This window comes from Duganella sp. GW822-FHT06D06, assembly GCF_058799615.1.
This window is the reverse complement of the sequence record NZ_JBXALQ010000003.1, coordinates 512,410-570,080: the sequence shown is the minus strand read 5'-3', so window position 1 is coordinate 570,080 and position 57,671 is coordinate 512,410. Positions and strand designations below refer to the sequence as shown.

General features: G+C 59.9%; 45 protein-coding genes and 1 pseudogene (1 of these 46 running past the window's edge). 24 read left to right on the top strand and 22 right to left on the bottom strand.

Going from position 1 to position 57,671, the window contains the following annotated elements; translation table 11 throughout:
• Positions 1-85: 85 nt before the first annotated feature.
• From AC1RMD_RS08645 to AC1RMD_RS08615, 7 genes are all read right to left on the bottom strand, one after another.
• Entirely contained in the window at positions 86-547 is a 462-nt protein-coding gene (locus AC1RMD_RS08645) for a hypothetical protein (protein WP_492925604.1), read from the bottom strand.
• Positions 548-663: 116 nt separating this feature from the next.
• Complete coding sequence (locus AC1RMD_RS08640) at positions 664-1,161, bottom strand: DUF4240 domain-containing protein (RefSeq protein ID WP_492925602.1); 498 nt, start codon at positions 1,159-1,161, stop codon at positions 664-666.
• Positions 1,162-1,339: 178 nt separating this feature from the next.
• Entirely contained in the window at positions 1,340-1,903 is a 564-nt protein-coding gene (locus AC1RMD_RS08635; protein ID WP_492925600.1) for a hypothetical protein, read from the bottom strand.
• Positions 1,904-1,922: 19 nt separating this feature from the next.
• Complete coding sequence (locus tag AC1RMD_RS08630; protein ID WP_492925598.1) at positions 1,923-2,318, bottom strand: VOC family protein; 396 nt, start codon at positions 2,316-2,318, stop codon at positions 1,923-1,925.
• A gap of 87 nt (positions 2,319-2,405) precedes the next feature.
• Complete coding sequence (locus tag AC1RMD_RS08625) at positions 2,406-2,855, bottom strand: SRPBCC family protein (RefSeq protein WP_492925596.1); 450 nt, start codon at positions 2,853-2,855, stop codon at positions 2,406-2,408.
• Positions 2,856-2,870: 15 nt separating this feature from the next.
• Positions 2,871-4,565 (bottom strand): single-stranded-DNA-specific exonuclease RecJ, encoded by a 1,695-nt coding sequence (recJ, locus tag AC1RMD_RS08620; protein ID WP_492925594.1) that lies wholly within the window; start codon positions 4,563-4,565, stop codon positions 2,871-2,873.
• 1 nt (position 4,566) lies between these two features.
• Positions 4,567-5,610, bottom strand: coding sequence for a hypothetical protein (locus AC1RMD_RS08615; protein ID WP_492925592.1), 1,044 nt, complete (start codon positions 5,608-5,610; stop codon positions 4,567-4,569).
• A 310-nt stretch (positions 5,611-5,920) separates the two neighbouring features.
• On the opposite strand from AC1RMD_RS08615, the gene AC1RMD_RS08610 reads away from it, so the two are divergent.
• From AC1RMD_RS08610 to dcd, 14 genes are all read left to right on the top strand, one after another.
• Positions 5,921-10,390 (top strand): SdrD B-like domain-containing protein, encoded by a 4,470-nt coding sequence (locus AC1RMD_RS08610; RefSeq protein WP_492925590.1) that lies wholly within the window; start codon positions 5,921-5,923, stop codon positions 10,388-10,390.
• Between the two features lie 36 nt (positions 10,391-10,426).
• Positions 10,427-11,095 (top strand): PEP-CTERM sorting domain-containing protein, encoded by a 669-nt coding sequence (locus AC1RMD_RS08605; RefSeq protein WP_492925588.1) that lies wholly within the window; start codon positions 10,427-10,429, stop codon positions 11,093-11,095.
• An 89-nt stretch (positions 11,096-11,184) separates the two neighbouring features.
• Entirely contained in the window at positions 11,185-12,450 is a 1,266-nt protein-coding gene (locus tag AC1RMD_RS08600) for a lipoprotein-releasing ABC transporter permease subunit (RefSeq protein WP_492925586.1), read from the top strand.
• Positions 12,443-13,138, top strand: coding sequence for a lipoprotein-releasing ABC transporter ATP-binding protein LolD (gene lolD / locus AC1RMD_RS08595; RefSeq protein ID WP_492925584.1), 696 nt, complete (start codon positions 12,443-12,445; stop codon positions 13,136-13,138). Before AC1RMD_RS08600 ends, lolD begins: the two co-directional genes overlap by 8 nt.
• A 4-nt stretch (positions 13,139-13,142) precedes the next feature.
• Positions 13,143-13,955, top strand: a complete 813-nt coding sequence (locus AC1RMD_RS08590; RefSeq protein ID WP_492925582.1) for a TatD family hydrolase — start codon at positions 13,143-13,145, stop codon at positions 13,953-13,955.
• Positions 13,956-14,035: 80 nt separating this feature from the next.
• Complete coding sequence (locus tag AC1RMD_RS08585; protein ID WP_492925580.1) at positions 14,036-14,842, top strand: CsgG/HfaB family protein; 807 nt, start codon at positions 14,036-14,038, stop codon at positions 14,840-14,842.
• Positions 14,843-15,003: 161 nt separating this feature from the next.
• On the top strand, positions 15,004-15,177 hold the full coding sequence (locus AC1RMD_RS08580) for a hypothetical protein (protein WP_332855795.1): 174 nt from the start codon (positions 15,004-15,006) through the stop codon (positions 15,175-15,177).
• A 72-nt stretch (positions 15,178-15,249) separates the two neighbouring features.
• The gene (locus AC1RMD_RS08575) at positions 15,250-16,260 is read left to right on the top strand and encodes an MvdC/MvdD family ATP grasp protein (protein WP_492925577.1); all 1,011 of its coding nucleotides are present in this window, start codon (positions 15,250-15,252) and stop codon (positions 16,258-16,260) included.
• Positions 16,245-17,123, top strand: a complete 879-nt coding sequence (locus AC1RMD_RS08570) for an SDH family Clp fold serine proteinase (protein ID WP_492925575.1) — start codon at positions 16,245-16,247, stop codon at positions 17,121-17,123. Before AC1RMD_RS08575 ends, AC1RMD_RS08570 begins: the two co-directional genes overlap by 16 nt.
• Complete coding sequence (locus tag AC1RMD_RS08565) at positions 17,120-18,076, top strand: MauE/DoxX family redox-associated membrane protein (protein ID WP_492925573.1); 957 nt, start codon at positions 17,120-17,122, stop codon at positions 18,074-18,076. The genes AC1RMD_RS08570 and AC1RMD_RS08565 overlap by 4 nt, the downstream gene beginning before the upstream one ends.
• Positions 18,073-19,818, top strand: a complete 1,746-nt coding sequence (locus AC1RMD_RS08560; protein WP_492925571.1) for an ABC transporter ATP-binding protein — start codon at positions 18,073-18,075, stop codon at positions 19,816-19,818. Before AC1RMD_RS08565 ends, AC1RMD_RS08560 begins: the two co-directional genes overlap by 4 nt.
• Positions 19,819-19,921: 103 nt before the next feature.
• On the top strand, positions 19,922-22,372 hold the full coding sequence (locus tag AC1RMD_RS08555; protein ID WP_492925569.1) for a DNA internalization-related competence protein ComEC/Rec2: 2,451 nt from the start codon (positions 19,922-19,924) through the stop codon (positions 22,370-22,372).
• Positions 22,373-22,510: 138 nt separating this feature from the next.
• Positions 22,511-23,344: an alpha/beta fold hydrolase gene (locus AC1RMD_RS08550; RefSeq protein WP_492925567.1), complete on the top strand. Its 834-nt coding sequence runs from the start codon at positions 22,511-22,513 to the stop codon at positions 23,342-23,344.
• A gap of 55 nt (positions 23,345-23,399) precedes the next feature.
• On the top strand, positions 23,400-23,966 hold the full coding sequence (dcd, locus tag AC1RMD_RS08545) for a dCTP deaminase (protein ID WP_116990878.1): 567 nt from the start codon (positions 23,400-23,402) through the stop codon (positions 23,964-23,966).
• Positions 23,967-23,974: 8 nt separating this feature from the next.
• Here the strand turns inward: dcd and AC1RMD_RS08540 are convergent, their stop codons facing one another.
• Positions 23,975-25,540 (bottom strand): sensor histidine kinase, encoded by a 1,566-nt coding sequence (locus AC1RMD_RS08540; protein ID WP_492925564.1) that lies wholly within the window; start codon positions 25,538-25,540, stop codon positions 23,975-23,977.
• A 3-nt stretch (positions 25,541-25,543) separates the two neighbouring features.
• Positions 25,544-26,236, bottom strand: coding sequence for a response regulator (locus AC1RMD_RS08535; RefSeq protein ID WP_492925562.1), 693 nt, complete (start codon positions 26,234-26,236; stop codon positions 25,544-25,546).
• A 208-nt stretch (positions 26,237-26,444) separates the two neighbouring features.
• On the opposite strand from AC1RMD_RS08535, the gene AC1RMD_RS08530 reads away from it, so the two are divergent.
• Both AC1RMD_RS08530 and AC1RMD_RS08525 read left to right on the top strand, forming a co-directional pair.
• Positions 26,445-27,020, top strand: coding sequence for a Spy/CpxP family protein refolding chaperone (locus AC1RMD_RS08530; RefSeq protein ID WP_492925560.1), 576 nt, complete (start codon positions 26,445-26,447; stop codon positions 27,018-27,020).
• 113 nt (positions 27,021-27,133) lie between these two features.
• Positions 27,134-28,006, top strand: a complete 873-nt coding sequence (locus AC1RMD_RS08525; protein WP_492925558.1) for a dioxygenase family protein — start codon at positions 27,134-27,136, stop codon at positions 28,004-28,006.
• 14 nt (positions 28,007-28,020) lie between these two features.
• Here the strand turns inward: AC1RMD_RS08525 and AC1RMD_RS08520 are convergent, their stop codons facing one another.
• From AC1RMD_RS08520 to AC1RMD_RS08500, 5 genes are all read right to left on the bottom strand, one after another.
• Entirely contained in the window at positions 28,021-29,457 is a 1,437-nt protein-coding gene (locus tag AC1RMD_RS08520) for a DUF1501 domain-containing protein (RefSeq protein ID WP_492925556.1), read from the bottom strand.
• Positions 29,458-29,469: 12 nt separating this feature from the next.
• On the bottom strand, positions 29,470-31,248 hold the full coding sequence (locus AC1RMD_RS08515; protein ID WP_492925554.1) for a DUF1800 domain-containing protein: 1,779 nt from the start codon (positions 31,246-31,248) through the stop codon (positions 29,470-29,472).
• 267 nt (positions 31,249-31,515) lie between these two features.
• Positions 31,516-33,768 (bottom strand): Orn/Lys/Arg family decarboxylase, encoded by a 2,253-nt coding sequence (locus AC1RMD_RS08510; protein WP_492925552.1) that lies wholly within the window; start codon positions 33,766-33,768, stop codon positions 31,516-31,518.
• Between the two features lie 201 nt (positions 33,769-33,969).
• The gene (locus tag AC1RMD_RS08505; protein WP_492925550.1) at positions 33,970-34,590 is read right to left on the bottom strand and encodes a DUF4337 domain-containing protein; all 621 of its coding nucleotides are present in this window, start codon (positions 34,588-34,590) and stop codon (positions 33,970-33,972) included.
• 5 nt (positions 34,591-34,595) lie between these two features.
• Positions 34,596-35,102 carry a dihydrofolate reductase gene (locus tag AC1RMD_RS08500; RefSeq protein WP_492925548.1) on the bottom strand — a complete coding sequence of 169 codons (507 nt, stop codon included), beginning with the start codon at positions 35,100-35,102 and terminating at the stop codon, positions 34,596-34,598.
• 280 nt (positions 35,103-35,382) lie between these two features.
• On the opposite strand from AC1RMD_RS08500, the gene AC1RMD_RS08495 reads away from it, so the two are divergent.
• The 8 genes and pseudogenes from AC1RMD_RS08495 (at position 35,383) to AC1RMD_RS08460 (ending at position 49,941) form a co-directional block, all read left to right on the top strand.
• A complete protein-coding gene (locus AC1RMD_RS08495) occupies positions 35,383-37,146 on the top strand; it encodes a methyl-accepting chemotaxis protein (protein WP_492925546.1) in 1,764 nt (587 codons plus the stop codon).
• Positions 37,147-37,663: 517 nt separating this feature from the next.
• Entirely contained in the window at positions 37,664-38,869 is a 1,206-nt protein-coding gene (locus AC1RMD_RS08490; RefSeq protein WP_492925544.1) for a Druantia anti-phage system protein DruA, read from the top strand.
• A 2-nt stretch (positions 38,870-38,871) separates the two neighbouring features.
• A complete protein-coding gene (locus AC1RMD_RS08485) occupies positions 38,872-40,485 on the top strand; it encodes a hypothetical protein (RefSeq protein ID WP_492925542.1) in 1,614 nt (537 codons plus the stop codon).
• A gap of 8 nt (positions 40,486-40,493) precedes the next feature.
• Positions 40,494-42,428 (top strand): coiled-coil domain-containing protein, encoded by a 1,935-nt coding sequence (locus AC1RMD_RS08480; RefSeq protein WP_492925540.1) that lies wholly within the window; start codon positions 40,494-40,496, stop codon positions 42,426-42,428.
• Between the two features lie 5 nt (positions 42,429-42,433).
• Positions 42,434-43,420, top strand: a complete 987-nt coding sequence (locus AC1RMD_RS08475) for a hypothetical protein (protein ID WP_492925538.1) — start codon at positions 42,434-42,436, stop codon at positions 43,418-43,420.
• A 2-nt stretch (positions 43,421-43,422) separates the two neighbouring features.
• Positions 43,423-48,828 (top strand): DEAD/DEAH box helicase, encoded by a 5,406-nt coding sequence (locus AC1RMD_RS08470; RefSeq protein ID WP_492925536.1) that lies wholly within the window; start codon positions 43,423-43,425, stop codon positions 48,826-48,828.
• 386 nt (positions 48,829-49,214) lie between these two features.
• Positions 49,215-49,607: pseudogene (locus tag AC1RMD_RS08465) on the top strand (DUF3732 domain-containing protein); the annotation flags it as partial.
• Between the two features lie 211 nt (positions 49,608-49,818).
• Positions 49,819-49,941 (top strand): cupredoxin domain-containing protein, encoded by a 123-nt coding sequence (locus tag AC1RMD_RS08460; RefSeq protein WP_492925534.1) that lies wholly within the window; start codon positions 49,819-49,821, stop codon positions 49,939-49,941.
• A gap of 1 nt (position 49,942) precedes the next feature.
• Here the strand turns inward: AC1RMD_RS08460 and yidD are convergent, their stop codons facing one another.
• The 8 genes from yidD to AC1RMD_RS08420 all read right to left on the bottom strand — a co-directional run.
• Complete coding sequence (yidD, locus tag AC1RMD_RS08455) at positions 49,943-50,365, bottom strand: membrane protein insertion efficiency factor YidD (protein ID WP_492925532.1); 423 nt, start codon at positions 50,363-50,365, stop codon at positions 49,943-49,945.
• Positions 50,362-51,057, bottom strand: a complete 696-nt coding sequence (locus AC1RMD_RS08450; protein WP_492925530.1) for an alpha/beta fold hydrolase — start codon at positions 51,055-51,057, stop codon at positions 50,362-50,364. The genes yidD and AC1RMD_RS08450 overlap by 4 nt, the downstream gene beginning before the upstream one ends.
• Entirely contained in the window at positions 51,054-52,028 is a 975-nt protein-coding gene (locus AC1RMD_RS08445; protein ID WP_492925528.1) for a thymidylate synthase, read from the bottom strand. The genes AC1RMD_RS08450 and AC1RMD_RS08445 overlap by 4 nt, the downstream gene beginning before the upstream one ends.
• 94 nt (positions 52,029-52,122) lie before the next feature.
• Positions 52,123-53,664, bottom strand: coding sequence for a DEAD/DEAH box helicase (locus tag AC1RMD_RS08440; RefSeq protein WP_492925526.1), 1,542 nt, complete (start codon positions 53,662-53,664; stop codon positions 52,123-52,125).
• A 75-nt stretch (positions 53,665-53,739) separates the two neighbouring features.
• A complete protein-coding gene (locus tag AC1RMD_RS08435; protein ID WP_492925524.1) occupies positions 53,740-54,825 on the bottom strand; it encodes a threonine aldolase family protein in 1,086 nt (361 codons plus the stop codon).
• Positions 54,826-54,849: 24 nt separating this feature from the next.
• Complete coding sequence (locus tag AC1RMD_RS08430; RefSeq protein WP_492925522.1) at positions 54,850-55,623, bottom strand: sterol desaturase family protein; 774 nt, start codon at positions 55,621-55,623, stop codon at positions 54,850-54,852.
• Between the two features lie 66 nt (positions 55,624-55,689).
• The gene (locus tag AC1RMD_RS08425; RefSeq protein WP_492925520.1) at positions 55,690-57,525 is read right to left on the bottom strand and encodes an ABC transporter transmembrane domain-containing protein; all 1,836 of its coding nucleotides are present in this window, start codon (positions 57,523-57,525) and stop codon (positions 55,690-55,692) included.
• Positions 57,526-57,603: 78 nt separating this feature from the next.
• Positions 57,604-57,671: the end of a lipocalin-like domain-containing protein gene (locus AC1RMD_RS08420; RefSeq protein ID WP_492925518.1), read on the bottom strand. The gene runs 1,033 nt beyond the window's last position; the window shows 68 of its 1,101 coding nt (coding positions 1,034-1,101); the start codon falls outside the window, past its right edge — the gene reads right to left on this strand; it ends in the stop codon at positions 57,604-57,606.

Sequence of the window (57,671 nt, the reverse complement as noted above, 5' to 3'; positions counted from 1 at the left end):
CATTTGGCGGGCTGCCGGAATTGCCCCCATTCTGCACGAAGCGCGCGAATTTACTGGCTAGATCTAAGCACTCTTGGAACGCCTCTCAAAAAGTATCCCAGTCTATAAACTTCCTATAAATTTCTTCGTCTGGGGTTTCGATAAAGGATTCAATTTCGGCCATTGCCAACCGGAACGCATCAGTACCTTTCGCCGACTCACCCATCTGGGGATCCACATAAAGCGCATCGAGGTGTTCGGCCAGGGAGGCGGCACAAAGACATTGGACGGCAAAGTCAACGGTGGTGCGGCCGCTGGCCGTGCTAAAACCAAAGCCATCTTCATCTGTCCAGAATTCAAAATACGCGGACGCGGGCTCTTTGACGTCTTGTCGCGTTAGGCTGGCAGGAGAGGACAGCACCTTGATAATCAATACCCCTGACTTGCACTCGGATAAGAAATTCGGTGGGAACTCAACTGCAATGCCACGTTTAGCTAAGGCCGGTACCCAAATCGCAGGCAAGTCGGTGGGACGTACACTGGTTTGAACTTCGAGTGAAAACGCCATCTGTGTTCCTAAATAAGACTGTTAATAAATGGTCAGTGGTCAGGGTCAGTTCCGGCAAAGTGCCATTTGGTGGGTTGCTGAAAGTGACCCCGACCGCACATGCTATCAGAAGCACATTAATTTCCGAGATACTTCGCGGCCAGCGCAGGAAGCAGCTGGGGTAATTCCGATTCGAGCCATTCATTTCCAGCTGTAACGGCATATTCCACTTTGAAGTCGCGGTCCAACTCCCCAGCTCCTTTTGCTCCAAACGCCTTGAGGGCGGCATATCCAAATGCCTCGAGCTCAAAATAGTCACGACGCGCAACCGATACCAGCGAATCTGGGTTCGCAACGGCTCTCTTAAAAATCTCCTCACCTTCGGAAATGAGCCAGTCACGAAAATATTTGAATCCATCGTCGGAGCAACCACCATTCATGAGGTACGCCGCGCCCCACAGATTCCAGCTATTGGCTTCGAGAAGGAGCGCTTCGTACCGTTGCTGGAAGCCCTGAATTTCCTCGGGTTTGAGCGAATACAGGTGTTTTTCTAGAACTGCCGGCCGGGACTCAATACTGGTGCCGGCTTCATTTTTTACGGCGTTAATTAGTTGCCAAAATTTCTTTTCGTTCATAAGTATCGGGGCTGCAAGAATTGGTGACATTGGACCACTCATTGCAAGAAAACTGATGGTAAGAAGGATGGAGCGACGTTGAAGGAACATGGTTGTTAGTGACGGTGAAATCTACTCGCGCATAGCGGTCGCGAGCGGCCGGGACAGTCCCGGCAGTGTGCTCATTCCCCTGCATATTCTATTGCGGAACTACCGAGATATGCATTAAAAGTTTGTTTGTGGAAAGTTGATTGGTAGCTGATTCGGGAGTGAAATTTCCGGGTTCAATCGATACAATCCACAAGGGTTTTAAACTGGAATTTTCAGTGCAACGAAGCGTACCAACGGCCCCTTTGCTGGCTGCCGTCGCATAGGCCATCAGCAACTTATTTCGATCCACTGTACGTTCCTCGCGTGAGTTGAATTCAGTGGCAATCGGTAACGGCGTTCCGTTGATAGGGTTTCTGGTCGATGGTTTAACAACGTCGAGCACACCGTTTTTGACCTGGCAGTAAAATTCCAAATCCGTTTTAGGCCGGTAGAGTTCCTTGCTGTTGATGTCGTTGAAATACGCGAGATACTCTCCAGAACCGGATACATTTCCCGGAGCCCTGACGGGGAAACTAGTTTTAATAAACTCAGCAATAGACTGATTCTTGATTTTGGCAATTTTTACTTCAGCGCTAACAGACGAGCAGGCCGCGATTCCCAACGCCAGAGAAATTAGCGGAAGCAAAATCAAGATGTGGGATATTTTTTTCACACTATTCCTTTGTGCGTTGTCAGGCCGAGCAGTTCAGCATCCACTGCACACCAAACTGGTCGGTCAGTTTGCCGTAGTAGTCGCCCCAAACCTGCGTGTCCAGAGGCGTAGTGACCACGCCGTTTTCCGCCAACTTGTCAAAAAGCTGTTTCGTCAGCTGGCGGTCGGTCATCTGCAAGATATGGGCGGAACCCCGCATCGGTTCCGCATCGTCATTGTCGGATGCGAAGAACAAGACGCCTGGCCCCTCAAATCTTGCATGCATGATTTTGCCGCGCATGGATTCATTGCGAACCGGCATGCCATCGACACCGAATCGCAGCACGTCGGTGATCCGACCCAGCCCGCACCGGGTATAAAACTCCAGTGCTTGCTCGCAAGTCGTTGTAAAGAAAAGGTAATTGGATAATTGCATCAAACCATCCTGACAGATAGGCGGGGATGCTTAGAATACCATCTTGTTAATCTGGAAAGTACGCGAATTCTCACGCGCCGACATCGATCATTTCTGTTCGATGGCGGACTTGATGTCGTTCAGGTCTTGCAGCAGGGCTTTTTTCGCCACGCCTTTGAACAGCAGCCCCATTGGGATAACCATCAGCCTGGTGCCGAGGGTCTGAGGCTGGGAATCGTGAACGCTGGTCAAGGTAATGCCGCCGGCGCCCTCGGAAATGCTGGTGGTGGAAAGGAAGATGAATCCATCGCTTTCTGCCCTGGTCTTGTAGAACTCGTTTTCAGCGGCGTCGGTGATCCATTTGTCCGCCGTTGCCGGTTTGCCGAACAACATGCGGGTCTCGCGCCACTTCAGTCCCACGAGTCCGGATGCCGGCCGGGCGAGAATCTCGATGTTCTCGATGCCGCTAATGGTCCTCGCGGCGTTTTCGACATCGGTGATCGCGGCCCAGACCGCGGCCTTCGAGCCGTTGATGCTGACCTGTACTTCAACGAGCATGGTATTCCTCCCAAATTACACCGGCTCGGCGTGCTCCACCATCAGTTGCACCTTGGTGACGCCGTTGTACTCGTTGGCGTCGAGCCGGAAGGCGACCTTGGCGCGCTCGCCCAGCGAATCGACGTGGCCGAACCAGATGGCGTCGTAGCGGGCGCCGTTCTTTTCCAGCAGCAGCTTGAGGTGGCGCTCCTTCAAGATGCGCTGGCTCACCACGCGAAACTCGTCGCAGAACACCGGTGGCGCGAAGCCCTGGCCCCACACCTGGCCGTCCATCAGCTCAATGAAAGCGGTGGTGTAGTAGGCGTCCTCCAACGGGCCGTCGGTTTCGATCACGCGCTCCAGCTGCTGCTTGCTCAACCACGCGCGGCCCACTTCCTCAAAGGCGGCGGCGAAGGCGTCGAAGGCGTCGGCGCGCAGCGTCAGGCCGGCCGCCATCGCGTGGCCGCCGAACTTGTCGATCAGCGTAGGCGCCTTCTTGTACACCAGGTCCAGCGCGTCGCGCAGGTGGAAGCCGGGGATGGAACGGCCGGAGCCCTTGATCCAGCCGTCGGCGCCGGGCGCGAAGGTGATCGTCGGGCGGAAGAACTTTTCCTTCAGGCGCGAGGCGACGATGCCGATCACTCCCTGGTGCCACGATTCGTCGAACACGCAGATGGTGCTGCTGTTGGCCGGCTCGAACGCGTCCAGGTGCAGCAAGGCCGCGTCCTGCATCTCGGCTTCGATCTCGCGTCGTTTCAGGTTGATTTCGTTGAGCTGCTGCGCCAGTTGCCATGCGCGGCCTTCGTCGTCGGTGATCAGGCATTCGATCCCAAGCGACATGTCCTCCAGTCGTCCGGCCGCGTTCAGGCGCGGGCCCAGCGCGAAACCGAGGTCGAAGGGATTGGCGGTGCGCGGCTCGCGGCCGGCCACGCGGAACAGCGCGGCCACGCCGGCGTGCATGCGGCCGGCGCGCATGCGCTTCAGGCCTTGCGCCACCAGGATGCGATTGTTCGGATCGAGCCGCACCACGTCGGCCACGGTGCCCAGTGCGACCAGGTCGAGCAGATTGTCCAGCTTGGGCTGGGTCTGGGCGTCGAACACGCCGCGCTTGCGCAGCTCCGCGCGCAAGGCCAGCAGCACGTAGAACACCACGCCGACGCCGGCGATATGCTTGCTCGGGAAGCCGCATTCCGGCTGGTTGGGATTGACGATCACGCGCGCGGCCGGCAACGTGTCGGCCGGAAGGTGGTGATCGGTGACCACGACTTCGATGCCGCGCCGGTTGGCCTCGGCCACGCCGTCGATGCTGGCGATGCCGTTGTCGACGGTGATGATGATGTCCGGCTGCTTCTCGCGCGCCGTCAATTCGACGATCTCCGGCGTCAGGCCGTAGCCGTATTCGAAGCGGTTCGGCACGATGAAGTCGATGTTGGCGCCCATCGCGCGCATGCCGCGCAGCGCGACCGCGCAGGCGGTGGCGCCGTCGCAGTCGTAGTCGGCCACGATCACCATGCGCTTGCCGGCCGCGATCGAGTCGGCCAGGAACACGGCGGCGGCGCCGATGTGCAGCAGGCCCGAAGGCGGAATCATGGAGGCCAGCTCGCTCGACAACTCCTTGGCGTCGGTCAGGCCGCGCGAGGCGTACAGCCGCGCCAGTACAGGGTGGATGCCGCCCTGGCGCAGCATTTCGGATTCACGGAAAGGGCAGGGGCGGATGGCGATACGGGTCATGTCAGGCTTGCTTCAATAAGAGGTTCAGGTTCGGCTTGCGCCAGAATTTGCGCAGCGCCAGTTTGCTGGTGCCGACGGTGCTCCAGCCGTTGCGGTGGCTGAGCAGCAGCGTCAGGCGGCTGATGCGGCCATCCTGCAAGGCCGCCAGCAATGGCGCCAGCCATTCCTGCTCGATGCGTTGCATGCGCGCGATCCAGTCGGACCAGTCGCCGGTTTGCGCCGACGGTATCAACTCGGCCAGCATCACGGCGCCCGGCTGGGCGATCAGCTGTGCGGCGGTTGGCGCGCGCAGCGTGGGCGCGGCCAATGCCTGCATCCATTCCGGGCCGCCGGCGATCGCCAGCGGCTGCGGCGCGGCCTTCAGCGGACCGGCGCCGCCCCATAGCCAGAACGAATTCACCGCTTGCAGGCCGCGCGCCTGGCGCGCTTCGTTGACCGGGTGTTCGTGCCACTGCATCTGGATTTCATTTTGCAGCTTGCGGTAGGCGCGCGCGTGTTCGCCCTCGGGCATCCAGTCGCTCAGGTTTTGCGTGGTCGCGGCGTCGGGCGAGGCGGTGGCCATGCCGGACCACTCGTCGGCCCGCGCAAACCACAGGCCGGGCGCGGCGTGCAGCAGGGTCTTGCCTTGTTCCTCGAAGCAGGGGCGGGCCAGCTCGTAGAGCGCGCGCGATTCCGCCTCGTTCAAATGCAGCGCGCGTGGATCGGACAGCAGCAGGTGGGTGCGCGACAGCTGGATATGCGCCGGCTGCACGATAAACCAGTGGCCATGCCCGGCCGCAGCTTGCAAACCGCAGCCGTGCATGACGGCGGTGGCTACCGGCGCGCCGGTGTCGGGACGGTCGGGCGCGGACGCCAGGCCCAGCGTGTGGGCCAGCCATGCTTCATGCGGCAGTACCCGGCTGTCGTTGTCATAGATGTTGTGTTGATAGTGTTTATTGCGAGACAACAACGTCGCCAAAGCTGGGGTTTTCAAGGCGCGCAACAGATCGGGCGCCATCTCCGGCGGAGGCAATGCGTAGGGCAGGGCAAGGGTGATTTCAGTCATGCCGAGATTGTAGGGCATAGCGGCTGGCGATGGGGTATTGCTATACGGAACTTAAAAATGACAAAAAGAATCGGAAAAGTAGAAAATAACAATTATCAAAAGGAAATATTTGCTATAATTGCGACAACTTACATGTACTGCCAGCATCATTTTAGTCCGGTGATGTCAGTTATCCCGCTTTTCCCAGCCGCCTTGGACCTAGTTTTCGTCATGAGCCGCGCCGGTCAGTAATCCACTCTAAAACCACTTTTTGCAGGCTTATAAGAATGATTAAGTTCAAATACAACGGCGCGACGGTAGAGGTGTCGAAATGAGTACTATTTCGGTCAATAGCACGGTTCACGTCTGCGAGGACACCAATGCGACCTTTGATATGCGCGCCGTGCTGGCTGCCGCCGGCGTCACCACGACCGCCGGCCTGAACATCAGCACGATGGTGGTGAGGCTGCCGGACGGCACCACCTCGACCGCCAACACGCCGCTGTTCGGCCGCGTCGATGCCGACACCGTCTATGTCCACCCGGGCGACTGGAAGCCGAACTACAACGGCCAGTTCGCGACCATCGAGTTCATCGTCCAGGACGGCGAAGCCGGCCCACGCATTACGCTGAGCCTGCAAGTTGTGGTCGATCCCGTCAACGACGCGCCGACCGGCGCCGACAAGGTATTCGCGCTGAGCAACGGCGCGCCGATCACGCTGGCCCAGGCCGACTTCGGCTACGTCGACCAGGTCGAACACGACGCCTTCCAGTCCGTCATCATCACCTCGCTGCCGACCGCAGGCAAACTGATGCTCAACGGCGCGGCCGTGGCCATCAACACCGAAATCCCGGCCGCAGACATCGCCGCCGGCAAGCTGTCGTTCGAGCCCAGCCAGACCGCCGCCGGCAGCTTCGACATCGGCTTCAAGGTGCGCGACGCGGGCGGCATGGTCGGCTGCGGCGCCGCCGACACCAGCGTCACGCCCAACTACCTGACCTTCAAGGTGCCGCTGGCGCACCTGGGCGACCGCGTGTGGGAAGACGGCAACGGCAACGGCGTGCAGGATGCGGGCGAACAGGGCGTGGACGGCGCGGTCGTCACGCTCAAGGACAGCAGCGGCCACGTGGTCAACTCGGTCTCCACCCATGACGGCGGCCAGTACAGCTTCACCGTCGATCCGGGCACTTACACCGTGTCGGTGGCGCCGCCTGCGGGCTACGCATTCACCGCCGCCGGCAAGGGCGGCAATGGCGCGCTGGACAGCGATGTCGGCAGCGATGGCAATGCCAGCGTCACGCTCGGCGCGGGCGAGGTCAGGCTGGACGTCGACGCCGGCATCTACCGCCCGGCCTCGCTGAGCGAAATCGTGTGGATCGACGCCAACCGCGACGGCCGCCTGAACAACGGCGAAGTTGGCGCGGCCGGCGTCAAAGTCATCTTGCTGGACGCCGGCGGCAACCCGGTGACGGGCGCCTCCGCCGTCACCGACGCCAACGGCCACTACCAGTTCAACGACCTGGCGCCAGGCGTCTACAGCGTGCAGTTCGATAAAACGACGCTGCCTGCCGGCTACAACTTCACCTCCGCCGCACAGGGTGGCCCCGGCGGCGCGGGCTCCGACGCCGACACCGGCACCGGCAAGACCGCACAAGTCACGCTGGCCTCGGGCGACAACCTGACCCTGCGCGCCGGCCTGACCGTGCAGCAAGCCACGCTGGGCGACCGCGTGTGGGAAGACAGCAATGCCAACGGCGTGCAGGACAGCGGCGAAAACGGCATCGACGGCGTCACGGTGGATCTGAAAGACAGCCTGGGCAACGTGGTCAACAGCACCGTCACCCACGACGGCGGCCAGTACAGCTTCACCGTCGATCCTGGCACCTACTCGATCGCCGTCACCGCGCCTGCCGGCTACGTCAGCAGCGCGAGCAAGCAGGGCGGCAACACCGCCACCGACAGCGACATCAACGCCGCAGGCCAGAGCGGCAACGTGACGCTGACGGCCGGCCAGAGCAACACCACGGTGGATGCCGGCCTGTACAAGCTCGCCGAACTGGGCGACACCGTCTGGAACGACGCCAACCGCAACGGCGTGCAGGACGCCAATGAAACCGGCCGTTCCGGCGTCAAGGTCACACTGCTGGACGCCACCGGCGCCGCGGTAGCCACCGCCACCACCGACGTCGACGGTCACTACCTGTTCAACAACCTGAAGCCGGGCACTTACAGCGTACAGTTCGACAAAGCCACGCTGGGCACCGGCTATGTGTTCAGCAGCGCGCACAGCGGCAGCGACGGCGCCGTCGATTCCGACGCCAGCGTCACCACCGGCCAGACCCAGCAAGTCACGCTGACCTCGGGCGCGGTCAATCATGACCTGGATGCGGGCGTCTCCGCCTTGCAGGCCACCATCGGCGACCGCGTGTGGGAAGACAAGAACGGCAACGGCGTGCAGGATGCGGGCGAGACCGGCATCTTCGGCGTCAAGGTCGATCTGAAGGACGAACAGGGCAACATCGTCCAGACCACCAGCACCGGCGCCGACGGCAAGTACAGCTTCACCGTGGACGCCGGCAAGTACGCGATCTCGGTCACCGCGCCAACCGGCATGACCGCCACCGGCCAGCACGCCGGCAGCAACGGGGCGGTTGACAGCGATGTCGACGCCGCCGGCCAGGGCGACCTGATCACCGTGGCGCCGGGCCAGACCAACAACGACGTCGACGCCGGCTTCTACCAGGGCGCGACGCTGGGCGACCGCGTCTGGTACGACGTCAACAAGAACGGCGCGCAGGACACCAGCGAAACCGGCGTGGCCGGCGTCAAGGTCATCCTGCTGGACCAGGCCGGCAATCCGACCGGCACCACCGCGACCACCGACGCCGACGGCAACTACAGCTTCACCAACCTGAAGCCGGGCACCTACAGCGTGCAGTTCGACAAGGCTACGCTGCCGGCCAACTACAGCTTCACGGCGGCCGACCAGGGCGCCAACGACGTCAAGGATTCCGACGCCAACGTCAGCACCGGCAAGACCGCGCAAGTGGTGCTGGCCTCGGGCGCCGTCAACAACGACCTGGACGCCGGCCTGCTGGCGGCCCCGGCCAAATTGGGCGACACCGTCTGGGAAGACAAGAACGCCAACGGCGTGCAGGACAGCGGCGAAGCCGGCCTGTGCGGCGTCAGCGTGCAGCTGAAGGACAGCGCCGGCAAAGTGGTGGCCACCACCTCCACCGACAGCGCAGGCCACTACAGCTTCAGCGCCGCCCCCGGCAGCTACACGGTGTCGGTCACGGCGCCGTCGGGTTACCTTTTCACCGGCAAGGACGTGGGCAGCAACGACGCCAAGGACAGCGATTTCGCCAGCGATGGCGTCAGCAATGTCGTCAAGCTGGCCGCGGGCGAAACCAACAACACCATCGACGCCGGCCTGTACAAGGCCGCCAGCATCGGCGACACCGTCTGGGAAGACGTCAACTATAACGGCGTCAAGAACAGCGGCGAGAAGGGCGTCGACGGCGTCACCGTCAGGCTGTACGACACGGCCGGCACGCTCAAGGGCACCACCGTCACCCACGACGGCGGCCAGTACCTGTTCAACGGCCTCGCCGCCGGTTCGTACAAGGTCGAAGTCACCAAAGGCAGCGGCTGGTACTTCACCAAGTCCGGCATGGGCACCGACGCCAACGATTCCGACATCACCAGCGTCAGCGGCAACACCGGCAGCACCGGCGCCATCACGGTGGCGGCCGGCCAGAACATCACCACCGAAGATGCCGGCATCTATCGCAAGGCCAGCATCGGCGACAAAGTGTGGCGCGACGCCAACCACAACGGCATCCAGGGTGTCGGCGAAGAAGGCATCGGCGGCATCAGCGTGGCGCTGTACGACGCCGCCACCAACAAACAGGTGGGCACGACGATCAAGACAGATGCCAGCGGCAACTACAAGTTCAGCGACCTGAATCCGGGCAACTACTACCTGGTGTTCGACAAGACCAACGTCAGCGCGCACTTCTCGTCGGACAACCGCACCTACAACATGAGCAACTGGAAGTGGGGCGTGAAGAACACCGGCACCAACGACGCCATCGATTCGGACGTGAACGGCGACGGCAAGGCGTACACCAACGTCACCCGTACCGACACGATCACGCTGACCTCGGGCAAGAACGACATGAGCTGGGATGCCACCATCACGCCGATCGCGATCGACCTGAACGGCGACGGCATCCACACCATCGCCCGCGGCGCGATGCAGGGCAGTTTCGATTTGCTGGGCACCGGCAAGACGATCCAGTCCGGCTGGCTGTCGGGCAGCGACGGCTTCCTGGCCATCGACGGCAACGGCAACGGCAAGATCGACAGCATCAACGAGCTGTTCGGCGGCGTCAGCAAGGGTTCGGGCTTCGCCAAGCTGGAAACCTATGACAGCAACCACGACGGCCTGGTCGACGCCAACGACGCCCAGTTCGCCAGCCTGCTGGTGTGGCAGGACAAGAACAGCGACGGCAAGACCGATGCCGGCGAGTTGTTGTCGCTGAAGGACGCCGGCGTGGCCAGCCTGAAGGTGGCCTACACCGAACTGCCGTTCGTCGACGCCAACAACAACCTGCACCTGGAGCGCAGCAGTGTTGTCATGAGCGACGGCAAGACGGCCGACATGACCGACGTGTATTTCGACGTCGCCAGGGAAGACGCGGCGGCAGCCGGCGTGGTCGCACCGACCATCGCCGACCTGATCGGCGCCGAACCGGCGGCGACGCTGGTGGGCCAGTGCCCGGTAGCACACGCATAAACTTTCGATAGCCACTTTTAAAAAAGAGAATTCATAATGACCATCAAATTCAACACCGTAGTCAAAGCCGCCGCCGTTGCAGCCGCGCTGGCGTTTTCCAGCGTCAGTCAGGCCGCGACCACCGTGTCGCCAAAGTCCTCGTTCGAGTTCGTGAACTTCGGCGCTTCCTTCTACGACAAAGGCTTTTCCATCACCGTCAGCCCTTGGACCCTGAGCGGCGACGTCAACACCCTGGCTTTCTGCATCGACCCGGCCACGCCAGCCAATTTCCACGTCAGCTACGGCGGCGCCAACGTCGTGCCGCAGAGCGCCATCATCGGCCTGTATGAAACCTCGTACAGCAAGGTGCTGAACAACGGCGTCTACGACGCCGGCAATGCCGCAGCCTTCCAGATGGCACTGTGGGAAGTGTTGGACGACAAAAACTTCGGCTCCGGCTCGCTGATACTGCCGACCACCGGCGGTGTACTGCCAGGCAACAACCAGGTCGCCGCCATCGCGCACAGCATGCTGAGCGATGCGCTGGGCTACGCCGGCCATGGCGGCAGCTACGCCTACACCGAATACACCGCCGCCGGCTCGCAAACGCTGCTGGGCGTTTCGGCCGTGCCGGAAGCCGACAGCTGGGCCATGATGGCGGCCGGCCTGGGGCTGCTGGGTCTGGTCGCCCGCCGCAAATCGGGCAAGAGCACCGCCAAGGCCTGATTTGCAGGGCAGGGTACGGTGTTTCGCCCATGAAATCCTATTTATATGGCACACTGCGGGCTCACCAATGTTGATACCCTTTGGAGCTCATGAGCATTATCCAGAACCTGCCCTTTGAATGGCTGGTCGGCCTGCGTTACACGCGGGCCGGCAAGCGCAGCGGACGCAATAGTTTTATCTCCTTTATCTCGCTCATTTCCATGGCCGGCATCGGCCTGGGCGTGGCCGCGCTGATCGTCGTGCTGTCCGTGATGAACGGCTTCCAGAAAGAAGTGACCGACCGCATGCTGTCGGTGCTGGCCCACGTCGAAATCTTCGACGCCCGCGGCTCGATGCCGGACTGGCACGCCGCCGCCGCCGAAGCGCGCAAGAATCCCGAAGTGATCGGCGCCGCGCCGTTCGCCGAAACCCAGGGCATGCTGGTGCGCGACGACGTGCTGCGTCCGGCCATCATCCGCGGCGTATTGCCGGAACAGGAACCCAACGTCTCCGACGTCGCCAAACAGACCAAACGCGGCAACTTCAACGCGCTGCAACCGGGCAGCTACAACATCGTGCTGGGCATCGAGCTGGCGCGCGCGCTGCGCGTCAACCTCGGCGAGAAGGTCACGCTGGCGCTGGCCCAAGGCCAGCCGACACCGGCCGGCGTGCTGCCGCGTCTGCGTTCGTTCACCGTGGTCGGCATCTTTGAAGCGGGCCACAACGAGTTCGACTCGGCGCTGGCCTTCGTCCATCTGACCGACGCCGAAAAACTGCTGCGCATGGACGCGCCGGCCGGCCTGCGCCTGCGCCTGTCGGACATGCACCGTGCGCCGCAAGTGGCGCAAGACCTGAAGGCCAGCATGTCGGGCGACCTGATCATGCGCGACTGGTCCAAGCTGAACGCCAATTGGTTCGCCGCCGTACAGACCGAGAAGCGCATGATGTTCATCATCCTGACCCTGATCATCGCCGTGGCCGCCTTCAACCTGGTGTCGACGCTGGTGATGACCGTCACCGAGAAACAGGCCGACATCGCCATCCTGCGCACGCTGGGCGCTTCGCCGCGTTCGATCATGAAGATCTTCATGATCCAGGGCGCGCTGGTCGGCATCCTCGGCACCGCGATCGGCGTGGCGGGGGGCGTGCTGGTGGCGCTCAACATCGACGTCATCGTGCCGTTTATCGAACATTTATTGGGAGTACAGTTTTTGTCGAAGGATATCTACTACATCAGCAGCGTGCCGTCCGACCTGCGTTGGCCGGACGTGTGCAAGATCGGCGGCGTGGCCGTGGTGCTGGCCTTCGTGGCGACCTTGTACCCAAGCTGGTGGGCCGCCCGCGTAAAACCTGCGGAGGCACTGCGCTATGAGTAATCTCGAACCCGTGGTCCTTTCCTGCCGCAACCTGGGCAAAACCTTCACGCAGGGCGACTACTCGGTGCAGGTGCTGAACGGCATCGACATCGACGTGCGGCGCGGCGAACGCGTGGCCATCGTCGGCGCCTCCGGCTCCGGCAAATCGACCTTGCTGCACCTGCTGGGCGGCCTCGATACACCGACCAAAGGCAGCGTCACCCTGCTGGGCAAGGACTTCGCCAGCCTGAACGAAACCGAGCGCGGCGACCTGCGCAACGCTTCGCTGGGCTTTGTCTACCAGTTCCACCACCTGCTGCCGGAATTCAGCGCGCTCGATAACGTGGCGATGCCGCTGATGATACGCCGCGTCAAGCGCAGCGAGGCCAGCAGCGCGGCGCAGCAAATCCTCACCCGCGTCAACCTGGCCAAGCGCGTCACGCACGTGCCGGGCGAGCTGTCCGGCGGCGAACGTCAGCGCGTGGCGCTGGCGCGGGCGCTGGTCACGCAGCCGGCCTGCGTGCTGGCCGACGAACCGACCGGCAACCTCGATCACGCCACCGCGCAGCAGATCTTTGATTTGATGCTGGAGCTGTCGCGCACTCTGGGCACGGCCTTCATCATCGTCACCCACGATATCGAGCTGGCGCGCCGCTGCGACCGCGTGCTGCGCCTGACCGACGAAGGCCTGCACCCCTACCAGGACTGACGCCATGTGGATCGACACCCACTGCCACCTCGACGCCCACGAATTCGGCGGCGAGTCGGCCGCGCAGGCGGCGCTGGCGCGGCGGCAGGGCGTGTCGATGATCGTGATCCCGGCGGTGGAGACGGCCAACTTCCCGCTGGTGGCGCAACTGGCCGCCAGCGTGGACAACGCCTGCTACGCGCTGGGCATCCACCCGATCTACGTTCCGCACGCCGACGAGGACGACCTGCGCGTGCTGCGCGAGCAGGTCGCCGCCGCCATGGCCGACGCTCGCTTCGTCGCGCTCGGCGAGATCGGCCTGGATTTCTTCATCCCCATGTTGACCGAGCCGGCGATGCGCGAGAAGCAGATCTTCTTCTTCCGCGAACAGCTCAAGATCGCCCGCGATTTCGAGCTGCCGGTGCTGATGCACGTGCGCCGCTCGCAGGACGTGGTGCTCAAGCATGTGCGCCAGATCCGTCCCGCCGGCGGCATCGCGCATGCCTTCAACGGCAGCTTCCAGCAGGCGCAGGGCTACATCGAGCTGGGCTTCAAGCTGGGCTTCGGCGGCGCCATGACCTTTACGCGCGCGCTGCAGATCCGCCGCATGGCGGCCGAGCTGCCGCTGGAATCCATCGTGCTGGAGACCGACGCGCCGGATATTTCCCCCAGCTGGATCCACCCCGGCCGCAACAGTCCCGATCAAATCCCCCGCATTGGCGCGGTGCTGGCCGAGTTGCGCAACATCCCCCTGCAAGCGGTGGCCGACGCCACCAGCGCCAATGCGCGCGCCGTGCTGCCGCGCATGCCGGCCGGAGTGCCAGGCGCACACGGTTAGATTTGGATAGATTTGACGCCCAGTCAATAGTGCATAATCTAAAACCTTAATATTTGCACAATCTATCTGAAAGTATAGTAATGAAAAACATCGTCCGTAGTACTTGCCTTGCAGCGCTGGTGATCGTTCCTGTTGCCGGTTTCGCCGAGACCAGCCAGGTGTCCGAGCGCCAGATCGACGTACCGAAGTGCGCGCAGCCGGCCGCCAAGGTCGTGTTCACCGAATTCAAGTGCAAGTCGGCCGATTGTTCGTCGGGTGCGGGCCAGCAGGATCCGCGCCAATACCGCTGGTGGGAACGCCGCGGCGATGTCGCCCAGCCGAGCTACACCGGCGTCGGCACCGGCATGACCGAAATGCTGGCCACCGCGCTGACCCAGACCGGCTGCTTCGACGTGCAGGAACGCGCGGAGATGGAAGAGATCAACAAGGAACTGGCGCTGATCGGCAAGAAGGTCGAAGCCGAAGCGGCCGACTTCATGATCACCGGTTCGATCACCTCGCTGGGCTTCGAGCAAAGCTCCACCGGCCTGGGCGGCCTGGGCTTCCTCAAAGGTCCGCTGGGCTTGCTGGCCGGCTCGGTCGACTTCAAGAAATCCAAGGTGCACATGAATATGGACATCCGCGTGGTGGACGTCAAGCGCGCCAAGATCATCGCCTCCAAGACTTTCCAGGCGAATAACGAAAAGAACGGTTTCGGCGTGTCGGCGCTGGGTTGGGGCGGCGGTGTCGGACTGGGCGGCAGCCACGCCAGCATCAGCGGCTCGCCGCTGGAAGAAGTGGCGCGCGACCTGCTGGTCAAGTCGACTTCCTTCCTGGCCGAGACCATCGCCGCCAAGAACATCACCGAGCACATCGCGGTCAAAGCGACCGACGTGTCGGTGAAGTAAGCGCGCGCGATAGTAGCGCAAGCGGACCGCTTGCGCGATTGAAAAGATAGCTGTGTTGTAATAATGCTTTATTTGACATGAAATATCGGCAATGATATCTTCTTTGCACCACTACCCGTGGTCATCGTTTGAACTTTAACTATCTGAAAAGGTTCTTAAAAATGAAAAAGCAAAATGAGACAAAGCTGTTCGCATTCAAGCTGGCTGAGAAGAAAGTCGTAGCCAAAGCCGACCCGCAATGGAAAGCCCGCGAAGGCGTGGCGCTGGCCGGTTGCTCGGGTCCTGACGCCCGTGCCGGGAAAAACGGTGGGCGAGACAACGGCATCTGGTGCTAAGCACCTGATCGCGGCGATGGCTGCATCCGGCATCCGCCGGGGCGGCCATCCGTCCCGCCGACAACCTACGCCATGACCAAAAAAGTCCTGATCGTCACCCACAGTGGCGACCTGCACGTCGACCTGCTGACTCCCATGCTGGCCGCGCGAGGCGGAATCTATTTCAGGATCGACCTCGACGCCTTTCCCCGCGATTACGAACTGATTCAATCCTTTCAACCGCATGGCTGTTACGGCGAAATCCGCCATCTGCCGTCGGGCGCCAGCATTGCAGTGGCCGAGGTCGGCGCGGTCTGGGCGCGCAAGTCGGCCGACTTCGCCTATCGCAGCGCGGACCTGGGCGCGCAGGAACTGGCCTATGCCAAGCTGGAAAGCGAACAGGCCTTGTTCGGCCTGCTGTACGGCCTGGACTGTTACTGGATCGGCCATCCGCTGACGATGCGCGGCGCCATGTGGAAAGGCGAGCAGTTGCAGCGCGCGCAACGCATGGGCTTTCTCATACCGGATACGCTGGTCACCAACTCCGCCGAACAGGTGCGCCGATTCCAACGGCAGCTGCAGGGCCAGATGATCTTCAAGGCCATGTCGACACCGTCGCTGGCGGCGGAGGAAGTGGACGCCGCCGATTGCGTCGCCGAAGGGCTGAGCACCACCGTGGTCGACGAGGACATGATGGACGCCATCGACGCGGTGGCCGAGCTGCCGTGCCAGTTCCAGGGCTACGTCGCCAAGCAGTACGAGCTGCGCGTGACCGTCATCGGCCGCCGCGTGTTCGCCGCCAAGATCCACAGCCAGGATGACAGCCGCACGGCGGTCGATTGCCGCGACATGTCGGCGACCATCCGCTACGAGCCGACCGTGCTGCCGCCGCATATCGAACGGCGCTGCCTGGCGCTGGTGGCCAGCTACGGCTTGAATTTCAGCGCGCTGGACCTGATCGTCACGCCGGATGACGAATACGTCTTCCTCGAAAATAATCCCGCCGGACAGTTCCTCTTCATCGAGCAACTGATCCCCGAATTCAATCTGCTGGAAACGCTGGCCTGCCAGCTGTTGCAGGAGGCAGCATGCCGCACGCACTGAACCAGCATCTGCCGGAAAAAATCAAACAGCTGGAGGCGCTGCGCGGCGGCCGCGTGCTGGTGATGGCGGCCGCTCAGCTGGATATGGAAATGCTGCCCGCGCTATCCCAGCAACTGCGCGCCATCGGCCGCGGCGAACGGCTGGACGTGGTGCTGCAATGCCGCGGCGGCATGGTCAACGCCGCCCGCCGCATCGCACTGCTGCTGCGCGAATACACGCAGCGTCTGAGTTTCATCGTGCCGTACTACTGCCAGTCGTCGGCCACGCTGTTGACGCTGGCCGCCGATGAAATCATCGCCGGTGAGCTGGCGATTTTCTCGCCCATCGATCCGCATTTGCAGGGCGACGCCGAAGGCGGCGAGGCGGGCGCCGTGTCGTCGCAGGACATCCGGCAGTTTGGCGAAATGTGCGCCGCCTGGTTCGGCGCGGATGCCGGGCAGGCGCGCACGGAAGCGTTGTCGCTGCTGAGCGCCAGCGTGTTCCCGCCCACGCTGACGGCGTTCTACCGCGCCACGCTGGAGCTGCGCCAGATCGGCGAAGAGCTGCTGCGGTATCAGCTGCCGCAGCGCGATGCCGACGCGCGCGGCAAGATCGTCGAGCACCTGATGTCCGCCTACCACTCGCACCATTACGCCATCACCGGCGAGGAATTGGCGTCGCTTGGCCTGCAAGTGCGGCGCGAACCCAAGGTCGAGGACCTGGCCTGGGAGATGTCGCTGCTGCTGCAAGCCCATATCGGCGGCGGCGCGCGGACTTCGGTCGAGGCGCCGGTGCAGGAAGCCTTGCTGGCCACGCGCGATGGCGTGACGGTACGCTACCGGCAAGCTGACGGGCTACTGCCGCGCTGGTCCGGCGTCGCATGAATGCGATAGCCACCGTGGCGGTGCTGGTGCGGCTGCTGGTCGGCGGCGTGTTCTTGCTGGCGGTGGTCGGCAAGCTGCGCGCGGCGGCGCGCTTCCGCGCCAACCTGACCGAGTCGATGGGAATGAGCGCCGGCGCCGGCGCGGTGCTGACGCCGGTCGTGATAGCGGCCGAGGCGGCGCTGGCGTTCATGCTGCTTGGCGATATGCAGGCGAGGGCCATCGCCATGCCCGCCGCGCTGGCCCTGCTGGTGGCTTTTACCGCGTGGGTCGGCTACAAATACGTCACCGCCGACAGCGTGCGTTGCAGCTGTTTCGGCGAGGCCGACCGGCCATTGTCGGCCTACGATTTGCTGCGCAACGCGCTGCTGATCGGTGCCATCGCCGGTTGGCTGTACTGGCCGGCCGCCGCGTTGCGGTGGACGTCGCCGCAATGGACGCTGGCGGCCGGCGTTGCGCTGTTGCTGGCGGCGGCCCTGGTCCGGCTGCATGAGGTGATCGTCTGGTTGCGCAATGCGCGTGCCGCGCAGCCGCTGCCAGTCGGCGAGACGGTGGCGGCGGTGATGGGCAAGAGGCTCCATGACGGCGCGCCGGTGATGCTGCCCGGCGTCGAGCAGCCGGTGGCGCTATTGTTCCTGTCCAGCCGCTGCCCGAGCTGTCGCGGCAAGCTGCCGGAGATCGCGCGGCTGCTGGCGCCGGCGACGGCGGCCGGTCTGAAAATCCATCTGGTCAGCGCCGAACCGGTGTGGCGGCTGCGGCGCTTCCTGGCCGACGAGGCGCTGCGCCGCATCACCGTGGTAGTCAGCGCGCGCCGCTATGCGCGCCTGAATCCACTGATGTTTGCTCCGTACTACCTGTTCATCGATGCCTCCGGCGATTTGCAGGCGGCAGGCCTGATCGGCGACGACGACTGGCTAAGCCTGAACGCGCAGATGGACGAAGTGGCTGTCGCATGAGCAATCCACACCTGCAACGACTGGCGCTGCTGCGCGTGTTTGCGCCGCGCCTGGCCATGGGCCTGCTGTTCATGACCGTGACGGTGCTGGTGGAATTGAGCTATCCAAGGGCGCTGTCGTACTTCATCGACCATATCGGATTGAAGAACGACAGCAGCTGGTTCGGCCCCTTCGCCGCCACGGTGACGGCCGTGCTGGCGCTGCAAGCGGTGGCGACGACGATGCGTTACTACCTGTTCGAATCGACCGGGCATATGATTGTCACGCGCATCCGCCGCCTGCTGTATGGCGCGTTGATACGGCAGCCGGTCGGCTTCTACGACAGGCATAACGTCGGCGAGCTGACCAGCCGGCTGTCGGCCGACGTCGAAATCCTGCACGACACGCTGACCATGGGGCTGGCCATTTCGCTGCGCTCGCTGTGCGTGCTGGCCGGCTGTGTGGTGATGCTGCTGTCGATCTCGCCGTTACTGAGCCTGATCCTGCTGTTCTACGTGCCGTTGACGCTGTATATGGGCGACTGGCTGGGCAAGCATGTGCGCCGGCGCTCGCGCGAGATCCAGCAGCGCCAGGCCGATTGCGGCAGCGTGGCGCACGAGTACTTCACCAATATCCGGCTGGTGCATGCGTTCAACCAGCAGCGCGCCGCCGGCGCCAAATATGCCGACGCCACCGCGCATGCGCTGACGGCGGCGATCGGCAATACGCGTTTGCTGGCGTCGTTTCGCGGCGTGTCGTCGTTCGCCATGTACCTGGCGTTGCTGGCGACCTTGTGGCTGGGCGCGACGCTGATCGGGCAGGGCAGGCTGTCGGTGGGGGAGCTGACCAGCTTTGTGATCTATGCCGGCATGGTGACCGGCTCGTCCGGAGCGGTCAGCGACTTCTGGAGCGACTGGATGCGCACCATCGGCGCCACCGAGCGGGTGTTCGAGATCATCGAGAGCGAAGGATCGGCCGACGCCCAGCCCACCGGCGTGCCGGCGCTGCGCGGCGGTCTGTCGTTCCGCGACGTGAGCTTTGTCTATCCGGAGCGGCCGGAGAAACGCGCGCTCGATGGCGTCAGTTTCAGCATTGCGGCGGGCGAGAATGTGGCGCTGGTGGGGGCGTCGGGGGCCGGCAAGTCCACCATCGCCAGCTTGATGTTGGGTTTCTACCGGCCGTCCAGCGGGACCATCGCCTTCGACGGCCTGCCGTACGAGCAGCTCGATGTCGCCGGTGTGCGCGCGCACATCGCCATCGTGGAGCAGGAGCCGTCGCTGTTCTCGGGTAGCATTTTGGAGAACATCGCCTTCGCGGTGCCGGACCGCGAGGTGACGCGGGCGGAAGTGGCCGATGCCGCCCGGCTGGCCAATGCGCATGAGTTTATCGAAGGCTTCCCGCATGGTTACGACACCTTGGTCGGCGAGCGCGGCGTGCAACTGTCCGGTGGGCAGAAGCAGCGCATCGCGATCGCCCGCGCCTTGCTGCGCAATCCGAAGATCCTGATCCTCGACGAAGCCACCAGCGCGCTCGATTCCGCCAGCGAGCTGCAAGTGCAGCAGGCGTTGGACAAGCTGATGGAAGGGCGCACCACCATCGTCATCGCCCATCGCTATTCGACCATCGTCAAGGCCGACCGCGCGCTGGTGCTGGAGCAGGGCGCCATCGTGCAACAGGGCGCGCACGCGGAGCTGATCCAGCAGCGCGGCGGCTTGTACTTCCACCTGATGCAGAATCAGTTGTCGGCCTATCGCACCGGATGATCTGTATCAATATGCGATCAGGTCGGCCGTGTCTGGGCGGCGGTACTGCGTAGTATCGGACTGTTGCGATACTTGAGGGGCGGCCGCCAGGCCGGACAAGGCGATGAGGGTGGTGACGATCGGCTTCGCCGCAGGGGCGGCGTGGCTGCAAACGCAGGCGGCGTTGCCTTCCGCGTCGGCCGGATTGGCGGCGGGCCTTGTGCTGGCGGCGTGGTTGCTGTCGTGGCGCGCCTGCTTGCGGTGGCTGGACCGTTTCGGCGCCCGCGCAAACGTGGCGCTGCGTTGCGCGATGTCGTTGCTGGCCGGCGGCGCGATCGGATTTTTATGGGCCGCGTGGATGGCCCACCGCGTTCTGGCGCCGCAGCTGGCCGCCGACGACGAAGGCCGCGACCTTACCTTGATCGGCACCATCGATAATCTGCCGTATCGCTTCGATCACGGCGTTCGTTTCAATTTCGCGGTGGAGCGCGTGCTGGGTCGCGCACAAGATGCCGTTCCGCCGCATATTTCGCTGGCCTGGTATACCGGATTTCGCGATCGGACTAATGAAATCGGCGACGTCCAACCGGGCGAGCGCTGGCAACTGACAGTGCGCCTGCAACGGCCTCACGGCAACGCCAATCCGTATGGCTTCGACTACGAAGCGTGGCTGCTGGAACAAGGCCTGCGCGCGACCGGCTATGTGCGGCCTGCGCCGAACAACCGGCGGCTGGACGGCTTTGTCTTCAGCGCCGGCAATGTGATCGAGCACACCCGGGCGCACCTGCGATCACGCATATTGGCCGCGCTACCTGGCAAGCAGTATGCCGGCGTGATCGTCGCGCTGGTGGTGGGCGACCAGCGCGGCATCGATCAGTCGGACTGGAACGTCTTCAACCGGACCGGCATCGGCCACCTCATTTCCATCTCCGGTTTGCACATCACCATGGTGGCGGGGTTGTTCGCGCTGGCCGCCTTCAATCTGTGGCGCTATTCGTTCTTCACGCGTGCGCAATTGCCCTTGCTGCTGCCGGCGCAGAAAGTGGCGGCGCTGGTTGGTGCGTCGGTGGCGCTGCTCTATGTGCTGCTGGCCGGCTTCGGCGTGCCGGCGCAGCGCACTTTGTACATGCTGATGGTGGTCGCCGCCGCGCTGTGGTTGAACCGCATCGCCAGCGTGTCGCATGTGCTTTGCTGCGCACTTGGCGTGGTGGTGCTGATCGATCCCTGGGCGGTGTTGTGGCCGGGCTTCTGGCTGTCGTTCGGTGCGGTCGCCATCATCCTGTATGCCACCGTCGGCCGCACCACGCGGCGGCCCGCGCCGCGCGACGATGACGCATCCAGCCCAGCGTTCCGCGAGCGGCTATGGCAGGCGTTGCGCATCGGCGCCCACACGCAATACGCGGTCACGTTTGGCCTGGTGCCGCTGACGATGCTGCTGTTCGCCCAGGTTTCGGTGGTCAGCCCGCTGGCGAACGCGGTGGCGATTCCTTTGATCAGCCTTGTGGTCACGCCGCTCGCGCTGGTCGGCAGCATGCTGCCCGCGTCGCTGGCGGCGCTGGTGCTGGGGCTTGCGCATCTGCTGGTGGAATGGCTGGCGGCCTGTCTGCAATGGTTCAGCGGTTTGCACTATGCCGTATGGAGCGCGCCGACGCCGCCGTTCTGGCTGTTCTGCTGGGCCATGGCCGGCACCATCTGGCTGCTTGCGCCGCGCGGCTGGCCGGTGCGCTGGCTGGGCTTGGCGAGCTGGATACCTCTGCTGGCCGCCGAACCAACGCATCCATCGCCAGGCCGCATGACCGTCACCGCCTTCGATGTGGGGCAGGGCATGGCGCTGCTGATCGAGACCAGCGGGCATCGTCTGCTGTACGACACCGGCCCCGCCTACTCCCCCACCTCCAATGCCGGCAACCGCGTGATCCTGCCGTACCTGAAGGCGCGCGGCATCGTGGCGTTGGACGGCATGGTCGTCACCCACAGCGATGCCGACCACTCCGGCGGCGCCCTGTCGGTACTGGACGGCGTGCGGGTGGATTGGGTGCTGTCCTCGCTGCCGCCTTTGCATGCTATCGCCAGGGCCGCGCGCCAGCACCAGCAGTGCGCGGCGGGCCAGCGCTGGGAGTGGGACGGCGTGCGCTTCGAGCTGCTGCATCCGCCGGCCACCAGCTACGCCGACGCCACGCTCAAGCCCAATGCGCGCGGCTGCACGCTGAAGATCACGGCCGGCGGCAAGTCGATACTGCTGACCGCCGACATCGAAGCCGCGCAGGAGGCCGCGCTGGTGCAACGCGACCCTGCCAGCTTGCGGGCCGACGTGCTGCTGGCGCCGCACCACGGCAGCGGCACCTCGTCCACGCCGGCATTCCTGCTGGCGGTACGTCCGCAGACCGTGCTGTTCCAGGTCGGTTATCGTAATCGCTATCGCCATCCCAAGCAGGAAGTCTACGAGCGCTACGGCCAACTGCACATCGAACGCCTGAGGACCGACCAGGCCGGCGCGCTGACGCTGGACTTTGGCGAAACCATCGCGATCAGCGCCTGGCGCCAGACCCACGCGCGCTACTGGTACGGACGTTAAATCTCGTTAATAAATTTTCAACTTACTATTTTTTGAAATGTTTCCAAGCGCGGGTGGGGTAAATTAGAGCCTTTCCCCCAAGCCTGAGCCGGTGCGTGCCATTACAATGGCTCGAAAACAATCACACGGAGACCGCTTGTGAACAAGCCCAAGCTGCATTTTGCCCACGCCAACAGTTACCCGGCGGGCGTGTACCGCCAGTACTTCGAGCTGCTGGCCGACGATTACGATATCCAGGCGCTCGACATGCACGGCCACAGCGCGCGCTACCCGGTCAGCGACGGCTGGCCTGAGCTGGTCGACGAATACATCAACGAACTCACCAAACGCTACGATGAACCGGTGATCCTGGTCGGCCACTCGCTGGGCGGCATGCTCAGCCTGATGGTGGCCCACGCCCGGCCGGACCTGGTGCGCTGCGTCGTCATGCTCGATGCGCCGGTGGTGGCCGGATGGCGCGCCTGGTTCTGGCGCCTGATCAAGATGAGCGGCAACGCCAACCGCGTGCCGCCGGCGAAATTCTCCATCCGCCGCCGCAATGTGTGGCCGGACGCGCAAGCCGCCTACCAGCATTTCGCCGGCAAGGACTTGTTCGCCGCTTGGGCGCCGGGCGTGCTGGCCGACTACATGGAAAGCGGGCTCAAGCCGCATCAGGAAGGCGTGCAGCTGCGCTTTACACGCGAAGTGGAAACCATGATCTACGCCAGCCTGCCGCACCATCTGCCCAAACTGGTGCGGGGCCGCTTCCCGGCGCCGATCGGCTTCATCGGCGGCACCGATTCCTGGGAAACCAGCCAGTCCGGCCTCGGCCACACCCAGGCGCTGGTGGGCAAGCATTTCCGCATTGTGCCCGGGGGACATTTGTTCCCGATGGAGGCGCCGGCGCTGGCGGCGCAGGCAACCCGCGAGATGATCGCCGGGCTGCTGAGCGAATCCGGTAAAAAAGTTCTTAAAAAGCAGGCTTTCGCGTAAAATCTTGGGCATTCGGCGCTGTTGCGCCGCCCCTGAACTTTAGGAATGCCTTGCGATGACGATTAAAAGCGATAAATGGATACGCCGTATGGCGGAGCAACATGGGATGATCGAGCCGTTCTTCCCGGACCAGGTGCGCCAGGAAGAAGGCCGCAAGGTCATCTCCTACGGCACGTCCTCCTACGGCTACGACATCCGTTGCGCCGATGAATTCAAGGTCTTCACCAACATCAACAGCACCATCGTCGATCCGAAGAACTTCGACTCGAACTCCTTCGTCGATATCAAGAGCGATGTCTGCATCATCCCGCCGAACTCGTTCGCACTGGCGCGCACCATGGAATACTTCCGCATTCCACGCAGCGTGCTGACGGTGTGCCTGGGCAAGTCGACCTATGCGCGTTGCGGCATCATCGTCAACGTGACGCCGTTCGAACCGGAATGGGAAGGCTATGTGACGCTGGAGTTCTCCAACACCACGCCGCTGCCGGCCAAGATCTACGCGCACGAAGGCTGCGCGCAGGTGCTGTTCTTCGAGAGCGACGAAGTGTGCGACGTGTCGTACAAGGACCGCAACGGCAAGTACCAGGGCCAGCACGGCGTGACCTTGCCTAAAGCCTAAGAACTAGTTCAAGTTTTCACCGGCAATATCATTTCCACGCACAGGCCGCCACCCGTCCGGTTGCTGGCCTTGATGCTGCCGCCGTAGGCTTCGATCACGTGCTGGGCGATCGCCAGCCCGAGGCCGTGGCCTTCGGTGCCGGCGCTGCTGGAGCGGAAGAAGGGTTGGAAGATGGTATCGAGGTCGGCCGGCGCCACGCCCGGTCCGCGGTCGAGCACGCGGATGCTCAGGCTGCGGGCGCCGGGCAGGGTGTGGGTTTGCAGCTGCACCACGCCGCCCTCGGGACTGTGCTTGATGGCGTTGCGCACCACGTTCTCGATGGCGCGGCCCAGCAGGTCGGCCTGGCCGGCGACCAGCACGTCGGCGTCGCCTTCCTGCACCACGCTGCGCTGCTGGCTGGTCGCTTCGTAGTTGGCGTCGTCGGCGATCTGGTCCAGCAGTTCGGCCATGCTGATTTCCTCCTGGCTGGCCTTGATGGCGCCCGCCTCCAGGCGCGCCAGCGTCAGTAATTCTCCCACCAGCTTATCCATGCGCACGCTCTCGCGTTCGATGCGCTCCAGCGAGGCCGCCAGTTTTTCCGGCTGCTGGTGCGCCAGGCCGATCGCCGCCTGCAAGCGCGCCAGCGGCGAACGCAGTTCGTGCGAGACGTCGTGCAGCAGGCGGGTCTGGCCGTCGATCAGGCTGCGCAGGCGCGCCGTCATGCGGTCGAAGTCGCGGCCGAGGTCGTTCAGTTCGGAGTTGCGCCTGCCTTTGCCGGTCGCGCCGAAACGCGGCGCCAGGTCGCCGCCGGCGGCGGCGTCGAAGGCCTGCCGCAGCGCGCGGATCGGGCGCGAAAAGTACCAGGCCAACAGCATTGAGAACAGCAGGCTGGCCAGCGTGGCGGCGGCGATCGGCACCCACAGGGTCAGCGGCTGGAAGCGCGGGCCGCGCATGTCGCCCGGCCCGCCTGGACCGCCGTAGCCACGGTCGTTGCCCGGAGGGGCGTCCGGCGGAGCGCCGACCCGGCTTGGGTCGAAGCCGGGCCTTGGACCCGGACCTGGGCCGGCGTCCGCTCCGGGGCCGGGGGCTGGGGCGGGGCCGTCGGGCTGACCCCTGCGTGGCGCCGCCGGTCCGCCTTGCAGCGCCATCTGGGTGCTGCCCAGCCCTGCCATCAGCGGACGGTCGAGGCTCATTCCGCGTGACGGTATAAATAATATGTATCGTTTCCCGTCCAGGTCGACGCCCTGGTGCACCACGCGGCGCTTGCCTTGCTGCTTGAGCAAGGCGCGCGATTCGCGCAGCATGGATGCGCTGATCGTGCGGCCCAGCAGTTCATGCCCCTGTTCATCGACTGCGAACACCTTGTGCCGTTCCATCCCCTCCAGCAAACGCCGCAGCGCCTTGACGCCGCCGAATTCCAGCGTGGCGGCGGCCGAGCTGATCGCCATTTCGGCGGGCGGGCTGGTGTCCAGGTCATTGGCCTGGTTGGCTTGCTGGTCGCGGTTCTTGAGCCAGACGGCGCCGCCGATGCCGACCGTGGCGGTCAGCTGGGCCAGCAGGATGCAGACGAAAAACTTCCAGAACAAACGGCCCACAGGCTACTCCTTGATCAGCTGATAGCCCAGGCGGTACACGGTTTGCAGGCAGGAGCGGCCGTCGGCGATGGTGCCGAGCTTGTGGCGCAGGCTGCTCAGATGGACGTCGATATTGCGGTCGAAGCGCGCCAGCGGCCGGCCCAATCCCTGTTCGGACAAGGCGTTCTTGCTGACCGGGCGGCCGGCGTTGCGGGCCAGCACTTCGAGCAGGTTGAATTCGGTGCTGGTCAGCTCCAGCTTGTTGCCGGCCCAGGCCGCGCGACGCTGTTCCGGCCACATGGTCAGCTGGCCCACGGTCAGCGCGGCCGGAGTGCCGTTGTCGAGCGGCGCACTGTGCGCCCGGCGCAGGATGGCGCGGATGCGGGCGGTCAGCTCGCGCGGGGTGCAAGGCTTGGCCACGTAGTCGTCGGCGCCCAGCTCCAGGCCGACGATGCGGTCGGTATCGTCGCCGCGCCCGGTCAGCATCAGGATCGGCAGCTGGCTGTTGGTGCGGATGCGGCGCAGCGTCTCCAGGCCGTTCATGCGCGGCATCATCACATCCAGGATGGCGATCGAATACAGGCCGGTGAAGGCTTCGGCGGTACCGGCTTCGCCGTCGTGCACCATTTTGACGTCGAAACCTTCCTGTTCCAGGTACTCCTTGAACATGCCCACCAGTTCGACGTCGTCGTCTATCAGCAGTACTTTGCTCTTCATGCCGCGCGTTTCTTTCTATGTCGATGAGCCGATCATAACAGCCCCGCAGCCGCATTCGGCGGTCTTTTACCCCGTTTTACAACGCATTGCTCGAAGCCAATCGGGTGTCAAAACGGCCATCTTTACATCGATTTACCGGGGGCTTACGGCGCTTTACACGGGGCGGCCAGAAAATGGCTACTCCCCCTACCAACCAAGGATTGTTCGCATGAAAACCCCAAGAACCAGCTTACACAATATCTTGCTGGCTGCCGCCGTTGCGTTGCCGCTGCTCGCCGGCGGCGGCGCCGCCCGTGCCGACGACCTGGGCGACGATGCCGGCCGTGCACCGATGATGAAGCAGGGCGCCGAGCACGACGCCGAACACGACAGCCCGGAGCATGGCGCCGGCAACCGCGGTCCCGGCCCTGGATTCCACGGCGGACTGCCACCGTTTGGCGGTCCCCATATGGGCATGGGCGGCCGTCCGCCGTTCGTCCACGGCATCGAGCTGAGCGAGGCGCAGGAGGACAAGGTGTTCGCCATCCTGCATGCGCAGGAGCCGTATTTGCGCGATCAGGGCAAGGCCGCCGCCAGGGCCCACGAAGTGCTGCGCGCGCTGGGTAGCGCCGAGCAGTATGACGATGCCAAGGCTGCGGCGCTGGCCAAGGATGCCGCGACGGCGATGGCCAACCTCACCTTGCAGCATGTGCGCACCGAACAGAAGCTGCTGGCCGTGCTGACTCCCGAGCAGCGCAAGAAGCAGGCGGAGGGCCAAGCCCGCCGCATGCAGCGTCTCAGATAGCACCGACGCCAACACCCAGCTGGCGGCCTTCCTGCAAGCGTTATCGACCAAGGCAGGCGACAGCGGCACCAGCGGCAACCTGGTCAACACCTCAGTTTAAACAAGGAGCAAATATGCAATCCCACGATGACACCCACGAACATAGCCTGGCGGCCGACCTGAGCGCGATGCTGAACCTGGCCAGCGACCGTCGCCAGACCTTGCGCTGGCTGCTGGCCGGCGCATCGGCGCTGCCGGTGCTGGGCTGCGGCGGAGGCGGCTCATCGGCTGACAGCAGCAGCGCGAGCTCGGCGACGACCACCACTACGACCACCACCACGACCACCACCCCGAGCGGCACCTGCGCGGTGATCCCCGAGGAAACCGGCGGCCCGTATCCGGGCGACGGCACCAACAGCAACAGCAGCGGCGTGGTCAATGTGTTGACGCAGTCGGGCGTGGTGCGCAGCGACATCCGCAGCAGCTTCAACGGTCCGACCGGCGTGGCGGCCGGCGTGCCGCTGACCGTCAAGCTACAGATCGTCAACGCCAGCGGCAGTTGCGCGGTGCTGTCCGGCTATGCGGTCTACCTGTGGCACTGCGACCGCGACGGCAACTACTCGCTGTACTCGAACGGGGTCACGGACCAGAACTACCTGCGCGGGGTGCAGGCCAGCGACAGCAGCGGCAACCTGACGTTCCAGACCATCTTTCCGGGCTGCTACGCGGGCCGCATGCCGCATGTGCACTTCGAGGTTTATCCGACGCTGGCCAAGAGCGCCAGCGCGGCCAACCGCATCAAGACCTCGCAGTTCACTTTCCCGATGGCGACGCTCAACGAGGTCTACGCCACCAGCGGCTACAGCACCAGCGTGCGCAACCTGGCGCAGATCAGCTATGCCACCGACAACATCTTCAGCGACGGCTATTCCCTGCAGATGGCGACCGTCACCGGCAACGTCACCGACGGCTACGTGATGACGCTGACGGTGGGCGTGGCGGGTTGATCGCAGCGCCCGCATCACCCCATGAAGCCAAGGTTGCGGGTGCTGAAGTTGCCGATATTCGGGAACACGTCGGCGATCTGCGTGGCCGACAAGCCGAACCAGGTGGCCAGCGTGGCGCCGTACTGATCGACCGAGGTGGTCGGCAACAACGCACCGGAGCCGACGTCGAGGTTGTGGCCCAGGCCGGTGACCGGCATGCTGCCGTAGATATTCTTGCCCTTGACCGCGCCGCCCATGATGAAGTGGTGCGATCCCCAGCCGTGGTCGGTGCCGTCGCCGTTGCTGGTGAAGGTGCGGCCGAAGTCGGAGGCGGTGAACAGCGTCACCTGTTTGCGCATGTCGATGCCTTGCAGGCTGGCCATGGCGCCATCGAAATAGGCCATCGCGTGGGCCACCTTGGCCAGCAGGTCGGCCTGGTTGCGCGCCTGCGCATCATGGTTGTCAAAGCCGCTGAGGCTGACATAGAACACCTGGCGCTTGAGGCCCAGTGCGCTGCGGCCGGCGATGACGCGGGCGATCGTCTGCAACTGGACCGCCAGCGGATTGACGCCGCTCGCACCGGTGTTTGGATTGATGTAGGGGAGCGGGTCGGGTACGCCGCCGGCGCCGGCGGCGAGCATGGCGCTGCTCAATGCGGCCTGGGAATCGATGGCGCGCGCGGTGACCGCCGCGTGCTCTTTCATGAACGGATTGCTCTGGACGCCGGCCACGATCTGGCGCAAGGGATTGGCGCCGGTCGGCACGCCGAACAGACTGTCCGAGATATGGTAGATCGGCATCGCCGAAGTGCCGCTGAGCTGGTATTGGCGGGTGGCGCGGCCGCTCAGGAACAGGGCGTTGCCGGCGTTGGAGATGCAGGTGAAGTTGGCGTTGCTGTTGGCGCTCATCATCATGTCGCCCAGGCGGCCGCCCCAGCCGGTGCCGCCCGCCTGTTCGGTCTGCGACGACTGCCACATGGCCTGCTGATCGTTGTGCGAGAACAGACTGTCGGGCACGGCGGCACTGCCGGCGCGGTACTCCGTGAGGGTCAGCGGGGCGACCAGCGTGCCGACGTTGGCCAGCACGGCAACCCGGCCGGCGTCGAACAAATCCTTCAGCGGTCGCAGCGCCGGGTGCAGCGCGAACATGCGGCCCGCCTGCGGTGGGGTCGGCACGATCGGCAGCACGCCGCCGACGGCACCCATCGCCGGCAGCGCGATAGAGCTGCTTTGCGCCGTAACGCGCACGCGGCGGTACTCGTTCCACGAGGTGCTGTCGGTCGCCAGCACGGTGTTGAAATGGTCGTTGCCGCCGTTGAGGAAGAGACAGACGATGGCCTTGTAGTCGGTCGCGCCCTCGGCGGCGGCGTTGCTCATGGCCGCCAGGTTCAGCGTGAACGGCACGGCGCTGCCGCCGGCCATGGCCAGCATGCTGCCGACGAAGCGGCGACGGGATGGGGATTCGGAATGCATAACTGGGTCCTTTTATCGTTGCGCGAGGTATTCGGGTGAAGCCATGGCCAGGTAAATGGTCAGGTAGACGCGGTTTCTGCGTGCGGCATCGACTTTGAGGGCGTTGGTGCTGTTGACCGGGGGCACGTTGATCGTGTTGAGCGCGCCGATGATTTGATTGCGCAGGGTGCTGGACATGGTGCCGCTGAACAGCAGCAAATTGATGCGGTCCACCAGGCTGGCCGGTTGTGAGGTCAACGCCATTTCGGCGCTGTAGTCGGCCTTGACGTCGCGGCCCACGCCGACGCCGTTGGGAATCGCCAGTTGCATGTAGTTTATGTAGCCGGTCACCGATGGCTCCCCGGTGATCTGCATTTCCGGCGCCGTCATGCCGAGCGCCGACAGCGAGGTGTTGGGCGGCGTGTAGGACGGACGGAAGAAATTGAATACGGACGGCGGGCGCAACGGCGTCTGGCCGATCGAGCTGATCGGATCCTCCGTGCTGTTCAGCTGGAAGCGTCCGTTGGCCGGCCTGGCATTGAATGCCCGCATCCAGTGCGCCAGGCGCAGCACCGGCTCGCGCAGTTTTTTAGGGCTGCCGCTATCGGCCGCCTCGGGGTCGAGCAGAATCGCGCCGATCACCGCGCGCATGTCGCCGCGCACGCCTTTGCCGTTGTTGGCGAAGGCCGCCGCCACACGAGCCACATAGGCCGGGCTTGGGTTGCTGCTGACCAGGCGCTGGATCAATTGCCTGCCAATGAACGGGCCGACGTTCGGATGCTGGAACAAGGTGTCTAGCGCTAACTTGAGTTCGCTTTCGCTGTTGCCGCCGCTGACGTTGGTGCCGAGGAAGCTCTTGGGCGAGGTTGAATGATAGGCCGCGTAGTTTTGCATGGGGGTCCAGTCGCGCGCGGGATCCGCAGTGTAACCGTAGAAGCGGTTCAGGGACTGGTCCGGGCCGGCCCAGCTCCAACCGGTGAATACCTTGGCCAGGCCGGCAACGTCGTCATGGGTATAGGTGGCGATGGGCTTGCCGTTCCTGGTTTTCGGGCTGCCGTCCACATTGAGCTGGTGCAGGCCGATAGTCATCAGTTGCATCAGTTCGCGGGCGAAGTTTTCGTCCGGCAGGCGGTCGCCGGTCTCTCTCTGGTTGGCCATGTGGGACAGGTATAGGCCCATCATCGGATGCAGTGTCACCCCTTGCAGCAGGTCGCGGAAATTGCCGAACGCGTTCTGACCCAGCATGTCGTAGTAGCTGGCGACCCCGGCGGGGCGGGAGCCCAGGCCGGTGTCGACCAGGGACACCACAAAAATCTGCGACAGCGCAAAAGTCAGGCGTTGACGTAGCTGGTCGTCGGCGGTGACGGCCTGCTTCCAGAACGATTCAAAGACTTGATTTTGGGTCAGCGAGGTGCCGGCGGGCAGTTGTGCCGCCATGCCCTGCACATAGCTGCGGTGCAGCGTCTGCGGCTTGCGGAACTGTTCGGCAAGCCAGTTCGCCTTGGTGCTGGCGGTCAGCGCGTCGATACTGCCCGCGGTGGGGCCGAATGTCGCCTGGGCGAGGAACTGCGCCGCCGCGGCCGGCGTCAACGCCGGCCCGGTCGGAACGGATGGCTCGACCGGCATCGCCTCGGTGGGTTGGGTGCTCAGGTCGCTGCCGGGCGAACCGCCGCCTGGCAGTCCGCCCAAACTGATGCGGGCGCGGGTCTGGCTCGGGTTGGCGGGAGTGTCACCGCCAGCGGAGCCGCCGCATGCGGCGACTCCCAAGGCCAAGAACAGCCCGCTTGCTAGTTTCAGAAAGATGAACTTCATTCTTCTCTTGCCTCTTGGAATGACCAAAGCGGCGATTGTAAAAGACCTTCACTTTCAAGTAGAGATTCATTTCAATTCCGCGCAGCAATGGTTGGAAATATGAGCGAAGAAGAGAGGAAAAGCAGCAATTTTGGGAGAACTTACCGCGATGTAAATAAAAATTCTTTCCCGAATGTGTTACATCACTGCAACGCAGAGGTATGAATAATGAAAAAAAAGACAGCGGAGCTGTCTTTTTTTTCGTCCTTTTGTTGTCTTTAAGTTGGGTTATTGCCTGACGCAATCGACAAAATAACCGCGCTTGCCATCAACTTCGCGCTTGACCAGGCCGTGCACATCGGTCTCGAAGCCCGGGAAGCGCTCGTTGAAGTCGCGCGCGAAGCGCAGGTAGTCGACGATGGTCTTGTTGAAGCGCTCGCCAGGGATCAGCAGCGGGATGCCCGGTGGATAAGGCGTCAGCAGGATGGACGTGATGCGGCCTTCCAGCTCGTCGATGGCGACCCGTTCGATTTCGCGGTGCGCCATCTTGGCGAAGGCGTCCGACGGCTTCATGGCCGGGATCATGTCCGACAGGTACATCTCGGTGGTCAGGCGCGCCACGTCGTAGGCCTTGTAGAAGTCGTGGATCTGCTGGCACAGGTCGCGCAGGCCCATGCCTTCGTAGGTCGGGTTGGCGGCCGCGAATTCCGGCAGGATGCGCCACATCGGCTGGTTCTTGTCGTAATCGTCCTTGAACTGCTGCAAAGCGGTCAGCAGCGTGTTCCAGCGTCCCTTGGTGATGCCGATGGTGAACATGATGAAGAATGAGTACAGGCCGCACTTCTCGATGATCACGCCGTGCTCGGCCAGGTACTTGGTGACGATGGACGCCGGGATGCCGGTCTCGGCGAACTTGCCGTCCAGCGACAGGCCGGGGTTGACGATGGTGGCCTTGATCGGGTCCAGCATGTTGAAGCCCGGCGCCAGCTTGCCGAAGCCGTGCCAGTCGTCCTCGGCCTTGATGATCCAGTCTTCCTGGGTGCCGATGCCTTCTTCGGCGAACTCCTGCGGGCCCCACACCTGGAACCACCAGTCCTTGCCCCATTCCTGGTCGATCTTCTTCATCGCGCGGCGGAAGTCCAGCGCTTCGAGGATCGATTCCTCCACCAGCGCGGTGCCGCCCGGCGCTTCCATCATGGCCGCGGCGACGTCGCACGAGGCGATGATCGAGTACTGCGGCGAGGTCGAGGTGTGCATCAGGTAAGCCTCGTTGAAGGCGTCGCGGTCCAGCTTGACCGATTCCGATTCGCGCACCAGCACCTGCGAGGCCTGCGACAGGCCGGCCAGCAGCTTGTGGGTGGACTGGGTCGAGAAGATCATCGACTCCTTGGCGCGCGGACGGTCCTTGCCGATCGCGTGCATGTTCTTGTAGAAGTCGTGGAAGGTGGCGTGCGGCAGCCACGCTTCGTCGAAGTGCAGCGTGTCGATCCGGCCGTCGAGCATTTCGCGCAGGGTTTCCACGTTGTACACCACGCCGTCGTAGGTCGACTGGGTGATGGTCAGGATGCGCGGCTTCTTGTTCTTGGCTTCGCGCGCGAACGGGTTGGCGTCGATCTTGCGCTGGATGCTCTCCATCGTGAACTCTTCCAGCGGGATCGGACCGATGATGCCCAGGTGGTTGCGGGTCGGCATCAGGAACACCGGAATCGCGCCGCACATGATGATGGAGTGCAGGATGGACTTGTGGCAGTTGCGGTCGACCACGACGATGTCGCCCGGCGCCACCGTCGAGTGCCAGACCATCTTGTTCGAGGTCGAGGTGCCGTTGGTGACGAAGTAGCAGTGGTCGGCGTTGAAGATGCGGGCGGCGTTGCGCTCGGAGGCGGCCACCGGGCCGGTGTGGTCGAGCAGTTGGCCCAGCTCTTCGACGGCGTTGCAGACGTCGGCGCGCAGCATGTTTTCGCCGAAGAACTGGTGGAACATCTGGCCGATCGGCGACTTCAGGAAGGCCACGCCGCCCGAGTGGCCGGGGCAGTGCCACGAGTAGGAGCCGTCGTTGGCGTAGTGCACCAGCGCACGGAAGAACGGCGGCGACAGGCCGTCCAGGTAGGACTTGGCTTCGCGGATGATGTGGCGCGCGACGAACTCCGGGGTGTCCTCGAACATGTGGATGAAGCCGTGCAGTTCGCGCAGGATATCGTTGGGGATGTGGCGCGAGGTGCGGGTTTCGCCGTACAGGTAGATCGGGATGTCGGCGTTCTTGTAGCGGATTTCCTCGACGAAGGCGCGCAGCGACTTCAGCGCGGTGTCGGTTTCTTCGACCGAGCCGGCGCCGAATTCCTCATCGTCGATCGACAGCACGAAGGCCGACGCGCGCGACTGCTGCTGGGCAAACTGGGACAGGTCGCCGTAGCTGGTCACGCCCACCACTTCCATGCCTTCTTTTTCCATTGCATCGGCCAGGGCGCGAATACCCAGGCCGGACGTGTTCTCAGAACGGAAATCCTCGTCGATGATGACGATGGGGAAACGAAATTTCATGCATGTCTCCAAAAAAGCAAGCCGCCCCTGACTTGTGTGGAGGGGCGGACTAGGGCGCGACCGCCTACCGGGCAGCCGCAGAAAAAAAATAAGAACGGGATTCTCGCAGAAATGGGGCCGCTGCGGGAAAAAAATATTGCATAAATCCGGACAAGATTGCCGCAATACTATGACGACGGTATTACACCGGGAGTGTAACCGTTAGTGCCCGACCGCGCCGCCGCCCAGTTTGGCCAGTATCTGGCCGACCGGATCGACATGGAACCAGGCAAACGTGCCCAGCGCAATGCCGACGCCGGCCACGCCGTAGGCCAGGCCCATCATCCATTTCTTGCGGGTCAGCAGGGTGATGGCGGCCAGCGAGATGGCGATCTGCTCGGCGGTGGTGGCCAGCGCCCACTGGTGGTGGGCGTGCATCGCCTGGTCCGATTTGTGGTTCCACTCTTTAGAGGATTCCTCCCACTTTTCGGCTTCCTTCTTGATGTCCTCCTTCTCCGACTTGTAGCGCGCCATGTCGGCCTCGTACTTCTTCGGATCGATGCCCGGCAGCGACATCGCCAGCTCGGCCAGGTTTTGCTTGCTGGACTTGGCCTGGTAGTAGTTCCAGCTGTTGGCGGCCTGGGTCTTGTCGATCGCTGCGTTGTTCTTGAACAGCGCCGCGTCGTTCTGCGTGGCGCCGCCCAGGTAGCCGAAGGTGGCGCCGACCGTGGCCAGGATGGCCGTCATGACGGCGATGTTGTTGGAAAAACCGTCGCTGCCGTGGGCGGCGTGTTCGACCGCGTGATCGTGCGGTCCGTGTACGTGAAAACCATCTCCAGACATCTTGTTTAATTCCTCTCGGTAGGGGTGGACGGGGTGGCGCGCCGCCAGTCGACGATGGCGTAGCGCAGGCCACTGGCCGCTTCATATTCCTGGCGCTCGCCTTGCACCCATTGTGCGCGGTCCAGCTCGGGGAAGAAAGTGTCGCACTCGAAACTGGATGCGATCTCCGTGATGACCAGGCGGCTGGCCAGCGGCAAAGCCTGTTCGAAGATCTGGGCGCCGCCAATGATAAACAACGGCTGCTCGCCCGCCAGCGCCAGCGCGGCCGGCAGCGAGTCCACCGCTTCCACGCCCGCATGGCGCCAGTCGGCGTTGCGGGTGACGACGATGTTGCGCCGGTTGGGCAGCGGCCGGCCGATGGAATCGAAGGTCTTGCGGCCCATCACGATAGGGTGGCCGCTGGTCAGGCGCTTGAAGTGCGCCAGGTCCTCCGGCAGGTGCCAGGGCAGGGTGTTGTCGAGGCCGATGCCGCGCTGGGCGTCGATGGCGACAATGATGGTGATTTCGTTCATAACAATTGGCAAACAACCCACTGGAAATTAACTGGTGTAGCGGCGCGGGATCGCGGCAGCCGTCATTATCGTTCAAATTTTGATACAGAGGAAATTGCATGGCTGGCATGGTTGCGATGAAAGATAGGCAGCCCTGCCACGTAGCGTTGTTAATTTACTGCTCGGCAAGAAAAAGCGATGGCGAATCCGCCAATGTGAGTTTTCGAGAGAATTGTCGGGTCCGATTCCACGTATTGTAATCCCAGCCAAATCGGACCTATAAAAAAAGCCAGGAGGGTTTATGTTCGCCAATTTAAGCATCAAAACGCTGGTGATCGGAGCGCTCGGCGTGCTTCTCGCGCTCATGCTCGCCAACGGCGCCATGGGCATCTACAGCGCCGACCAGTCGGTCGGCTTGCTGCGCAATGTCACCGTCAACGACCAGAAAAACACCGCCGAGCAGAACGCCATCCGGCTCGACATGGAACTGGGCCGCAGCCAGATCCTGCAAGCCTTGCAGCACAATCCGGAGCTGGCCTGGTCCAAGCTGCACGATCACGCGCTGACGGTGCACTTCGACCAGATCGACCAGATTTCGACCCGCATCGGCAAACGCTGGGAAGGCTATCTGGCCAAGCTCAGCTCGCCCGAGCAGAAGAAGCTGGCCGAAAAATGGTATGCCGACAGCGCCGGCCTGGGCGTGGAAAACGTGCGCGCCGCCAGCGCCGCGATCCGCAACAGCCAGTGGGACGAGGCCGAGACCATCCTGATCAAGAAGATCAATCCGGGTTACCGGGTGGGCGACGTGGCGCTGAAGGCGCTGGTCGAGTTCGACACCGGCCGGGCGCTGGCCAACGAGGCCGAAGTCAATTCCCGCCTGAGCACGTCCAGCTACACCAGTTTCGCGATCCTGATCGTCGGCCTGGGCCTGGGCATCGCGGTGGGCATGGGCCTGCTGCGCGCCATCGTCGTGCCGCTGGCGCAGGCCACGGACATCGCCACCCGGGTGGCGGCCGGCGATCTGACGGGCCGCAACGAAGTGCGCGGCGACAACGAGATCGGCATCCTGCTCAGCGCGCTGGACAAGATGAAGGACAATCTGGCCGGCATCGTCCATGAAGTACGCGGCAGCACCGACACCATCTCCAGCGCCTCGCGCGAGATCGCGGCCGGCAATATGGATCTGTCCAAGCGCACCACCGACCAGGCCGGATCGCTGGAGCAGACCGCGAGCTCGATGGACGAACTGACCAGCACCGTCAAGCAGAACGCCGACAATGCCCGCCAGGCCAACCAGCTGGCGCAATCGGCGTCGGAGGTGGCGGTGCGCGGCGGCAGCGTGGTGGCCCAGGTGGTCGACACCATGGGCTCGATCAACGATTCGTCCAAGAAGATCGTCGACATCATCGGCGTGATCGACGGCATTGCCTTCCAGACCAATATCCTGGCATTGAACGCCGCCGTGGAAGCGGCGCGCGCCGGCGAGCAGGGACGCGGCTTCGCGGTCGTCGCCTCCGAGGTGCGCAACCTGGCCCAGCGTTCGGCCGGGGCGGCCAAGGAGATCAAGGAACTGATCGGCGATTCGGTCGACAAGGTGGAGAGCGGCGCCAAGCTGGTCGACCAGGCCGGCGCCACCATGCAGGAAATCGTCACCAGCATCCAGCGCGTGGCCGACATCATGGGCGAGATCACCCAGGCCAGCCAGGAACAGACTTCCGGGTTGGATCAGATCAATGGCGCGATCGGGCAGATGGACGCCATCACCCAGCAAAACGTCGCGCTGGTGGAGGAAGCCGCCGCCGCGGCCAGCTCGCTGCAGGACCAGGCCGGGGCGTTGACGCAGGTGGTGAGCATCTTCAAGCTCGATGGCGGCGCGCACCACACCGCACCGGCCGTACCGGCGGCGCGCCCCAGGGCGCATGCCCGCGCCGCCGCGCCGGCGCGCCAGCTGCAGTCGAGCGTCAAGGCCAAGCCGGCCAAGCCGGCCACCGCCCCCGCAGCGGCCAAGTCCGCCGCCAGGCAGCCAGCGATGGCCGGCAGCGAAGGGGAGTGGGAAGAGTTCTAAGCCAGGGTTGGACGTTACAGCGTTGCTCCGGGTTAGGGCGCGGTGGCCGCGAGCGGAGCAGCTATCCCGGCCGGTGTCGACGCCGAACGCGCAGCTGAAACCCTACAACCGCGACAGGTGGCGTCGGTAAAACGCGATCTTTCCCGGCCATTTTTTTGTATAGTACGTGGCGTTTGCTGGCGCATCGTGATGTTTCTGGCTGAACAAATAGCCTAAATTGGTCAATACGAGTGAGACTGAAGCTTACTGTATGTAAAGAAGCACGTCCACGGTCTTTCGACTCCTGCTACCGCTTGCCGAACCGTTTCGGCTCACGTCTAGCTATTTGCAATTTCCTTCAGTCTCACCTGCGTTGGATACTTAGACCTTTCCCTAGGTGGTAAATATAGCTACGCGTTTTAAAAAAAACATTTCAAGCATCTGGTAGTTGTGAAGATTGAACTATTTGTTACGAACCTGCATAATGTGAAATGCTTTCTTAATTTTAAGCTTGTATGCTGGAATTCACTATGCGGATATGAAAAAAACAAATATTGGTAAAGTCGTACGGGTGGACACGAGGGAGGCAAAGCTGAAACGCCAACTCAGACGGCACCTAGCCGGGTTGGGGTTTACTCGCACTCAAGAAGGGAACTTGATTGCACCGGGTAGAAGCAAACAGGCCGTTCGCGAACTTCACGCAGCCCAACGTAAAGAAATACTCGTGAATCAGAAGGCGTTCATTGAAAAGAATCTGCCCAAACTTTCGCACTACTTTGCCTCCGGAGTAGATGTGGTCCCTGAGAAGATACAGCCCGTTTTGGAGCTAGTAGAGGGAGTTGGTTGGCAAGCGAAGCTTTTCCGACTTGCAACGATGACCTGGTCGGTGCCGGTCTCGGCGGGATTTGGAAGGCGACTTCGTTTTCTGGTTTGGGATAAGAGCAATAATAAGCTAATTGGCATAATGGCAATAGGAGACCCAGTATTCAATCTTGGAGTAAGAGACCAGTTGATTGGGTGGACCGGCGAAGACCGTAGTGACAGATTAGTGAATATTATGGATGCATACGTCCTAGGGGCATTACCTCCCTACAATCGTCTGTTATGCGGAAAACTCATTACATGTTTATTGCGCAGCCGTGAAGTTTACAAAATATTTCAGCGGAAATATGGAAAAGAGCAAGGAATAATATCTGGAAAATCAAAGCGTGCAAGGCTGCTAGCGATTACCACGACCTCTTCCATGGGACGCTCGTCTGTATATAATCGATTACGGTTAGACGGAACCCCCTATTTTTCGAGCATTGGGTACAGCGGTGGATGGGGACATTTCCACGTTCCAGATAAGCTCTTTGCGGAGATGCGTGCTTTCCTTCGTGAAAAGGGAAGTAAGTACGCAGACTTACATTCATATGGCGATGGTCCCAATTGGCGGATTCGAACAATTCGCGATGCATTGAGTAGATTGGGATTTAAGGGTGACCTTCTGAAACATGGAGTTAAGCGAGAAGTATTTATTTCTTTCTTAGCCGAAAATGCATCCGAGATACTGTGCGGGAAGCGTGTCGCTGCGAATTTCGAAAATTTGCGAACCGTTAAGGAAATATCTGCGGCGGCCTTGATAAGGTGGGTTATCCCCAGGGCGAACAATCAAAAAGAATACTTGGATTGGAATTCTTGTCAAATAAAAGACCTTATATTTGGAAAGCCCGTAGCTCAACCATCGATGATTGCTAAGGCATAAATATGGACCGGGCCGTCGATACTCAGTCTCGAAGCATTGTTTACGCGGTTCAGGCACGCCAAGGTAAGAACTACAATTGTGAACACTGCGGTAAGCCAGTCCAGTTGACCAAACCATCTGACTACATGGTACAACATTTTCGCCATGAGAAAGGGGTAGCAACTCAAGCTAGTTGTGACTTGTATATCGCGAGTAGAGGGTCTTATTATGAGCAACTTCTTGCTGACCGACTTGAGATTGGCTGCGTTTCACCATTTTCTATATCTCTAGGACTCTTGGTTTACCCGAGCCGCAACGTGTGGTCTTTACAAATATCAGTCCGCTCCGAAGAATATTTTGTCGTGCGTGTTATGGTTGAGCTTGGCGGCAGGCAGAACCATATTGATATTTCTGGGAAAGGTAAGACCGAAGTCTTACTGGCGGACCCCAGTCAACATCCTTATCGAATTTTGTCTGCAAACGGTGAAATTGTTGAAGAAAGTACTGACAATTCAACACCAGGAATTTCGAAAAATTTAGCCACTGTGTTCGGGCCATTTGGCAGGATGGAAGGTCGAGCTGCCCATCGTGCTAATAAACTTATTGGCGGAAAATCGTACGCATTAATTTGGCCTGCGAATTTAACTGTAGCAATTCCGCTAGAAGTTTTAAGTTTTGAGCTGGACGAAACGCACGAGTACTTGGCGGCGGTAATTTCTATTCCGGAGCATGTCAGCGACGAACTCGAAAGTTGGCTAGTGCGAACAACCGGACTTCAATACGAACCCGGACATCAATCTATTTCTCTACTGTGGCCACCCCCGTTAGACTCCCTAACCACATCTCACATGGTTTTATGCGATTGGACACCAGTTTTATTGCAGATAAACGGCGGATGCCAGGGAGAGTTGCTGAGCGCCACTTACGAGCCCGATAGTGGCGAAGTTCACTGCATAGCCACCGAAGATGAGGGAATCTATTTCGCAGACATTAGCGATGCGCGTGGTGCAAATTTCACCTCGCCAGACGATAAGGCTAGCATATTTCTAGAACTGAGAACTCTACAAGTCGAAACTGGGTCGCAAGTTGTCATGGAATTTGAAATAAATAAAACCACAATTTTCTCATTGTCGATATTTGACTCTCAAACCGAACATTGGATTAGTGAAGTTCGGCATGGGCGCACAAAAATTAGGAGTATCCTATTGCCGCCAGGCGGGACTGCCATCATTTCAATGCGTCTGAACGGACTTTGGTCTGAAATATTTAGATTTTCTGGAGATAATGCTAGCATATCAGCTACTCCCTGCCCAGTGGCTGACGATGATATTAATAAATTATCGGAAATTTTGAAAAATTCAAATGCCGAACTTCTCGTTGATTTTGGAATATTCGGACGCCTCTCTTGTACTGAAATTTCTACTCTTAAAAGAATAAATGGAGAGGCGGAGCTTTCTCTTGAGCTGAGAAGTAGAATTCGATTTTACCTATCTCAGCATCCTGCGAATAAGTTTAGGGCCCTAAGTCTTAAGTATCAATCGGACCTTAACTTGATTAAAGAATTTCATCGCTGCACCGCCACCTCCGAAACTCAAGCAATTCGGAATTTGATTGCTAATGCCCTTGCTCTAAATTAGGTTTTTAAATGACTAAATTCTATCCTGTAGAGGCGAAAATTCGCATCTCTCGTCTCGGCGCAGATGCAGTTACAAAATTTTTCGACAAGGTCCCTAAGGAGTCTCGGGCTGATTTCTTCGCGGGTTTACCTATACGGAACGGATTTCGTCCCAAGAATCCCGATGAATTAGTACGTCGTGTCAATGCGTTGATTAAGGTTGTTTCTGACGAAGACTCAGCTACTGCTAAGAATCATCGTGTGGAATGGAATTATGTGCAATCGACCTGGCGCATTCATAGTCGAGGGGTGCAGGGGGGGAAGTTTTCGAAAGTGATTGATGAGGCATTAAACTCAAATCTCAGCGCCGAAGATTTTTACAACAAGATTGTTTCTACGGCTGGAGATGACGGAATTTGTAGGAAAGACATGGAGGAGTTACTTCAGTTCGGTCCATTTCCAGAAGTAAAAAATGAAATTGAAAGGGCTGCAATTCTTCCGACTTCCAAACAATTGGAGGAAAAAAGAAAGTTAGGTGCGCTTCCAAGTGCCGTAGAGGACCTTAAAAGCAGCGTTGTAAAGATTCAAGCAAAGCTCCAGGAAATTGCATTTTGGTCGGATAGTGCAAAGACCGCTATTGAGCGCTTTGGCGAACTCCCCGAGCGTTTTGATGAGATTGTGGTCACTGTACAAGATAGTAAAGAGAAACAGGATAATTTATCTGAGCGGGCTGAAATTTTCCTAAAGAATTACGCAGAGATGAAAGTTGTTCTGGATGATATCGTACAACAGTCATCCGATTTAGATTTTCGAAATAAATCGCTTCAATATGAAATTGAAAGCCTATCCGCCAAATTTGCCGAAAACGAAAGACGGGCCAGTATTGCAGAGGCTGATTTTAAAAAGCGCATGACTGAATTTTCTCAAGGAGAAAATTTGGATGAGTTGCGTAGTGAGGTTATGCGACTCAAGGAATCATTTTTACAGATGGAAGTATCAAATAAGGAAATGCAAACGCTTCGCACTTTAAACTCAACCCTGATTCTGGAGCGCCCTAATTCAGTGAACGGAACTGTAGAGGTTTGGAAAATTATTGATTTAAAGCTGAATCAAATCTCAAAACCCATTGCTAAGTTTTCGGATTTTGTTGAATTATTAGAAAAAAATTACCGCGCAGTTGGGGTGGAAAATACGCATGCCAAAAAGATTTCAATAATAGTTACCACCGCATTGGTATGTGGGCAGGCCGTACAGTTTTCAGGCTCGCTCGCTGACCCAATTCTTGATGCAACTTGCGTATCTATTGGAGCTCGATATTTAAATTGGGATGTTCCTCTCGGATTATATGATAGTAGTCAGAGTGAGAAAATCATTAAGGAAATGGTCGAAAACTCTGAAATTTCTTGCGTAGCAATTCGTGGTGCGAACAGGAGTGCATTTGAGATTTACGCAGATAAGGTCCGAAGAGCTGTGATTGGGCGCAGTCTTATGCCTGCGTACCAAGAAAAGTACTTCCCCATCCTTTGCTCCATCTCGGATGGACCTGGGACTATGCCACCAGACTTAACGCTTTCTCAACTTGGCCCCGTGATAAATACTGACGAGTATCGGTGGACGGCTAGACGAGGGGAGCTTAAACCGGGAAAGAAAAATTTCAGTGATTGGTCGAGTCTTGCAGAAAAGAAGAGGACTTCTGAGGTTCAGGATGTTCTAAGTGTCGCTGGACAGCTTCCTATTTACGTGAATCCTTTATCCAGAGTATTGCTTGAGCAAGCTTTGGAGGTCTTGCTAATAAACTCGGGGTTAGAGTGGGACACCGCATTGGAATATTTAATTTTGGCATGGGTGGCACCCCATTTGCGTTGCGGATTGCTGAGCAACCAAGAGGTGGAAAATGCCCTATCCGAGTCAATGGTCGAGGTCCACGGGAAGCAATCTATAAAAGCACTATTTTCACTTGCATAACTACTATGACGCTTGAAAGCATCAGCCGTGAAAAGTCGTATATCCTACTGACAGAGGAGCTCGGCTTCTCCGGAGGGGCGGAAACTATCCGGAATGCGATATTTGCTGAGCACATCCGGAGTGCTGTATATGGCCATTCCGGGATATATAAAACTGGAATTTCTTCGTTAAAGCTTTCTTCGCTGTTAAGAAAAAATTTGGGATTTTTATCCGAAGAACGATTTTCATTCGAAGATGAAATAGAAATACTTAAAGATTTTGGGGAAATTTACAAATATGGCGGCTCTCATTGGCTACCGGTAGCCTCGTATGGCGTACGCATTAATGACGCGGCTGCTTTTATTATTTCTGGCACACCAAGTAAAATTCTATCGAGTATTATTGATTTTCCAGTTAAAAGTATCGGCCACGTTCGCATCATTACGGGTGATTTTTCAAGGTTGAACAAACTAATAATTCGAGAGTTTGTTAATTGGATAGGCATACCGTACAAAGATTTGAATGAATGGGCTATTCAATTTTGTAAAAATGCTGAGAACCTAATGGAGTCTGATATTCCACCTGGGGACTTTATTTGGTATAACGGAAGACGATGGAGTTCCTTAGATGAAGCTGATAGTTCTCGTTCGGAAATTTTATTGGCTCGGAGGTCGCATTTTTGGGTTAACGAGTATTGTTTAATAAAATGTCGGATGCGTAACGGTGCAATCTATCCTGACCAGTTTGTTAAGATTAATTACGATGATGCAAAGCGGCTGCAAATAACTCGTAGTCAATGGAAGAAGATAGATGTTTATGTTGAGAATGAATTTTTTTGTTTTTCAATAAAAATAAAACTTCCATTTCCCGAACGTAAAATATTGTCACTTGGCCAGAAAAATATTTCTTTGGCAGAGAATGGAGTTTTGTACCGATTTTATAAAGAACTTTGGCCTTTGGTTGAGATTTCTCTTAAAAATCTTGGATTTCAATTAAATTACAAAAAAAGGTAAGTATGACTAAGTCAAATTCTACACAACAGTTTGGCGTTCATCAGACTGTAGAACGACTCCATTCAGAACTTAAAGACTATATTGAAGCTCAGTATCACATTAGGGACGAAAGCTTAATCAATGAGAGAAAAAGACTTCTCGAAAAAAAAGGAGTAATCGCCCAAACGGCCTATTTGGAATGCACGCCGGTGTACAAACTGGATAATGAGTTCAAAAACATTCCGCTGCCCGTGACTGCTCAGGAGGTTTTGCATAAAATTGCGGAGTTGAAAGCCGGAGTTTATAACCCACCTTATGTTCATCAAGCGACCGCGCTTAAGGAATTTTTTAGTGACCTGCCCAAGGATTTGTTGGTCGCTACCGGTACTGGCTCCGGGAAAACAGAAAGTTTCCTCATGCCTTTGGTCGCAAAATTGACAATTGAGAGCGCCAGCAGTAGCGCCTCAAAGAATTTGCCGGGTATTCGAGCAATTCTGTTGTACCCAATGAATGCGCTTGTAAATGACCAACTTGGGCGAATTCGAAAGCTCCTCGGAAATGAGGAAGTAAACAGCCTAGTTTCGAAAGGGAGGAGCCGTCGTGTTCGTTTCGGAAGCTATATAGGTCGTACACCTTACGCTGGACTTCGAACGGACAAAAAAGATCAAAATTTGATTGCACCACTTTTCGAAAATTTCTACTTTAGGATTTCGAAAAAACGTAATGTTCTTGATGAGTTAATTAGCATGGGACGGTGGCCCAGCAAGGACATGGAAGGTTTCTTCGGTAAGGCCGTTGACGAAAAAAGGTCGAAAAATTGGAAAGACCGCCTGAAGACGCAGATTTCTGACCGTGAGCTCCTTACGAGGCACGAGATGCAAAAGGAATGCCCAGACATTCTGATTACCAACTACTCTATGCTTGAGTACATGCTGATGCGGCCTATCGAGAATCAGATGTTTCAGGATACGGCTGCTTGGCTGGCGGCTAATGATGAAAATGAGTTAGTTATGGTAATTGACGAGGCTCACATGTATCGGGGGGCAGGCGGAGCAGAAGTCGCGCTGCTGATTCGCCGCCTGCTGGCTCGGCTGGGAATTCCTAGAGAGAGAGCTCGATTTATCCTGACCAGTGCGAGTTTGGGTGATGATGAAAAATCAAGGGAAACGATTCAAATTTTCGCAAGGGATTTGACGGGCCTTGGTGTGGATAGCGCTCGGAAGTTTGCAGTTGTAACCGGCACGTTAGAGGCAAGGCAAGGGGCGCGTCCGGCGACTCTTAATGAATATCACGCTTTAGCGGCGGTGGATATCCCAAAGCTGACGAATCACCTGGTCGACGGCGACAGCGCCATGGTTGAGCTAATCAAACTCGGAAATTCATTGGACAGGAAACTCGATAGGGCCCTCCTTCCCCAAGAAGCCCTTTACGAGTTTATTGAAGGCTTCGGTCCAGCCGAACAGCTAATTAAGGAAATTGGCGAGAAGGCCAAATCACTAGCAGACATACAGCAAGCAGTGTTTGCTGATACAAAGATGGATGCAGCAGGCGGAGCGTTGGACGCGTTGGTTGCTCTTTGTTCCATAGCCAAGAAGGGGGAACGACCTTTGTCACCGTTGCGGCTGCATCTCTTTCATAGGGGGCTACCAGGTCTGCACGCTTGCGTTGACCCCAACTGTACTGGTCGCTTGGCAACTAGAAGCGAGCCTACGCTGCTTGGGAAATTGCATTTAAAGCCGCGCCTCCAGTGCGATTGTGCTAGCCATGCCCGGGTCTATGAATTGCTTACGCATCGAGACTGTGGCGTTGCATTTCTGAGAGGCTGGATTGATAGCGAACTAAAATTTGTGTGGAATCTTCAGGATTATCAAGAGGCCGGTGCAAAGAAACCTACACTCTCGGCCGTCGACATTTATCTTGAAGGGGAACCAAAAAACTCAGTCCCAGCGCAACCACGGTGGCTGCACATTACATCGGGGAGTCTGAGCCCGGTAGAGCGGTCAGAGTCAGAAGGTTTTCGAAAGGTCTGGATACCCGAACAGGTCGTGGGTGCAAAAAATGGAGTGCTATTTTCACGCTGTCCGCTCTGTGCTAAGAAAACAACAACTTCAAGTGGCCATTCGAAAATTATGGACCATGTAACCAAGGGGGAAGCGCCTTTCTCGACGCTCGTGCGTGCCCAGATTGAGACGCAACCGCGTGTAAAAGTTCATGATAGATTCCCAAATGGTGGGCGAAAGGTACTGATATTTTCTGATGGTCGGCAAAAGGCAGCTCGGCTGGCCCGCGATATACCAAACGAAGTGGAAGCAGACTTGTTCCGTCAAGTTGTTGCGGTTGCCGATAAGCTCATTAAGAATGCCCTGCCGCTGGAGGAGACTATTCCTACGACGCGAATTCTATACACGGCGTTCATTTCTGCGTTAGCTGATAAAAATTTGGTGATGCTGTCACCGTATAGCGGTGTGGAAACGCATATCGAGAGCTTCAAAGACATTTACGAAGAAGACCTTGGGCAATTCAGGAATTCTCAACTGGAGCCTCATTCTGACTATAAAAAGGCTTTACTAAAATTTTTGTGCGACCCACACTATTCTCTGTCTGGAACGACTATTGGATACGTGGAGCCGACGGCATTCGCTTTGCGACGAATAAATAAAATGTTGGGCGAAATCGGCTTGACCCCTGATGAATTACGTAGCCTAGCTATAGCCTGGATTGATGAGATGCTTAATGAATTTGCATTTGATGAATCAATTAGTGACAATATTCGGCTAAATGCTTATGGTTACCCTTCGGTCAGTTGGGGGAGTGATGGAAAGTTCTCACTTGAGTTTAGAAAAAAATTAATCACATCAAACAAGCTTTCAGAGGCTGTAGTTGAGTCTTTAGAGAAAACATTCCAAAAAATTCTTGCATCCGGCGAAGGTCGATATTTTGTTCTGCCAGAGAACGTAAAAGTGGCCATAGACCTTTCACACTACTGGTGCCAATGTGGTAATTGCACCGCGCTCCAGCCGGTGAATTTTCGCGGCATGTGTGTTAACTGCGGTAGTGAGAGAGTCGAAAAACTAAATCCGGAAACTAATCTTTATTTGAGGACGCGTAAATCCTATTGGCGTTCACCGGTTGAACGTGCAATAAGAGAGAATTCCTCTCTGACAAATCTCTCCGTGGAGGAGCATACCGCCCAACTTTCGAATCGTGATAGAAGAAAGGTTCAATCTACGACAGAGGAGCATGAGCTGCGCTTCCAGGATGTTCTAATTGACGATAAGTCGCGGCCGGTGGATGTATTGAGCTCCACTACCACGATGGAAGTTGGGATAGACATTGGTTCTTTGGTAGCGGTTGCCCTCAGAAATGTTCCGCCACAGCGCGAGAACTACCAGCAACGAGCCGGGCGTGCTGGTCGTCGTGGCGCGGCAGTCTCAGTGGTGATGGCTTTTTCCCAAAATGGGCCTCACGATAGTTACTATTTTAACGCTCCAGAGCGAATGGTGGCCGGTGCTCCCCGTCGTCCAGAGCTTAAAATTGACAACGAAAAAATTGTCCGCCGCCATGTTCACTCGTTCTTGTTCCAGACATACTTTAGAGCTTTTGGGAACATCGCTACGAACGAAGCAATGCTTGGTAAGGCTCTTGGGCCTACTCGCCAGTTCTTTCATTCCGAAGCGCAAGATGTGCCGACCTTCGGTGGCTTTGGTAAATGGTTGACGTCGGAGGTTTCTGACCCTACGAAAGGCCAAGCCCAAGTTATATTGTCCTGGTTGCCGGAAGCTATGAATATCGAAGAAAAGAATCCTGCGGAATGGCTAAACAAAGTACTAATAAATTTACGGAAGACATTGGCTGACCTTCTAGAAGATGTGCCGAAGGAGGAAGGTGAGGCTGACGAGAATGGTGATGCTTCGACCGATGATGACACCTTTGAGCAGGAAGACTTATTGGAGTTTTTATTTTTCCATAATCTTCTTCCGACATACGCGTTTCCCAATAGCTTAAGTAGTTTTCTTGTTGAACGCCGTGACTACTCACGGGGGGAAGAAATTGCAATTGAGCAGATGCCCCAGTTGAGTCGAAACCAAGCACTTAGCGAATATGCGCCCGGCCGGTTAATTGTTATAAACAAAAGAACTTATCGTTCAGCTGGAGTTTTTGCTAGCTCTGTTCCTGGTAGTACTAACCGAGCTGAGAAATTATTTGTTCCTAAAAAGAAGAAGAGTTTAGTTAGCTGTCCAGTATGCTCATATCTATCCGACCCCTTTTGTGCCGATAGATTGCCGCTTGTCTGTCCAGTTTGTGAGTCAGGCCTGGATTCAAAAATCATGATTCAACCGGAAATGTTTGGTCCGGAAAAAGGCCGGGCCTTACGCGACGATGACCGTACTCAGGAGTGGACTTACGCAACTATAGCTCAATATCCTCAACCGACAGAGCAGGAGAATTTTTCTTTTAAGAAATTTAGCCAGAATATGAAATATGTGTTCGCTTCTGATAAGTTACTTGTGACCATGAATGAGGGTATAAAAAATAGCGATGGAAAGTTCGGCGGATTTTATGTTTGTTCAACATGCGGCTGTTCTGAAGTGAATGATAATAAGTCTTTTAAGCCGGGAAGACATACTCGGCCTTACATGTCGAAAGAGAGAAGTGAATGCTCTGGTTCCTTCGAGAACGTTTACCTAGGAAACGTGTTCCGAACCGACCTTCTACTTGTACGATTCGAAATAAAGCAGCCTATATGTAACAATTTAGCGGATGCAGATGTTGTGAGTGTGTTGAATAGTGGTGCATTAAGTGTGGCGGAGGCCTTACGATTGGCAGCAAGCCGACATCCACAACTTGACCTTGACCCGACTGAATTCGGCGCCGGATACCGAATTTTGCCGAGAAATAGGGATGGGTCTGTCTATTTGGACATTTATTTATATGACACATTATCCGGTGGTGCGGGGTACGCCGAACTCGCTAGGAACTACTTTCCTGAAATTATTGAAGGTACGCAATTAATTCTAGATGGTTGTGATTGTGATACTTCATGTACCAACTGCTTGGACCACTTTCATAACCAACACTTGAAGCGGCAACTTGACCGAAAAATTGGCTCGGACCTACTAAAATTTGGCATTAAAGAAAGTATCCCGAGTGCGGCATCTGAAGAACTCCAACGAATTCAGTTGCAACCGCTCCTGGAAAGTCTCGGGCTAGATGGTGTCGGCAATACTTCGATGCGCGGGGGACATGCCAAGTATATAAAAGTTCAACAAGGGGCCAAAATTGCCATAGTCGGCACGACTCCTGCGCTGTTGTATCCTACTGGGGTTATCGAGGAAAAAGGAGGAGTACCGTATATAGGCGTCAGTGAACGTGAACTGTTAATTAATTTGCCTGGATTGCATAAAAAAATCGTTGGGGTACTGAAATAGCGGAAAAATCCACCTGATGTATATTGCCAGAACCATTCCGCCAGAAAATGCTCGGGGAGCTCGGGGGAGATGCCGTGAGTGGTAAAGGGGATGATGCCCCCCCCCCGAAAGCTGGCGGCAAATTCACTAGGGGGACGTGGCTTGTGTGCACCTATGGCGTGTCCGGCCAGGTGGCCCTCGCTGGCCGACGTCCGGATGACCGGATGTGTAGGTTCACGTATCGCTAAGGCGAGCTAGCGGCCCAGAACGAAATCAAAGTCGACTGTAAATAGCGAGCGTATTTCTCTTCTCAAACTAGCCGGGTAGCATGTGCTGCGCAGGCTTAACGTCACGATGCTAAATACCGATTTCCAGTTGAAACACACTACGGCGCTCGCCGCCCTGCGCTTATTGAAAACGTAGGGAGTAGCTCAAATCATATGTTTATGCATCTTTTTCACTTTCTTGCTCTTCATGAAGTAGCAATCGGTCGCCATTCGAAATTTGTACCTTCTTTTTTAGTTCTCGACCAGCCAAGTCGTCCATACTATGGCGAAGAAGATAAAACAAGCAAGATTGAATCATTACCTAAAACTGATACAGGGAAAATTACAGCGGCATTTGAACTACTCAATGATTATATATCTAACATTAACAATAACTATGACTCAACCTTTCAAATGATAGTCTTTGAACACGTTCCGGTATCTATTTTTAAAAAAATGAAAAATGTGCATTTAGTGGAGAAGTTTAGGGATGGCGTCGCATTAATTCCGGAATCCTGGAGGAAACTTAGTTAATTGGGCGCTCTCAAGAACCAAGTGCAACACCTACAATGCGTGGCCACGGCGATCCGCGCCGTGAAGTAGGAACACTCGTTTGGCCAGATCAATCCCGAGAATGTCGATATCCATGGCAGACCTCCACACGTTAATTGGACGAAACGTCAGTTTGATCCGATTCGGTGGTGTCGGGTCCATCTCAGTAAATCAATACCGCGCCGATCAGCTGATGGGCAAACCCGTGCGGGTGCAGCTCAAGCTGGAGGAGGCCGGACAGTTCGGTTTTTTATGCGATAACTTCTGCTGCAGCGGCCATGAGGAGATGTCCGGCACGCTGATCGTCAAGGTCTGAGTTATTCCAGCCCCGATGTGGGATGGACGCGTACATACGGGTCCTTGTTCTTGCGGCTGCGCCACCGGTTGCTGCAAGCTCCGCTATCGCAATTGGCGATCTCGCCCGCGCACGAGGCGGCATCGCAAACGTCGCCGGCGCAGGACAGGTCGGGCAGGTCGCAGGAGCCGGCCTGGGCGCGGTGGCGCGCGCTCTTGGCGCGCATCGCCGGCGGATGGTGCTGGCGATGCTTCTCGCCGCATGCGTTCATACGGCGGTTCAACAGCACCAGGCCGAGGATCAGGCCATGCCTGGCGATGACGCGGTGGCCGTAGGCGGAACAGCTATTCCGGCCGGTGTAGACGCGGAACGCGCAGGAAAAGCCCTTCAACCGCGACAGGTGGCGTTGGTAGAACGCGATGGCGGCGAGGGCGAGTCGTTTCATGTGACGTGATGGAACGCCAATATGTCGGCGGCCAGCTTTTGCGGGGACTCCAACGGGATCATGTGGCCGGTACCGTCGTGCAGGTTCAGGCGGGTGTCGGGCAGGTGGCGCTGCATTTCGCGCAGATCCTCCGGATTGACCAGCTGGTCGCCGGTGGCGCCGACGATCAGCACGGGGCAATTGATCTCCGCCAGCCGTTCCATCAGGTCCGGGCGCTCCATCGAGGCGGTGAACTGCGCCAGCAAAACGTCCTTGCCCAGGTCCAGTGCCATCTGCTGGATGATGTCGATGATGGCCTGGTCGCCGAGGTGGGCCTCATGCAGCAGTTCGCGCAGGCGCATGCGCGTCATGCCGGTGTAGGCGTTGTTCTTCAACATGGGGATGATGCGGCGGCGGGTTTGTATTTCGGTTTCGCTCAGGCCGCGCGCGGAATTCGCGATCAGCACCAGCGATTGCACGCGCTCGGGGTACAGCAGCGCGTATTCGATCGCCAGGTAGGCGCCCAGCGAGAACGCCACCAGGTGCGCCGCCGGCGCGCTGTGCGCCGCGATCAGCTCCTGCATCTGCAAGCGCGTGCGCGCCTTGTGCAGCGGGACGTAATTGAACTCGAAACCGCTGCCCAGCAGCGGCGTCAAACGGGACCACATCCTCTCGTCGCATAGCGTGCCGGGGATGAAGTCCAGCCGCGTCATACAGCCATTGGCGCCGTGATCGGCGCGTGGTGCTGGTAGCCTTCCAGCGAGAAGTCCGACGGCTCGACCTTTTCCAGCCATTCCGGCTCGTACTTGCCGGTCTTGGCGAAGTCCGGCACGCGGTCGGAGATGCGGAACCGCGGCGCCGGGAACGGCGTGCGGGTCAGCTGTTCCTTGACCATATCCATGTGGTTCTCGTAGATGTGGGCATCGCCGATGAAGTAGGTGAACCAGCGCGGCGTGTAGCCGGTCAGGCGGCCGACCAGGTGCATCAGCGCGGCGCCCTCGGCGAGGTTGAACGGCGTACCCAGCCCCAGATCGTTGGAGCGGACATAGAGGCACATCGACAGCTCGCGCGTGGCCGGATTCGGAATGAACTGGTACAGCAGGTGGCAGGCCGGCAGCGCGACCGAATCCAGTACCGCCGGATTCCAGCCGTGGAACAGGATGCGGCGGCTGCCCGGATTGTTGACGATGGTGTCCAGGCATTCGCGCAACTGGTCGATCGCCTTGTGCAGCAGGACCTTGGTCACGCCTTCGTCCTCGATCTGCGAAATCAGGCGGAAGCCGTTCTTTTGCGCGTCGGCGATCTGCGCCGGCTGGTCGACGGCGATCAGCTTGAAGCCCGGCCATTGGCGCCATTGCACGCCGTACACCGGACCCAGGTCGTCTTCGCCGAGGCGGTACGGATTGTCCAGCCACTGCTTGTTTTCATTGGCGTTCTGGTCCCAGACCTTGCAGCCCAGCGCACGGAAGTCGGCGGCGCTGCTGGAGGCGCGCAGGAAGGCGCACAGTTCGCCGACCACGGATTTGAATGCCAGTTTTTTGGTCGTCACGGCGGGGAAGCCGTCGTTCAGCAGGTCGAAACGCATCATCGCGCCCGGCACGCTCAGCGTGCGGATGCCGGTGCGGTTGTCTTGCCAGCTGCCTGTATCGAGGACGGTCTGGATCAGTTCCTGGTATTGCTGCATTCAATTCTCCAACGTGGTGCGCGGGCCGCAACGGCCCGGAAAGACGGCTATTTTAGCAGGCGGCGCACATGCAAGCACGTGGCCGCCCAGGCGCTCAGCGTGGGCCGGTCTTGCGGCCGCCCGGCTTGGCGGTGACCTTGCCTGCGGCCCGCGCCAGCGACTTGGCGCCACGTCCGCCGGTGACCACGACGGCACCCTTGGGCGCCCCGGCCGCCGGCTTGGCGCCGCCGTAGATGCGGCCGGCGGCCGGTTTGCCGCCTGCGGAACGCGCGCCGCCGGGCGGTTTGCCGCCAGGTACCGGTGGTATCCAGGTGCCCAGCGAGGCATCGCCGCCGGCCGGACGGGCAGTCACCACAGGCTTGGCGCCTGGCGCAACGCTGACCGGCGTCGCCTTGCCGCCGGCGGGGCCGGTGAATGGGCGCTTCTTCTTGGCCGGCGCTTCCGCCGCGGCTTTCTTGGCCAATGCCGCAGCCACGCCTTTCGGGCCGGTTTCCGGCACGCGGTGGTCGGCCTCGAAGCCCGGTTCCTCAATGCGGTGGATGACCTGGCGGGTCAGGGTTTCGATGGCCTTCAGCATATCGACTTCGTCGGCGCAGACCAGCGACACGGCTTCGCCCTCCATGCCGGCGCGGCCGGTGCGGCCGATGCGGTGGATGTAGTCCTCGGCCACGGTCGGCAGGTCGAAGTTGACCACCTGCGGCAGTGCCTCGATATCCAGGCCGCGCGCGGCGACGTCGGTGGCCACCAGCAGCTGCACTTCGGCGTTCTTGAAGCGGGCCAGCGCGCGCAGGCGGGCCGGCTGGGTCTTGTCGCCGTGGATGGAATCGGCGGAAATGCCGTGTTCCTGCAAGGTCGTCACCAGCGTCTCGACGCCTTTGCGGGTTTTGACGAACACCAGCACCTGGCCCCAGTTCAGCTTCTTCAGCAGGTGCAGCAGCAGTTCCGGCTTGCGCCGCTTGTCGGTCGGGATCAGCCATTGCTTGACGGTCTTGGTGGCGGTGTTGCTGGCGCTGACCTGGATCGAGACCGGGTCTTTCAGCATGCCGGCGGCCATCTTGCGGATCTCGTCCGAGAACGTGGCCGAGAACAGCAAGGTCTGGCGCTGCTTGGGCAGGGCCGCCAGCAGGATGTCCAGGTCGCGCTCGAAGCCCAGGTCCAGCATGCGGTCGGCCTCGTCCAGCACCAGCGTTTGCAGCATGGCGAAGCTGATCGCGCCCTGGTCGTGCAGGTCAATCAGGCGGCCGGGCGTGGCCACCAGCACGTCCAGGCCCTTGCGCAGCTTGGCGATCTGCGGCTCGATCGGCACGCCGCCGTAGGCCACGGCCGATTTCAGCGGCAGGTTGCCGCCGTAGCTGCGGAAGCTCTCGTAGACCTGCTCGGCCAGTTCGCGCGTCGGCACCAGCACCAGGCAGCGGATCGCTTTCGGCCCGGTTACGCCGTCCATGGTCAGGCGCTGCAGGATGGGCAGGGCGAAGCCCGCCGTCTTGCCGGTGCCGGTCTGCGCCGCCGCCATCAGGTCGCGGCCCGCCAGCACGGCGGGGATGGCTTGCTTCTGGACGGGCGTGGGCTGCTTGTAGCCCAGCGTCTCCAGTGTGCGCTGTATGGGGTCGATCAGGCCGAGGGCTTGGAAGGTCATGGTGTATGCAGTCAATTTGAAAGATGCGCGAAAAAGAGGGCGCAGTGTAGCCGGTTGCACCGGCTTGTGCAGAAATTAGTTGGACATCGCGTCCGACCACAGGGTCAGGATTTCGCGTACGCGCTGGTCCGGCAGGTTGAGCAGGTTGTCGCCGATATACAGTTCCACCGAGCTGCGGCCGGGCAGTGCGGCGTGGCTGGCGGCGTTGAACAGCCACACGCCATGCTGCTCGGCGATGCGGTTGCGGATCTCGTTGGCGCGTTCGCGGCTGACCGGCAGGTGCAGGTGCAGCATGCTCGCTTGCGGACGGGCGGGGTTGGGTATCAGCAGCGGATAGTCGCGCAGCACCTCGTACAGCCATTCGGTGCGGCGGAAGTATTTCGGCATCGCCGCCATCCGGGCGTCGAACTGCATCGCGGCGGCCACCACGTACGGCGTGCGCTGGTAGACATTGCCGCCCTGGCGGCGGAACCACTCCTGGGCCTTGGCGATGAACGGCTCGCTCCCCAGCAGCATGGCGCCGCCCATGCCGCCTATGCCTTTGTACAGCGAGAGGTAGACCGAATCAAAGCCGGCCGCTATCTCGGCGGCCGGGCGGCCGTATGCGGCGGCGGTTTCGAACAGGCGCGCGCCGTCCAGGTGCAGGTGGATCGCCAGCTCGCGGCAGTAGGTCTTGATCGCGGCCAGGTCGTCCCAGGCCGGGCATTGGCCGCCGATTTCGCGCATCGGCAGCTCCAGCGTGGCGGCGCCCAGCTGGTCGGGGATGCCTTTCAGTTCGTCCAGTGTCCATGGACGGTGCGGATCGCCGATCTGCAAGGCCTGGAAATGGTTGAACAGCTGATGGTTGCCGCGTTCGTGGCGCAGGATGTGCGATGTCGGATGCAGCGCCACCAGCCGGCTGCCGCGCTCCGAGCAGGCGATGCGCAGCGCGGTGGCCTGCGCCATCGTGCCGGAGATGCAGAACAGCGCCGACTCGAACCCCAGCAGCGTGGCGACCTTCTGCTCGAAATCCTGGATCAGCGTGCCGTTGCCATAGGTGTCGTGCGCCACGCCGTTGGCCTCGCACCATGCGGACATCGCCCCGAACTGCTGCGCGGGCGAGGGCTGGCGATGGCCGGGAAGGTGGGTTGTGCAGCTGAGCCGCAGTTCGGCGTCGGTCAAGGCGTTCTCCTGAAAGAGAGAATGTTACCGGCTTTTTGCCTCGGGGGCTGAAAAACCGGCTTTGCGATAGTGTTCGTCGTAGTCCGGCGACAGGGTGCCCATCATCCGGTCCCAGAACAGGAAGTACCAGCTGTAGTTGTAGCGTCCCCGCGCATGGTGGGTATTGTGAGCTGTCGAGGTGTTGACCCAGCGGCCCAGCCAGTGTTTGGACATCGCGCGCGGGAACAGCTCGTAGCCCAGGTGCGTGTACACCGCGAAGGCCGTGTTAATCCAGGTGAAGATGATCAGCGACCAGAAGGTGACCGGCAAAACCAGCAGTATGACGATGCTGGCGCCGCTGTCGATCACCGCCTCCAATGGGCTGATCGAATAGGTGGACCAGGGGCCGGTGTTGGTTGAAAGGTGATGGGTGCGGTGCGCCCAGCGGAACAGGCGGCGGTGGTGCATCAGCCTGTGCGTCCAGTAGAACCAGGTGTCCTGGATCACCATCATCAGCACGACCATCAAGGCGATAAAGCCCCATCCGCGTCCATAGGCGTGCACGCTTTGATAGAAGTGGGTGTGTCGCCCCAGGCCCAATGCAAAAGCGACCGGCATAACACTGCCTATCGCAACGATGCTGAAGATGGAGGTCAGGATTTCACGCCGGACCTGCGGCACGCCGATCGGTTTCGCCTGCAAGCGCTGCCGGCTGCCGGGGCGGTAGCGCCACCACAGCCACAGTGCACCGAACACGGCGACCACGATCAGGTAGTCCCGCGCGACCCGTTCGATGTTGAACAACAGTTTGTACAGCATGGCGCGCCCTTGAAAATAAGATAACGCATGCTAAGGCCGGCGGCGCCGGTCGTGCTTATAAATTGATTAATGTTCCACGTGGACGTTGTGGAATTGCAGCGCCGCCAGGTTGGCGTAGATGCCGCCCAGCGCGACCAGCGACGAATGGGTGCCGGTTTCGACGATGCGGCCGTCTTCCATCACGATGATGCGGTCGGCGCGCTGCACGGTCGCCAGACGGTGCGCGATGATGACCGTGGTGCGGCCGACCATCGCCGCTTCCAGCGCCTTCTGCACCAGCCGCTCGGATTCCGCGTCCAGCGCGCTGGTAGCTTCGTCGAGCAGCAGCAGCGGCGGGTTTTTCAGCAGCGCGCGCGCGATGGCGATGCGCTGGCGCTGGCCGCCGGACAGGCGCACGCCGCGCTCGCCCAGGAAGGATTGGTAGCCCTGCGGCAGGCGCTCGATGAATTCGTGGGCGGCGGCCAGCTTGGCGGCCTGGATCACTTCGGCGTCGGTGGCGCCGGCGCGGCCGTAGCGGATGTTTTCCATCGCATCGGCCGAGAAGATCACGGTATCCTGCGGCACGATGCCGATGGCGCCGCGCAGCGTGTGCAGATCGAGCTTGGTGATGTCGACGCCATCGAGCTTGATGCTGCCGCTCTGCGGATCGTAGAAGCGCAGGAACAGCTGGAACAGCGTGGTCTTGCCGGCGCCGGAAGGGCCGACCACGGCCACCGTCTCACCCGGCTTGATCTCCAGCGACAGATGGCCCAGCGCCGCCGTGTCGGGGCGCGACGGGTAGCTGAACGATACGTCCTGCAGGCTCAAAGCCGCGCCGTTGGCGGCGCGCGGCGGCAGCGCCAGCGGCAGCGCCGGCGATTGAATATTCGACTTGACCGACATCAGTTCCAGCAGGCGCTCGGTGGCGCCGGCGGCGCGCTGCGCTTCGCCCATCACTTCGGACAGGGCGCCGATGGCGCCGGCCACGATGGAAGCGTACAGAATGAATTGACCGAGGTCGCCGCCGGTCATGTCGCCGTTGAGCACAGCGTGCGCGCCCAGCCACAGCACGAACACGATGGTGCCGAACACCAGCACGATGGCGATCATGGTCAGCAGCGCGCGCGCGCGGATGCGGCGCATGGCGGTGCCGAACGCACCTTCGACCGAGGTGCCGAAGCGGTCCGACTCGATCTTCTCGTGGGTGAAGGCCTGCACCGTCGGCATGGCGTTGAGGATTTCGCCGGCCATGGCGGAGGCGTCGGCGATGCGGTCCTGCGAGTCGCGCGACAGCTTGCGTACGCGGCGGCCGAACATCACGATCGGCAGCACGGTCAGGATCAGCAGGCCGATGATGATGGCCGACAGTTTGGGGCTGGTCACGAACAGCATCACCAGGCCGCCGATGAACAGCAGCATATTCCGCAGCGCCATCGAGATGCTGGTGCCCACCACCGCCTGGATCAGCGTGGTGTCGGTGGTGATGCGGGACAGGACTTCGCCGGTCTGGGTGGTTTCGAAAAATTCGGGACTCTGCGTGACGACGTGCTTGTAGACGGCGCTGCGGATGTCGGCGGTGACGCGCTCGCCCAGCCAGGAGACCGTGTAGAAGCGGGCCGCCGTGGCCAGCGCCAGCACGGTGGCGACGCCGAACAGCGCCAGGAACACCAGGTCGACGTGCTCGATGCTCTTGGTGCCGGCGCCGCCGAAGCCCAGGTCGATCATCTGCTTGAAGGCGGCGGGTATCGCCAGCGTGGAGCAGGCGGCGACCACCAGCGCGATACCGGCCAGGACGAACTGGCGTTTGTACGGCAGCAGGAAGGGCGTCAGTCCGCGCAAGGTGGCTAGACTGCCTTTCTTGGCTTCCCTTGCTGTGTTGGGGGCTGCTGCGGACTGGGTGCTGGCGGTGGTGCTGTTGGTCATCGTATGGCTGCTGTTTGTAAGTATTCTTTGTTGACGATTCAGGTGTTGCTAAATTGTTTGCTAAGTTGTTCGGTAGTGCTAAAACTTTATCGGCCGGACATAGCCGGTCATCTCCAGGTAGGCGCGGCCGGCCGGCTTGCCGTCCC

Bases quoted from the DNA above. Each gene is read 5' to 3' on its own strand.
- AC1RMD_RS08610 (WP_492925590.1), top strand. From the start codon at position 5,921: ATGAGTACTATTTCGGTCAATAGCACGGTTCACGTCTGCGAGGACACC.
- AC1RMD_RS08640 (WP_492925602.1), bottom strand. From the start codon at position 1,161: ATGAACGAAAAGAAATTTTGGCAACTAATTAACGCCGTAAAAAATGAA.
- AC1RMD_RS08570 (WP_492925575.1), top strand. From the start codon at position 16,245: ATGCCGCACGCACTGAACCAGCATCTGCCGGAAAAAATCAAACAGCTG.
- AC1RMD_RS08560 (WP_492925571.1), top strand. From the start codon at position 18,073: ATGAGCAATCCACACCTGCAACGACTGGCGCTGCTGCGCGTGTTTGCG.
- AC1RMD_RS08535 (WP_492925562.1), bottom strand. From the start codon at position 26,236: ATGAAGAGCAAAGTACTGCTGATAGACGACGACGTCGAACTGGTGGGC.
- AC1RMD_RS08555 (WP_492925569.1), top strand. From the start codon at position 19,922: ATGAGGGTGGTGACGATCGGCTTCGCCGCAGGGGCGGCGTGGCTGCAA.
- dcd (WP_116990878.1), top strand. From the start codon at position 23,400: ATGACGATTAAAAGCGATAAATGGATACGCCGTATGGCGGAGCAACAT.
- AC1RMD_RS08450 (WP_492925530.1), bottom strand. From the start codon at position 51,057: ATGACGCGGCTGGACTTCATCCCCGGCACGCTATGCGACGAGAGGATG.
- AC1RMD_RS08580 (WP_332855795.1), top strand. From the start codon at position 15,004: ATGAAAAAGCAAAATGAGACAAAGCTGTTCGCATTCAAGCTGGCTGAG.
- AC1RMD_RS08630 (WP_492925598.1), bottom strand. From the start codon at position 2,318: ATGCAATTATCCAATTACCTTTTCTTTACAACGACTTGCGAGCAAGCA.
- AC1RMD_RS08565 (WP_492925573.1), top strand. From the start codon at position 17,120: ATGAATGCGATAGCCACCGTGGCGGTGCTGGTGCGGCTGCTGGTCGGC.
- AC1RMD_RS08645 (WP_492925604.1), bottom strand. From the start codon at position 547: ATGGCGTTTTCACTCGAAGTTCAAACCAGTGTACGTCCCACCGACTTG.
- AC1RMD_RS08530 (WP_492925560.1), top strand. From the start codon at position 26,445: ATGAAAACCCCAAGAACCAGCTTACACAATATCTTGCTGGCTGCCGCC.
- AC1RMD_RS08625 (WP_492925596.1), bottom strand. From the start codon at position 2,855: ATGCTCGTTGAAGTACAGGTCAGCATCAACGGCTCGAAGGCCGCGGTC.
- recJ (WP_492925594.1), bottom strand. From the start codon at position 4,565: ATGACCCGTATCGCCATCCGCCCCTGCCCTTTCCGTGAATCCGAAATG.
- AC1RMD_RS08430 (WP_492925522.1), bottom strand. From the start codon at position 55,623: ATGCTGTACAAACTGTTGTTCAACATCGAACGGGTCGCGCGGGACTAC.
- AC1RMD_RS08440 (WP_492925526.1), bottom strand. From the start codon at position 53,664: ATGACCTTCCAAGCCCTCGGCCTGATCGACCCCATACAGCGCACACTG.
- AC1RMD_RS08575 (WP_492925577.1), top strand. From the start codon at position 15,250: ATGACCAAAAAAGTCCTGATCGTCACCCACAGTGGCGACCTGCACGTC.
- AC1RMD_RS08495 (WP_492925546.1), top strand. From the start codon at position 35,383: ATGTTCGCCAATTTAAGCATCAAAACGCTGGTGATCGGAGCGCTCGGC.
- AC1RMD_RS08510 (WP_492925552.1), bottom strand. From the start codon at position 33,768: ATGAAATTTCGTTTCCCCATCGTCATCATCGACGAGGATTTCCGTTCT.
- AC1RMD_RS08505 (WP_492925550.1), bottom strand. From the start codon at position 34,590: ATGTCTGGAGATGGTTTTCACGTACACGGACCGCACGATCACGCGGTC.
- AC1RMD_RS08470 (WP_492925536.1), top strand. From the start codon at position 43,423: ATGACTAAGTCAAATTCTACACAACAGTTTGGCGTTCATCAGACTGTA.
- AC1RMD_RS08490 (WP_492925544.1), top strand. From the start codon at position 37,664: ATGAAAAAAACAAATATTGGTAAAGTCGTACGGGTGGACACGAGGGAG.
- AC1RMD_RS08445 (WP_492925528.1), bottom strand. From the start codon at position 52,028: ATGCAGCAATACCAGGAACTGATCCAGACCGTCCTCGATACAGGCAGC.
- AC1RMD_RS08605 (WP_492925588.1), top strand. From the start codon at position 10,427: ATGACCATCAAATTCAACACCGTAGTCAAAGCCGCCGCCGTTGCAGCC.
- AC1RMD_RS08600 (WP_492925586.1), top strand. From the start codon at position 11,185: ATGAGCATTATCCAGAACCTGCCCTTTGAATGGCTGGTCGGCCTGCGT.
- AC1RMD_RS08590 (WP_492925582.1), top strand. From the start codon at position 13,143: ATGTGGATCGACACCCACTGCCACCTCGACGCCCACGAATTCGGCGGC.
- AC1RMD_RS08585 (WP_492925580.1), top strand. From the start codon at position 14,036: ATGAAAAACATCGTCCGTAGTACTTGCCTTGCAGCGCTGGTGATCGTT.
- AC1RMD_RS08525 (WP_492925558.1), top strand. From the start codon at position 27,134: ATGCAATCCCACGATGACACCCACGAACATAGCCTGGCGGCCGACCTG.
- AC1RMD_RS08520 (WP_492925556.1), bottom strand. From the start codon at position 29,457: ATGCATTCCGAATCCCCATCCCGTCGCCGCTTCGTCGGCAGCATGCTG.
- AC1RMD_RS08615 (WP_492925592.1), bottom strand. From the start codon at position 5,610: ATGACTGAAATCACCCTTGCCCTGCCCTACGCATTGCCTCCGCCGGAG.
- yidD (WP_492925532.1), bottom strand. From the start codon at position 50,365: ATGAAACGACTCGCCCTCGCCGCCATCGCGTTCTACCAACGCCACCTG.
- AC1RMD_RS08500 (WP_492925548.1), bottom strand. From the start codon at position 35,102: ATGAACGAAATCACCATCATTGTCGCCATCGACGCCCAGCGCGGCATC.
- AC1RMD_RS08515 (WP_492925554.1), bottom strand. From the start codon at position 31,248: ATGAAGTTCATCTTTCTGAAACTAGCAAGCGGGCTGTTCTTGGCCTTG.
- AC1RMD_RS08475 (WP_492925538.1), top strand. From the start codon at position 42,434: ATGACGCTTGAAAGCATCAGCCGTGAAAAGTCGTATATCCTACTGACA.
- AC1RMD_RS08460 (WP_492925534.1), top strand. From the start codon at position 49,819: ATGGGCAAACCCGTGCGGGTGCAGCTCAAGCTGGAGGAGGCCGGACAG.
- AC1RMD_RS08425 (WP_492925520.1), bottom strand. From the start codon at position 57,525: ATGACCAACAGCACCACCGCCAGCACCCAGTCCGCAGCAGCCCCCAAC.
- AC1RMD_RS08480 (WP_492925540.1), top strand. From the start codon at position 40,494: ATGACTAAATTCTATCCTGTAGAGGCGAAAATTCGCATCTCTCGTCTC.
- lolD (WP_492925584.1), top strand. From the start codon at position 12,443: ATGAGTAATCTCGAACCCGTGGTCCTTTCCTGCCGCAACCTGGGCAAA.
- AC1RMD_RS08485 (WP_492925542.1), top strand. From the start codon at position 38,872: ATGGACCGGGCCGTCGATACTCAGTCTCGAAGCATTGTTTACGCGGTT.